Origin of the sequence: Nostoc sp. (genome assembly GCF_036916975.1) — a bacterium.
Lineage (GTDB): Bacteria > Cyanobacteriota > Cyanobacteriia > Cyanobacteriales > Nostocaceae > Nostoc.
In genome coordinates, this window is record NZ_JBALFF010000115.1 from 1 (window position 1) to 57,671 (window position 57,671).

A 57,671-nucleotide genomic window follows, 5' to 3' on the forward strand; every position below is an offset into this window, starting at 1 on the left:
CCCCCTGCCCCCTGCCCCCTGCCCCCTGCCCCCTGCCCCCTGCCCCCTGCCCCCTGCCCCCTGCCCCCTGCCCCCAATCCCCTCTTCACGGCATCTTTAACTTTGGATCTAAATAGGTGGACTTTTAAGAATATTATGAAAGTCTATTTGTCGCTGCTAGTATTCAACAGCTAGGAGCGTACAATAAATGTAAATAAGTACATGTAGGGATCATCTAGGGATCATGGATAATTACCACCCGTAATTACCCATAATCACTGATTTCTCGGCAAAACTTCTAAAGCCATTGTCTAGTCAGTTATATGAAAAATGCGATTTAAAACTTAAAGCTGTTACTTTGGTGCTATTTCAGGGAACTATGTAAATGTCCCGTTGAAGATTTTCAGTGAATTAGCCCAGATGATGAATATAACTACTTTACAAAACTTTAGACAAAACCACTTCAGAATATATCAAACCTATGAATATGCAAGAGAGAACTACCGAAGCGGAAAACACACGAACCGATAAGGTAGAAATTGCTGTCCGCCTGGACTCGGAACTACTAAAGCAAATTCAGCATCTCACCAATGACCCAAGTAAAGTAATTGAGGTGGCGATTCGCCAGTGGTTGCGGGGTGAAATCCTTAGAGATGACGAACTGACGCGTACCCCTGTGCGTAAACCCGTTCCTCCTCGGGGTGAATGGAATGATTGACGCTATTAATCAGCTGTCAATGCAAGTTAAAAAATGAAATTTGCCAATTTGGATTTCAAATCACCAAGAAATACTCAATAAAAAACGAAAAAGCTGTAAGAATTTATGCAAAAATTTGAGCAGCTTTAGTAAAATTACGGTCGGATACCCTTTGTCTATCCAACTCAATTAATGACTATTACTGCCAATTCCCAATTGTCAAATGTATTTTCCCAAAATCTGGAATCTATTACCAGTAAGACTGATGGCTCGTTAGCAACTCTAGGAGCCGAGTTGGTGTATACGCAAGATGGGGCAGGGCGCTATCTGACCTTTTGTTGGCAGCACAGCGAACTCTTGGGGTTAAATACCGAAAAAATAGTTGACGAGCTGAACCAGACCCAAACCTTTGCCCCTGTGGATAAGGTTACTTATTTGGAACGATTGCACCGAATTTTGACAAGTTTGGTGCCAGAAAGGTTTCAGTGTTGGTTTAGTTACCACGAGGAATTATTTGAGTTGGACTTGGTGATTAGTCCAATTATGCCGAGTTTGGGAACTACTGCCACTACAGTTTTAGTGATGGGACGCTTAGTGCAAGCGACACTCAACAAAAAACAAGTGCCTGTGGCATCAAAAACGCCCACACAAATCGAGGTGGCAATAAGATCGCAGCAACACCAAAAAGTGGTAAATCGCATTACCAAAAATATCCGCCGGACATTAGATTTAGATATTATTTGGCAGCAAACAGTTGATAGTTTGGGGAAAGCACTGCGGCTAGAGCGCTGTATTATTTGTCCTTATCAGCCCTCTAGCTCAAAAGTGCAGGTGAAGGCTGAGTATCACCAAGCAGAACTCAAATCAATGCTTGGCTTAGAAATAGATATACCTTCAGAGCCTTCCTTTGCTCAAGCTTTGGCAACCCTAGAACCGGTTGTAATGGAAGTGCCTGGATATGCACAGTCTGGGCAGCAGAAAACTTTGGTGATTGCAACTTGCTATCAAGACCAGGCTAATGGATTGGTTGCCTTGAGTTGGCAGGATGAATGCTACACATTAACAGAATCAGAATTAGAACTGGCAAAAGAAGCAGCAGATCAATTGGGAACTGCGATCGCTCATGCTACTTTATATGAAGAATTAGAAGTAGCGCGTCAAAAAGCTGAAGAAGCTTCCCGCCTCAAAAGCGAGTTTCTGGCTAATGTATCCCATGAAATTCGTACCCCCCTCAACGGCATGATTGGCTTCTTGAAGCTGATTTTGGAAGGGATGGCAGATAATCCAGAAGAACAAAACCAATTTTTGTCAGAAGCTCATAACTTATCGATACATCTGCTGAATATTATCAACGATATTTTGGACATTGCTAAAATCGAAGCTGGCAAAATGGAGTTAGCTTACGCTCCAGTCAAGCTAGATGAGCTATTCAATGATGTAGAAGGTTTCATGCGTCCCCAAGCAGAAATGAGAAATCTCAGCTTTCAGATGCAAATGCCTCCTACCTCCGATGAAATCATTGTCCAAAGCAATTACCAACGGTTGCTACAAGTTATGCTCAATTTGGTAGGTAATGCCATCAAATTTACCCATGAGGGTGGTGTCACCGTCAGCGCCGATTTAGTCCTCAAAAAGGCGAACTTTCAAGATCAGCAGTTTCCAGGCATGGTGAAAGTCCGTGTAGCAGATACTGGTATTGGTGTTTCTTTAGATAAACAAGATAAACTGTTTCAATTATTCTCTCAGGTGGATGGTTCCCGCACTCGCCACTACGGCGGTACAGGTTTAGGATTGGCAATATCCCAAAAGCTAGTGGAGGCTATGGGCGGTGAGGTACATTTTTATAGTCTGGGCGAAGGACTTGGCTCAACAGTCACATTCACCGTGCCACTATATCAACAACCCGTCATGGTTTCATCTAATGATAGCGACTCAGATTGTATCGGTTAGAGCCTTAAGACTGGCTCTTTGATAAACACGTTTCGTGAATCCTTTTACAGATATTGAACCTCACCTGACTAGAAGTCCCGTGATGGAAATATAGATTTTATTTTAGGTTCTAGCGATCGCCAATAAACCAGTAAAACCTAAAACATAGCTCCAACCAAGCTATGAGGTCAACCATTGAGGAAAATTGGACTAAACTGAATAATAGTGAAGTCAAAGTGATTACGATCGCAGATCAAACAATAACAAGCTTTGGATGAGGATCAAGATGGCGATCGCAGCACTACTGAGTTCAGCTACTCTCATATCAAACTTGTAGAGAAGTGTGTAGTAAAAGCGCTACGCGTGTGAAAACAAATGGCAAATGTCAACTAAGCAACTGACAAACTAGCTGCAATTGGGTCTAGGATCGTTTTAACAAAGCTAGAAAATAAAATTTTGGATAATGGTTAATCAGTAACGGTGCATTTGGCGGATCATTATTATTCAATGCCCCATGCCCCAAGACGGCAGTTGCTCCACTTCGGTAAACCCCCAAGACCGCACTGCCTCCCCCATGCCCCATGCCCAATCCCTATCATTAACTTAGCAGGTCTAAACTATGGAACTCACAATCGACAACGTTGAAACAGTCTTAGATGAAATGCGCCCTTATCTGATGTCTGATGGCGGCAATGTGGAACTCGTAGAACTCGATGGCCCTGTTGTCAAACTGCGCCTGCAAGGTGCGTGTGGTTCTTGTCCCAGTTCTGCAATGACTCTAAGAATGGGTATTGAACGCCGCTTAAAGGAAATGATTCCCGAAATTGCAGAAATTGAGCAAGTGGTGTAAAAGTTAGGAGTTAGAAGTTAGGAGTTATGAGTTTGAATCAACTCCTAACTCCTAACTCTTAACTCCTAACTATTCCTATGTCCCATCCTCTATACATCGCTTTTATCTGGCATCAACATCAGCCGCTGTACAAATCTCCTGGCAGCGGCGTTTCGCTATCTTCTAGTCAGCAGTACCGGCTTCCTTGGGTACGTTTGCATGGGACTAAAGATTATTTGGATTTGGTATTGCTCTTAGAGCGGTATCCTAAGTTACACCAAACGGTGAATTTAGTGCCATCGCTGATATTGCAACTCGAAGATTATATTGCTGGTACTGCTTTTGACCCTTACCTGACAGCCAGCTTGACACCAGATGAACAACTCACGCAGCAACAGCGTGAATTTATTATCCAACACTTTTTCGATGCCAATCACCATACTCTGATTGACCCTCATCCCCGTTATGCCGAGTTGTACCAGCAAAGGCAGGATAAGGGGCAAGCTTGGTGTTTAGCAAATTGGGAATTGCCAGATTATGGTGATTTGCTAGCTTGGCACAATTTGGCTTGGATCGATCCGCTGTTTTGGGATGACCCGGAAATTGCAACTTGGTTAAAACAAGGTCGAAATTTTACTTTAAGCGATCGCCAGCGCATTTATTCCAAACAACGAGAAATTCTCAGCCGGATTATCCCCCAACATCGCAAAATGCAGGAGGCGGGGCAGCTAGAAGTTACCACCACGCCTTACACCCACCCAATTTTACCCTTGCTAGCTGATACTAACGCTGGTCGGGTAGCTGTGCCAAATATGACACTACCTAAGCAGCGTTTTCAGTGGGCAGAAGATATTCCCCGCCACTTGCGGAAAGCTTGGAACTTTTATGAAGAACGCTTTGGACAGATACCTCGTGGTTTGTGGCCTTCGGAACAATCAGTAAGTCCGGCAATCCTTCCAGATATTATTAACCAAGGATTTAAGTGGATATGCTCAGATGAAGCCGTCTTGGGGTGGACGCTGAAACAGGTTTTTCATCGGGATGGGGCGGGGAATGTAGAGCAACCAGAATTGTTGTATCAACCCTATCGCCTACAAACCGCCGAGGGTGACTTGTCAATTGTGTTTCGTGACCACAGATTATCAGATTTGATTGGCTTTACTTATAGCGCGATGCCAGCAAAACAGGCAGCAGCAGATTTAGTGGGACATTTACAAGCGATCGCTAAAATGCAAAGAGAAAGTCAAAGTGATCAACCTTGGCTAGTTACCATCGCTTTAGACGGCGAAAATTGCTGGGAATTTTATCCCGAAGATGGGAAACCCTTCTTAGAAGCTTTATATCAAAGTTTGAGCGATGAACCCCACCTTAAACTCGTCACCGTCTCCGAATTTCTGGAAGAATTTCCAGCCACAGCCACCATTCCCGGAGGACAACTACATAGTGGTTCTTGGGTGGATGGCAGTTTCACCACTTGGATTGGCGATCCCGCCAAAAATCGCGCTTGGGATTACTTGACAGAAGCAAGAGTTATGCTGGCAAGTCATCCTGAAGCAACGGAAGAAAACAACCCAGAAGCATGGGAAGCATTGTATGCCGCAGAAGGTTCAGACTGGTTTTGGTGGTTTGGTGCAGGACACTCCTCAAATCAAGATGCCATTTTTGACGGGTTGTTTCGAGAACACTTGTTTGGCATTTACAAGGCATTAAATGAACCTGTACCGCCCTATCTCAAGCAACCAGTCGAAATCCACGAAGCACAGACAAACCACACCCCACAAGGGTTTATTCATCCCGTCATCGATGGTAAAGGTGATGAACAAGATTGGGACAAAGCTGGACGTATAGAAATCGGCGGGGCGCGGGGGACGATGCACAATAGCAGTGTCATCCAGCGACTTTGGTATGGACTGGATCACCTGAATTTCTATTTGCGGCTGGACTTTATAAGTGGTGCTGCACCAGGGCAAGATTTGCCAGCAGAGTTGAATTTGCTGTGGTTCTATCCAGAAAAAACAATGGTTAACAGCCCAGTTCCCTTGGCAGATTTACCAGATGCAGCCCCACTTAATTACCTTTACCACCATCTTTTAGAAATTAACTTGCTGACGCAATCGATTCAGTTTCGAGAAGCTGGAGATAATTATCAATGGCATCCCCGTTTCAGTCGCGCTCAAGTAGCAATAAATAGTTGTTTAGAATTAGCAGTACCGTGGGCAGATTTGCAAGTTCCGCCAGATTATCCTTTGCGCCTGATTTTGGTGCTTGCAGATGAAGGGCGTTTTTCCAACTATTTACCAGAAAATGCTTTGATTCACATTGAGGTGCCTTAGAACTCAATAGACATCTGATGAAAAAGAATGTATAGATGCGTTAGCCATTGGTATCAACTTAAGAAAAAATCTGCTTTGAGACGACGTTTTGCCCTCATCCCCTAACCCCGAATCCCAAGTTGGGATTCGGGGAACTAGAGAATTTGCTCCCCTCTCCCAAAATTGGGAGAGGGGTTGGGGGTGAGGGCCAAACCTGGAAAGTTCGCCAAATCTAGCTTATACCTTAAGTTCACACAAATGGCAAATGTACCCCCTACAGCCGATTCATGTGTGGTAAATAATTTTAATACACATTTAATATTTTTTGTCAATCTGTAATTTCTACAAAAATTTCTTTTTATTTTTTGAAAAACTTTGATGATTTGGCAAAGTTACAGTAATTTTACTGTATTCAAGGAATATTTGTCGTAAGATTAGAGACATTTCAAAGCAGATATTCTATGCTAATGGATCGCTTTTCTCAGAAAATAACGAATTCTCAACAGAGCATTTTACAGCAAACTCAACTTGCTCAGATGTGTGGTTCCAAGCAGCTATTTGGCGATCGCTATCAAATATTGCAAATTTTGGGTAGAGGTGGATTTGGGATCACGTTTTTAGCCAAAAATGCTCTATTACCTGGGAATCCTTTGTGTGTTATTAAACAGCTTTGTCCGAAAGTGACTAATCCTCAAAGTTGGGAAAGAGCATGTACGCGCTTTGAAAAAGAAGCAAGAACTTTGGGCCAACTCGGTAATCATTCGCAAATTCCCATGCTATTAGACTACTTTCAGGCGAATGGAGAGTTTTTTTTAATTCAAGAATACGTACCGGGTTTGACTTTGGCACGAGAAGTGCGGCAAACTGGGGTCAAAAGTGAAGCCTCGGTTAAACAGTTTTTGCAAGAATTATTACCTGTATTACAGTATCTTCATAAACATCGTGTGATTCATCGGGATATTAAGCCCCAAAATTTATTGCGGTGTGAGTATGACGGGCGAGTAGTGCTGATTGATTTTGGCGCGGTGAAAGAGCAATTAGCTGATGCTTGTGAAAACTCTCCCAATCAAGTTGCAAACACCAACTTTATCGGAACTAGGGGATTTGCACCACCAGAACAGTTTTCTCTACGTCCAGTTTATGCCACTGATATTTATGCACTGGGGATAACTTGTCTTTTTATGTTGACTGCTAAAAGTCCTTTAGAATTTGACTACGACGCAAATACTGGTGAAATATGCTGGCAAAAAGAAGTAAATATTAGCAACAGTTTCGCCCAGATTTTAGGGAAAATGGTAAAAATTTCGTTAAAGGAACGGTTTAAGACTGCCGATGACGTAATGAAAGCTTTAAGTAATGGAAGCTATTTGCCTACTTTGGCTGACTGTCTAACTACCCAAAAATTAAATAATAAAAGTATTGCACAATACGGAAATTCTCACGAAACTCCTGATGTATACATACCACCTGCGGCTAGAACGGCTAATACTATTCGGAAATGGAGAGCAAGGCTGAAGTAAACAAGGTCGCACAGCCTAAAGTATCAAATTAACAATTAATCATGATGATTTAAAATATCAAAAGCAAATTTGGTAAGCATTTTAACTACATTTAATAGTCATGATGGTTAATTAATCAGGGTTCATCTTTAATACTTAGTAAGTTATCGCTTGCTAATATACAAGCAAAATTACTAGGTTTAAAAGTTCAGAAAAAAATTTTATTCAAACTATTATATAATCGAGAGAATAATTAATCTTATGGCTCTCGTAGTTTTCCACAGATGAGGAAGACTGACTACTATTTACAAACGCTAACTATATTAAGTAATTCCCCAATCCCGATAACAGGGTTTTCTACCACGAGTAAGCGAGAGTCAATTTTCTTAAGGGAAAGCTCGGGGCAAACTTAGCCTAAGTTGTCATGCAGTCGCGCCTGTCAGATCATGATCTGCTGCTTAAATCCCGATTGCTCAAATCCCCTGAATCCCAATGGAAAGAAGTTTTGCCAAAGTTGTAGCACCCCATTGGTGTCACTTTTAAGAAATCGCTTTCGGGTCATCCGAGTCCTTTCAGATGAGGGGGGATTTGGCAGAACCTATCTATCAGAAGATGTCGATAAACTCAATGAACGTTGTGTTATCAAGCAACTAGCTCCAAAATTTCAAGGAACTTGGTCGCAAAAAAAGGCGATGGAGTTGTTTGCTGAAGAAGCGCAGCGACTACAAGACCTTGGGGAACATCCCCAAATTCCGACTTTGCTAGCTTACTTTGAGCAAGACGGCTGTCTATATTTAGTGCAGCAATTTATTAATGGAGAGAATTTATTAAAGGAGTTGCAACAGCACAAGGCTTATAAGGCTAGGGAAATTCAATCTATTTTGTTAGATTTACTGCCCATTCTCAAATTTATCCACGATCGCAAAGTCATTCATCGAGATATCAAGCCAGAAAATATTATCCGCAATAAAAGTGATGGGCGATTAAGTCTGATTGATTTTGGTTCCTCAAAGCAATTTACAGCCATTCAGCAAAAATCTGGCACATCCATTGGTTCACATGGTTATTCACCCCTAGAACAGATTAGAGATGGTAAAGCTTTTCCCGCCAGTGACTTGTTTGGTTTGGGGGCTACCTGCTTTCATCTGCTAACAGGAAATTCTCCCTTTGAGTTGTGGATGGAATCTGGGTACGCCTGGGTGAGTAATTGGCGGGAATATTTGCGGAGTCCGTTAAATCCTGAGTTGGATTTTGTCATAGACAAGCTTTTGAAAAAAGATATCCATCAACGTTACCAGTCAGCCGATGAAGTTCTTAAAGATTTGAGTCCAAAACAACTTCTGGCGCTACCACCAGCCGGGAAATCTTCTGGGAAAATACCACCAACGAAAGCACCAGATTTACCAAAAAGTTATCCCTTGCTGAGAATTTTAATTTTGGTAAGTGCTTTGATTCTGTTGTTTGGATTCCAAGAATCTTGGTATAAACATTTTCGCCGGATTCAGACTAGTTTAGTTTCTCGGCTGACTCAGCACAATAATTCTGGCAAAGATGAAGCGTTTTTAGCTCAACCACTAAAGATTACTTTGGGTAAGGTTTCCTTAGCTAATACCCTGCAAGGGCATGGAAACTCAGTTTTGTCTGTTGCGATCAGCCCCGATGGCAAAACCATTGTCAGCAGTGGCGGCGACCGCACAATCAAACTTTGGAATTTTGCAACCGGAAAACAAATCTCTTCACTCGACGGACATTCTCAGCAGGTGAATGTGGTAGCGATCAGTCCAGATGGCAAAACTCTGGTTAGTGGTAGTGATGACAACACCATCAAAGTCTGGAATCTGGCAACGCGAAAGCAAATTCGCACTCTTACAGGGCATTCTGACTCTGTTCATGCCTTAGCCATCAGTGCTGATAGCGAGACTCTGGTTAGTGGTAGTGATGACAACACCATCAAAATTTGGGATTTAGCAACAGGAGAGCAAATTCGGACACTCACAGGGCATACATTCTGGGTGCGATCGCTAGCTATTAGTCCTAATGGTGTGATTCTTGCCAGTGGCAGTTTTGACAAGACTATCAAAATCTGGAATTTAACAAAAGGGTACTCAATCCGCACACTGGAGGGAAATTATCAAACAGTAACAGCCGTGGCTATCAGCCCAGATGCTAAAATTTTAGCCAGTGCTAGCCGCGCTCGCACCATCAAACTTTGGAATCTAACTACCGGAAAAGAAATTCGCACACTAGCGGGACATGACAACACCGTGACATCCGTAGCCTTTAGCCCTGATGGTAAAATTGTTGCTAGTGGTAGCCGCGATCGCACCATCAAACTGTGGAATTGTGCCACAGGAGAAGAAATTTTAACATTGACGGGGCATACCAACACTGTCACATCCGTAACCTTCAGTCCTGATGGCAAGACTCTTGTCAGTGGTAGTGAAGATAATACTATTAAGATTTGGCAATTGTCTCAGTGAAGAGTAGAGAGTAGGGAATCAGCCTTTTCGAGTTGTACCGAGTTTTTTCAAGCAATCAAATAGGAGTCGTATATTACGCGGTGTAGGGCTACGGCAGTGACCATAAGTGTCAACTTTAGGACTTACGCAAAATTATGGAAAAACGAACCGCAAAGTCCGCAAAGGACACGAAGTAATAAGAGTTTGAGGAGTTTTTGCGTAAGTCCTAAACTTAAGAAAAAATCTGCTTTGAGAGGACATTTTGCCCTCATCCCCTAACCCCAAATCCCAACTTATGATTTGGAGAACTAGAGAATTTGCTCCCCTCTCCCAAAATTGGGAGAGGGGTTGGGGGTGAGGGACAAACCTGGAAAGTTTGCCAAATCTAGCTTATAGGTTAAGTTGACAGCAATGTGCGTTAGCGTACCCCTACGGGTGTACTTAACAATTAGGGTTTGATACCGTTAGCGATAGTTTGGAGCAGAAAAATACAGGTTCAATTATCGGCATCTGTCATACCTGAAGACATAATTTTCGATTTTTTGAATAAAAATTCTCCCTTCTCGAATCGAGCTTGTTTTAATGCGATCGCTGACTTCACCATTGCATAATTTGCCATACCCAGTAATATAATCTATACCAAAATGCTTATTTACTCGATCGCAAATGCACCTTTAAGCAGATTTATATTTGCAGCTAAAGATTGATGCTGGCGGTGTCAGAACTTAATATGATTTAAGTATTAAGTAGATCGGCGAGAAAAAACCAAACTATATAACGAAAAGTAAAATCTCTGTATTTGGCTCGTAGTTGCGCTTTAGCGCTAAAGCGCAACTACAAACCAGTGATGATTATTTGTGCCGACTCACTTACTTGCAGCAATTAAATTGAGGAATGTGATCGTGAAACGCTTTAATGTCTCCCAAATTATTGGAACTACTGCTCTAGCTCTAAGTTTGGCTACCTTGCCTACAGTTCTACCTGCTTCTGCTCAGACATCAAGTACTACTGATGGAACTGTTACAAATACTACTACAGACCGCTCTGCTACCGATGGAAATTATCGGGATGGCGATTGGGGTTTGCTGGGCTTGCTCGGTTTATTTGGTTTATTTGGTCGTAAGAGTCGCAAAGCCGATGATAATGTAGCTTATCGCGATCCTAATGCAGTAGGCTCCTCTGGCTCCCGTTCTAACTATTAATAATGAGTTACGTTTTAATTTTACGTAACTCCTAAAAATAATTATGGGTAAAGCCTGCATCGACAGGCTTTATTCATGCGTATACATTAAGTCAAATCTTGCAAAGTCAGGGCGTGCCAAATTTGCCCAGCTAAATTGTTAATAATTAATATTTTTTTAGGACTTAAACCGCCCATCAAATTCCTCTCTTATAGCTCAAGTCCCTTAAAATGAACTACAACCTTTTCTCAGTCGTCTTTAGACGACTTTCGCTATTAGACTCAGAATTCATTCTGAGGCGGGCTGTAACAGCTAATATCTCAGCTATCTAGTCAAAATAATAAATTAATCTTAATTCATTTCTTACCTTTTGTATATATTTAATTGATAAAAATGGAAGATTCAGTATTTATTATATTCCTTGGATTTGGGTGTATTTGGATTTTGATGGGAGTTGTAGGTTGGATTGCGTTTCTAAAATCTGAGGGTGAGGAGATTAACTTTGGTAAGTGGGGACTTATAGTTGCTATTCCAATTTTAATACCAATAATTGTTTCTCTTATTATTGGTATATTTTATAAGCAATAAAATGAATAATTATTTGTAATCTTTCAATATTACTTATTAATCGCACCCCTAACCAAAATCACTGTACTTTCTACCCCAGAGGCGATCGCTTCTGGAATATTACCTTGAATCGCCTGCTGCAACAATCCCTCTTGCGATGCTCCCAAAACTACAACATCGTAACCTTCGGTTTGCACTAGGTTAATCACACCTTCCGCGACTGAATTAGCTTGCACTGGGAGAGCAACTACACTACTGGACAACTTTCGCCGCCGCATTAAATGGCGGATGGCTTGTTCTGAAACTGACATATCTGGCTTGAGTTCAGATGGCTTAAACACCTGTGTCAGATGAATTTGCGGATTATTTCCCAATGTAATTAAAGCCGGTAGCAATTTAATCGCCAGTGGGGAATTGGGGCCGCCAGCCATCGGGACTAGCCATCGGTTGAAGGAGTTCTGAGTAGTGCCTAATTTTACTAAGACTACTTCGCAGGTGGCTTGGCGAATTACCGTATCTACAACGTTACCAAAAATCCGCCCAGGGGTAGATGTGTTACCTTTCCATCCCATTACAATTAGGTGGATATGTTGTTCGTTGATTGTCTCTAAAATTGCCTGCGCTACATCGTGGGTAACTCGGATTTGCGTGTGTAAGGGAATTTTCCACTTTTTAGCTAAGACTTCCGCCTGTCGTAGCAAGCGGCGACTTTTTGCCGTCCTTACCTGTGTTTCTGATGGGGAACTGTGGCGGGGTATGAGGATTATTTGCACACAATCTATTTCATAATGGCGATCGCGGGCAATAGCTGCTGCCATTTGTAATAAAATAGCTGCTGTTTCGGGATTAGCTACTGGCACTAATAATCTACCACTGCCAGTGCTGGGCGATCGCGTTTGGTAAACTATATATGAAGGTTCTGGTCGCAGTTTAAGAGTCGGGTTATCACAATTGAGATGATCTGCTTCCACGCGAATAATATCTGCACGAGTAATAATCCCGATCAGTTTTCGTCCATCCACCACAGGTAAGCGACTGATTTTATAGCGATCGAGTAAATACAGCACATTGCTTAAAGTGTGGATTGGTGTTACTGTCATCGGCACAGGCGTCATAATTTCTTTTAAGAAAATATCATTGGCTAAATTGCGTTCGCGGAGCGTGTGCTTTGCACTCTCGCGTATTTTTAGCAAATCTGATTGCGTCACAATCCCTACTAACTTGTTATCTTCTACCACAGGGAAACCGCGATGATGAGAACGAGCAAAGGACTGCATTGCTTCTTCCAAGCTCATCTGTGCATCTAGAGTTTCTACCCGTTCTTGCATGACATCTTTTGCAGTTAACTTGGTTAATGCTCCTTCCATCGGAGCTTGTTTGGTGAGAGTGATGCCTTTTAATTCCAAAAGTTTCTCATAAAGCGAACCAGGCACTACTTTATCCGCAACTAAGTAAGCTGCTACAGAAACAATCATCAAAGGTAGCACCAGATTGAAATCTGTAGTCATCTCAAATACAATCACAATTGCTGTGATTGGCACTTTAGAAACGGCGCTAAAAAATCCACCCATACCTGCTAGCGCGTAAGTAGCAGGAGAACCAACTCCGGTGATGTAGAACTCAAATACACCGATAATGTGTCCTAAACAAGAACCTAAAATTAGACTAGGAGCGAATAATCCCCCCGGCGCTCCTGAACCAAATGCGATGAGTGTGAGAATGAACTGGGCCGCAAAGGCGATCGCGGCTACGCTAGGATGAAAACCTCCAGTAATTAAAGACTCTCGTAAACCCGTATTATTCCGAAAGGATGCCGGGAGCATCGCCACGACAACACCAGAGATAAATCCAGCTAAAGCTACCCGCAGTGGTAAGCTGATATGTAATTTTCTATAAAATTTAATACTAAATATTAAGCCGCGATCAAACAATGCACCCAATAACCCTGCCAAAATACCCAATAGCACGAAAAAGGGAATTTCTGGGATAGAGAATTGGCTGGAAGATGGCGTTAATTGCAGATTAAGTGCAAGAGAGCCGCCACCTAAAAGTCGGGATATTACCCCACCAATAAAGGAGGCGATAATTGCAGTACCCAGAGTCAGCCCTGATAAATCCTGGAGTAACTCTTCAACGATAAATAATACACCTGCGATCGGGGCATTAAAAGCAGCTGCTAAACCCGCACCCGCACCTGCTGCAATCATTTGCCGTCGATGATCTGGAGAAGTAGGAACCCAGCGACTCATCCCTGCTGCCAAACCTGCCCCTACATGAACCGTGGGGCCTTGTCGTCCCAGAGTCATACCCGAACCAATGGCGATGATGGCACTGAGTAATTTTATACCTGCCACGCGCCAAGATAATGTTATAGGTACATTAGCAAGACTGGCTTTTACTTGCGGAATACCGCTACCATAAGCTTCTGGTGCCAATCTATCCACCAACCATCCAGCCACAAACCCCAGCACAAGACCAATTGCTGGTAGTGCCAGCCATGCCGGTAAAAGGTGGGTACTATGGACTCGCCATGTCCCCAGCCATCCCGATCCTACTTTCAGAAACACCGCAGATAGAGCAGCAACCAGACCGATAACACAAGCTTCGGCGATCGCTAAACCTCTTCTAGGCTGCCACCAGGTGCGAAAGCGCTGATTCATACCAATTTTGGATTTTGGATTTTGGATTTTAAATTTTGGATTTTGGATTACAACTCTCTCCTAAAAAGCTGCCACCGGAACCTCAGAGGATATTTGAAAATTTCTTGCCAAGTATCATTAGCTACTAAACAATCCCAGTCCTAAATTCCGAATTACGTAAAGCCTGCCGCAACGCTTGGCTTAACGCAAAGCGTGCCGGAGGCTCTATTACGAATTACGAATTACGAATTACGAATTAAGTAAGTGGGCGCAAATAATCATCACTGGTTTGTTGTTGCGCTTTAGCGCATCTTTATCCGGATGCGCTAAAGCGCAACTACGAGCCAAATACAGAGATTTTACTTTTCGTTACATAGTTTGGTTTTATCTTGCCTACCTACTTATTTAATTGCTTCTCCCCGTCGTGGATAGTCCTTCTATTATTAAAGATGGAGTATAACAAGAACCATTCCAATCAGCATCATTACCTAGTTTAACCAACTGCTTAAGAGCAGTGTAGACATTACCTGCAACCATCGTATCCTTAACCCGCCCAATTACCTGACCATTTTGGACGCGGTAGCCTAAATCAACGTTGATTGAAAAATCTCCAGAAATACTGCCGCCATCGCCTAGCATTTGATCCACAATTATGCCATTATCCAGTTCTTGAATTAAATCTGGTAGTGATGCTGAACCTGGCTGGATCAGAAAATTAAATAAACCAGGGGTGGGATAGCTACCTAAACCAGGGCGAAAACCATTTGCAGTCGTGTCAGTACCCAGTTGGCGTCCGGTGGTGCGATCGCCATAAAAATGCTGTAAAATTCCGTTTTGGATAAATACTAAAAATTGAGTAGGAGTGCCTTCATCATCAAAAGGGCAACTATAAGGGCCAGCTTCTGGATCTTGGTAGAGGGTGAGACTGGGTGCAACTACTGCTTTACCCAAACGTTCCCCCCAAGGGGAAGCTGTTTCTAAAACTCGCTTGCCATTCAAAGCTTCTTGCACAGTACCCCAAAGCATATCAGCAGCTTTAGAAGTGAACAAAATCGGCACGCGACCACTAGGAGATGAGACATTTTCTCTAGCCCAAATTAACCGTTGTAAAATTTGGTTAGCTAATATTTCCGGGTGGAGTTCGCCCCGCTTAGTTTGGCCATCGCCAACACTTAAAAAATCATCACCGCGTACCCATTCAGCTGATATATAGCAGTTGAGGGTAGTATCAGTGTAGTAACAATCTAAACCTTTAGTGTTGACTATTCTGGTAGTTTCAATATCACATTCCCAGTCACCATTGCAAACAACTTCGGGATAGGCATCGCGGATGAGTGCGATCGCTTCTTTGCCCCAGTCTACCAAAACCTCTATCGGCACACTTTCCCCTAAATCTGGGTAAGAAGGCCCAGAGTTAGAACCTAATTCTACTGTTTCTGGTAGATTGAGTTCACTTAGAGCCAGAGCTTTTTCCACCAATACTTCGGCTAGGACAGAACCGTAAGCTACCGTCAGTCCCGGACGACCGTTTCGCCAAAGCCGTAATGCTGTGCCTTCAGATTGGTTGGTTTCTAGCTGTTTGAGTCGGTTTGCCTCAAAAAACACTGGACGAGAAAGCGATCGCGACTGATACACCTCAGCAGCTTCTGCTCCAGATTTTATAGCTAGTTCCAGCAGCTGTTCTGCTAGTGTATCTTGTGACAAATTTTCAGAACCCATGACCCTTAGTGCAATTGTGGATTTTGAACCGCATATCAACGCCCTCTCAAGAAAAGTGCGATCGTCAAAAACCGACGTTGGCGCAGCCCGCCGCAGGCATCAAACTTTCTCCGTGATGAAAGCAGATAACCATCCAAAAATCATCAGCGTTTCCTTACAGTTACGATTTGGAACCACAGACCAACACTGATGGACGCAGTTAATTATCCCAAATCATTGCCATGTCTCAACTAGTCATTAGTCATTAGTCATTTGTCATTTGTCATTTGTGACTGCTTAAATCTTTTCCCTCACCCCCAGCCCCTGTCCCAAATTTGGGAGAGGGGAGACATAATTCTAGTTCCCGGAATCCCAAATGATGGGGAATAGGTTAGGGGATGAGGGCAAACACAAGGTTTTTGCACCTGACGGGATGCTCCCGTCTCCAGTCCCCAGTCTTCATTTTCAAAGATTCACCTCTTGCAACAGCCAAAAACCTGCAAAAGATTCTGCTTTGGGATCAGACTGTACACCGATAAAATGTACTCCGTTAGCTTTTTGCTTGGCTTCTTCAAAAGCTTTGGCTTCTGCTAAAAGTTGAGATTTTTTGATATTTGCGACAATCCAGCTTTCGGTTACACCAGTTTCTAAAAGTAATCTCGCATCTTCGCTGGTATCAAATCTTAAGAAAGCCAAATCCAAACCAGACATCCAGCCTGCCAAGGGCAACGCTCTTGGTGAGAAAATTAAAATCCCAGGAATACGGCTTTCGGGTGAGACTTTTGCCAACTCTAGGGGGAAAGCTTCACCAAAACCAATTTCCCAGTCTGGCATTTCTGCTAAATCCGCAGCATCTAAGCTAACAAATACCCACTGCTGTCCTTCCAAAGCATCTGGTAAACGTTGCGGCAAAGGTTTCTCCAAGCGGACTGAGGGATTAGCCCCCCCTTGATACCCTGCCTCTTGAGGATACACTTCTTCCATGCGCTGTTCTAACCAATGGTTGAGAACCAAAGTACGACGGCTAGGCTGGGCGGGAACGCCCAAGTCTTGGCAGGCTTTAGTAATCATATTGTTCATTTGGCGGCGGAAAAAGCGGATTTTAATTGGTGCTTTTCCAGCTTGGTTAATAGCTTCCTGCAATGCTGTCCGCAACCAGCCCGAATTTACCTGGGTACTGGGACAATATTGAGCATAGCGAAACAAAGAATCTACTTTTGTACCGATATCCAAGGGGCTTTCGCAGACTAAGACTTCCCAAATTTTTTTCTGATTATCGTCCAAAATCGGACGGGAGTAAAAATCGATTTCCCAAATACTGCCCATGTTTTGCGGTAAAAATCTGGCTGTTATGTTTTCTTGATATGTTGATCATACGAGTGTTGGGGCAGCATGGAGAAATGCTAAAGACAAGAGGGGGATGAGGGAGTGTAGATTAGGAAGGTTGAGCCTTTGAGGCTGACAGTTGAGCCTTTGAGGCTGACAGTTGAGCCTTTGAGGCTGAAGGTTGAGCCTTTGAGGCTGAAGGTTGAGCCTTTGAGGCTGAAGGTTGAGCCTTTGAGGCTGAAGGTTGAGCCTTTGAGGCTGAAGGTTGAGCTTTTGAGGCTGACAGTTGAGCCTTTGAGGCTGAAACTTCAAGTTCTGACATCTCTTTATTGTTGTTTAGCAAATAGGCGTGTCATAGGCTTGACTCCCTTAGCTGTATCGCTTGCCAGATTCAGATATTCGTAAATCCCAAAAGCATCCTCTGTAGTTCGCAACAGTGAGTAATGATTATAGAGTGTTTTATCTACTACACTCCGTGAACCGTGGTTAGTAATTACAATGGTCGCAATGTGACCACCGCCAAAGTTAGCATTACTTTTGGGGTCAAAACCGCAACAACCTTGAGTGCCTTTTTTGTTGCGTGGATTGTTGTCTTCATCCCAAGTAATGACGATCGCATTATTCCCTGACGCAGCCCAAAGCTTTGAGGTGGTGATTTGTTTGACAACTTCACCAATTTTTGTGTCACCAGTTTTAATCAGTTTTTGGAGATCGGGACACTCTTGTAAACCGTGCATTTCATGGCATTGGTTAAATATAATATGGCTATAATTGGGAACATTGCCGCTTTTCAGGTCAATAGTAAGCTGGTCAAAACTCACAATTTTGCTTGACAATTTAGGAGCGTCTTGTACTTTTTTGAAGTTGATAAAACCGTTATGCTTTGAGGCATACAGCGCACGGTTCACGCTAGGGGCAAAAACTGCTTTAGAACCTGGGCTAGGAATATCTTCAAAGTATCCCTTCCAAGTCAGACCTTTCTGTTCTAGTTGGTCGATTAAGCTTTTAGAGGCGATAGTGTGATTAACATAGTCAGATTTTTGATAATTTTGACAAAACTTGTCCAAGCTACCAACCTGACAATAAAAAGCGTCATCGTCATGGATACCAAAAGTACTACCACCTAAAATAGCGACGTAGTTAGCCTCGCTAGGATGAACTTCAGCGTAGAAGTTGCTAGCAAAGCCGTAAGTTTTTGCTAATTGATTAATTATTGGTGCATTGGAGTTGCCAATAATCTGATCGGAGGACTTGTTTTCTTCAATAATGAGAAAAATGCGATCGTATTTAGGAATTGCTTTATCTTCTTTTGTTGGGACTGAGGCTGCTACTGCGGTATTTTCATTTGTGATGGGTTGTGGGGTGGGTTCTGTCTTTGTCAGTACTTGAGACTTAGACGAGCAAGCGATCGCAGTCAGGCTCAGACTAAGTAAACAAAGTGCAAAAATAATCTTTTGAGGCCTTTGGCGTGCTGACATAACTACTATGAATTGTTAGTATTATCAGCTGTTGAGTATATGCTGTGTTTTCTGTGATATCAATTGTTTTGAGATAATATCAAAATGGCGTAGGCTAGCAATAACCACAAGCACCACGTTCATTTGAAGCGCGATAAAATAGCGATCGCCAAACTATCCCCTCATTTTCCACGGTTGATCCAAACGCCTCTGAGTCCAGCTGCTTTAGCTCCGTGGTAGTCTTCTAGAATGCTATCGCCAATATGCCATGCTGCCTCTGCTGAACATTTATGTTTATCTAAGGCAATGGCAAAAATTTGAGGATCGGGTTTAGCTGCACGTACCTGCGTAGAAATGGTGACGGAGGTAAAAAACTCTCTTAATCCCAAACTTTGCAATACTGAGTAAATCCGAGAATCAAAATTCGACAGCACCCCCAAAGTAACTCCCAATCGCCGCCAGTTGATTAAAGCTGGTAAAACATCGGGATAGACAAACCACGGTTCGCCGGTGCCAAAGTGGATATAAAGTTCGCTAAAAAAAGCCGAAAAGTCAGAAAATTCCTTGAGAACACCTGCACTTTCAAAAGTGTTTAGGGCAATTATCCGCCACCAATCAAACTCGCGCTGGGGAATATCTTGTAGTTCTGCATCTGGAAATATTGGTGGCGGCGCTGCTTTAAAACTTTTGATGAAAGCTGTATTCAATGTTTCGGCTGAAACTGTAACACCAAATTCGTGGGCTATCTGACTATAAACTTCGCCCACACTACCTTTGACATCGAAGAGTGTACCCACAGCATCTAAAAAAATAACTTTCGGTTGTTCCATCAAAGTTTGATTGAATTGAGGATTGGGGATTAGGGAGAGTCACTAATGCCTAATGACTAATGACCAACCATTAAGTTAACGAGAAAGTGTTTCTATGATTGGACGGACTAGCCAATTAAAACCAACTTTGAGTTGATGGTCTAAAGTTGGCAATCTATATAAATAGGCAATCCGACGGGCGACGGATGCCAAAGAGCCATCTAGTTTAATTCCCAAACCAGTGAGAGTGGCGTTGTCTATGCCTAGTGCCATCATTTCTCCTAACTGTTGGTAGCGGAAGGGAAGAAGCGGGCGATTAGTCAGACTTGCCCAAATATTCCAAGCAGTATAATCAGCTTGTTGAAAAGCTGCTTGTGCGGTGGCGGGGACTTGCTGTCCTTCAATATCATGACAGTCTGCTAAATCTCCCAAGGCAAAGATTTCTGGATGATCGAGGACTTGCAAATTGGATGTAGTAATGATTTGACCACGCTGGTTTTGCTTGAGGGAAAGAGATTTCACTACGGGCGCAACCCTGGTTCCTACAGTCCAAATTACTAAATCGACGGGAATCGTGTCTAACTGGTTTTTGTATTCTAAGGAGATGGAATTTTGCTCTATTGATTCTACCTTGGTTTCTAAATCAATAAACACGCCACGGGCTTCTATTGCTTTCTTTGCTGCTTCCCGGTTAAACTCTGGGGAAGTTCGCAAAATTTGGTCAGCAATTTCAACGATCCGAAAGCGTCCTCTTTGGCCTAGTCTGTCGGCTAACTTACAGGCTAACTCTACACCACTGTAGCCAGCCCCAATAATTGCCACCCGAATTTTATCAGCATCCGATTCTTCTAAATATCGCAGGCGTTCTTCCAAACGATAAACATCAGAGATTGTGCGGAATGGATAGGCGTAGGATGTTGCACCAGGTACTAAATCTAGCGGTGTCTCACCTCCTAGCGCCAACACTAGGCGATCGTAAGGGATTTCTGGGCCTTCATGTATATTTACCAGTTTTTGGTCAATGTCAATTCCAGACACAACCCCTTGATAAAAACGTACCCCTGTGCCTTGTAAAACTTCTTCAAAGGGTGGGGCAATTTCCCAGGTTTGCAGTTCGCCAGTGAGTAATTCGTAAAGTAAAGGAGAGAATAGGAAGCGATCGCTTTGATCTACCAGAACAATTTCGGGTTTTTGCGTAGATTCCCAAGGTAACTGGCTTAAGCGTAAGGCTGTGTAAAGACCACCAAAGCCTCCGCCAAGGATACAAATTCTAGAAGTTTGTTGAGTCATCGATTCTATCTATGAGATGGTCAATGCTAGCGGGAGTAACTAACTTCAGTCTAGTAAGTTAAAGCGGACTTTTCAAAATTTCATAAAGTTTGTCATTAGTCATTTGTCATTAGTTACAGTTACATAACTGGAGATTCGCTATAGTTAACGCTTAACAGGCAACGGCTAAAAGGAATTAAAGAGATGGAAATTAAGCCAACTGACCCATCGCTAGCACTCATAGAAATTCCCCCTGGCTATCTCAACATTATGGGTTACGTTGATCAGTCAGAAGTTAATGGCCCTGGTTGTCGTGCAGTCATCTGGGTACAAGGTTGTCTTCGTGAGTGTCCTGGCTGCTTTAATACTAACTCCTGGTCTTTTGAAGCTAACCAATTAATTGCTGTTGATACTCTTGCCGATAATATTCTCAGTAATTCCCACAACACGGGTGTAACCTTCTCTGGTGGAGAACCCTTTTGGCAAGCAACTGCACTTGCGTCTTTAGCTCGGAAGGTAAAAGCTGCTGGATTAAATGTAATGTCTTTTACTGGGTTTACTCTCAAGCAACTACAGTCTCAATCCGCACCGCCAGGTTCCCAAGCTTTGTTAGAACAACTTGATATCCTGATTGACGGGCCTTTTGTACAATCTCTGGCAATTAATTCTCCCAACTCTCCAGTTTCTTCTAGTAATCAACGAGTTCGGGTGTTAAACCCGGCTTTCCAAGACCAGATTACTTGGGCTAGCGACCAGATTGAAATCCACATTTTCAAGGATGGTGGACGCATTGTTACCGGCTACCAAGGTGGGTTGGAATTGACGTAGTGGGGCGCAGGCGCAGAGCCAGAGGAGGGAGTTAAAACTTGTTCTGAGGCTCAACGTTCACCTTCTGAAGCTCAATGTTCACCTTCTGAAGCTCAATGTCCACCTTCTGAAGCTCAATGTCCACCTTCTGAGGCTCAACGTTCACCTTCTGAGGCTCAACGTTCACCTTCTGAAGCTCAATGTTCACCTTCTGAAGCTCAATGTTCACCTTCTGAGGCTCAACGTTCACCTTCTGAGGCTCAATGTTCACCTTCTGAGGCTCAACGTTCACCTTCTGAGGCTCAACGTTCACCTTCTGAAGCTCAACTTCCAAGTTTTAACTTTCCCTTTCTCCCAATACAGTTTGGTTAGGAAAGTGCATTAAATAAAATGCAAAACTTCATCAATTATCTAGCTTCCCTCTCCAATATATCGGAGAGGGATTGAGGGTGAGGTAAGCCAGGGATATAAACCTTATCTAAGTTGAGAACCGTAGTCTTCACCCTCTCCCTAAATCCCTCTCCCAAATTTGGGAGAGGGAGTTTGAAATTCTGGCTCCCCGAATCCCAGATTTGGGATTCGGGGTTGGGGGATAAGGGCAAATCCTTTTCATCATGGAAGAACTATAGGTTTCAAGATAAGTAAGTGGGCGCAAATAATCATAATTGGTTCGTAGTTGCGCTTTAGCGCATCCGGATAAAGATGCGCTAAAGCGCAACTACGAGCAAAATACAGAGATTTTATTTTTCGTTACATAGTTTGGTTTTATCTTGCCTACCTACTTATTCCTTGGAGTTATTTTTTAGGCAAAACCTACCCAGTATTGCAATGCATCTGTATTTGAGACGGATTATATTTAAAAAAAATACATATCTAAAATTTGACTAAACCATTTCAGACAATTTTTACTGAACACCGGGTACTTTGGGCTGTTTTACTCCTGAGTGCAGCACTGGTGGTAACGTTAGTGCTGTCGCTTTCTCAAGGAGCAGTACCTTTAAGTATGTCGGAATTTTGGCAAGCCATACTCCGGGAAGGCGATCCGGTTAAACAGACAATTCTCTGGGATTTGCGTCTCCCACGCATTACAGCTGCTCTGATTGTCGGCGCAGCTTTAGGAATGTCAGGAGCATTACTACAAGGAATGTTACGCAATAGTCTTGCTGATCCATTTATTTTGGGCATTTCAGCAGGTGCAGGATTAATTGTGATTGTGATGATTGTGTGGCAAATATTCCCGATCGCAATTCCTTTAGCTGCGTGGATGGGAGCTATTTTAACTTCTGCGATCGTTATTTTGCTCGGTCGTGCGGGGTCGGGAATTTCAGTTGAGCGGTTGATTTTAGGCGGAGTGGCGATAAGTTCTTTATTAGGTGCTGTACAAAGTACATTGCTGCTTTTAGCTGAAGATGGTCAAATTCAAATTGCGCTCAGTTGGCTGGTTGGTAGCCTTAACGGACGGGGTTGGCAAGAAATTGCGACATCTGGCCCTTACATCATCGTTGCATTGTTTGGGGGATGCTTGCTGGCGCGATCGGTAAATGTACTGGCTTTAGGGGATGATTTAGCTGTGGGTTTGGGGGTTTCGTTGACGCGATCGCGCCTGTTAATTGGTGGTGTCGCCACTCTATTAGCCGCAGGTGCAGTCAGCATCAGTGGTTTAATTGGATTTGTTGGTCTTGTTGTCCCTCACGGTGTCCGCCTCATCGTTGGCACAGATCATCGCTTTGTTTTGCCACTTTCCGCCCTTGCCGGTGCATGGTTACTTACTTTTGCAGATTTACTCTCTAGACTAGGAGCAGTAGAACTACCAGTAGGTTCGGTCACTGCGTTGCTGGGTTCACCGCTATTTATCTGGTTACTTTATCGTCGTTCTGCTGGGTTTAATAAGTTTTGAGATGATGCCTATGGCGGTTCCCATTCAGATGCGGTACAAAATTATATGACCCTCACCCCCAACCCCTCTCCCAAAATTGGGAGAGGGGAGCAAATTCTCTAGTTCCTTGAATCCCAACTTGGGATTCGGGGTTAGGGGATGAGGGCAAAACCTCGAAACAAGACAGATTTTTGCTTAAGTTGTCACCTATGGGCAGTACCTGGCCGCTACCGATGTACCTCAGATAAACGAGAACCGCTATAGGAGACTTCCAACAAATATAATAGGACTTACGCATCAGGTATGAAATGTAGGGGCAATTCATGAATTGCCCCTACGGTAAATCAGGGCTTTCACTGCCTTGAAAGCGTAAGTCCTGGCTATATTACGCTAAATCGAAAAGCAAGATTTCGCTGCCGATGTTGGTGCTAATTTCTAGCTGTTCTTCGCCGTTGATTTGCACTCCATCGCCGGCTCTGAGTTCTTCACCATTTAAGTTGACTATGCCTTGCGCTATTTGTAACCAGGCATAGCGATCGCGTTTGACTTGATAATTAACAACATCACCTGACTCTAAAACAGATGTGTATAAATCAACATCTTGGTGAATTATCACAGCACCATCACGCCCATCTTTAGCCGCAATTAAGCGGAGTTTACCGCGCTTTTCTTCTAAGGGAAAAGCTTTTTGTTCGTATCTTGGTGTCAACCCTTCTTCATCGGGCAGAATCCAGATTTGTAGCAAGTGCAACAGTTCAGTTGGTGAAGGATTAAATTCACTGTGGCTGATTCCAGTACCAGCGCTCATAATCTGGGCATCACCCGGACGAATCACCGATCCTGTACCCAAGCTGTCTTTATGCTCTACAGCACCTTCTAAGACATAAGTGAGGATTTCCATGTCACGATGGCTGTGGGTAGGGAATCCAGCACCGGGGGCGATGCGATCGTCGTTAATCACTCGCAGAGAACGAAATCCCATGCGGTTGGGATCGTAAAAACTACCGAAGGAAAATGTGTGATAACTATCGAGCCAGCCCATTTTAGCGTGACCACGGGCGTTTCTATCATGAATTAGATGGCTAATTGTATTTTGAGACATATATTTACCTCTTTGTTAATGAGTATTTACTTAGGAGTTGGGAGTATTTAGTTAGGAGTTAGGAGTTAGGAGTTAGGAGTTAGGAGTTAGGAGTTAGGAGTTAGGAGTTAGGAGTTAGGAGTTGGGAGTTGGGAGTTGGGAGTTAGGAGTTGGGAGTTAGGAGTTAGGAGTTAGGAGTTGGAAGTTAGGAGTTAGGAGTTGGAAGTTAGGAGTTAGGAGTTGGAAGTTAGGAGTTAGGGGTTTGGAGTTGGGAGTTGGGAGTTGGGAAACAGAATGGGATTAGCATACTTTTTCACTAACCTACTAAGTAAGTGGGTCAAATAAAATATCAAACCTCACCCTCTATCCGGCTTCCCTCTCCTTAATAAGGAGAGGGATTGAGGGTGAGGTTTTATCTTATACTTAGCTTATTGAAGTTGAAGTATTAATCTTGAGATTTCACTTGTCGAAAATATTTTTTAATTTTTCGACCTAGTTTTGAACTATTTCAATAGTAAAGTATATACATATAAATGAAAAGTACGCACTTAAAAGTGACGTACTTACCAAAAAGATACTATTAGATTTACGAAAGACTACTTTTCTCAGAAGTGCTTATTTTACACCAGCGGGGATCTTTTGAGTTTTAGTAGTAGCAGTAGTAGCCGCTTTGCCATTCTCTCCCTTAATTTCTGCTACTTGCAGATGAGCTTCTAAGAACCAGAGTCGTTTGTCAATGGTGCGGGAAATTTCGGTATAAAGATCAGCAGTGTCGAGATCGCCTAAGTCATCTGTTTTATCGATCGCTTCCCGGAGATGTTTAGCATAGAGTGCATAACGATCTGACAAAGCTGTTACGTGATCTTTGCCATCCAAAATATCTAAGGGATATTCTGGCAAAATTGAATTACTAGCTGCGGCGCGGGCTGTTCCAAAAGCGTATCCGCCTAAAGCTGTGACGCGTTCAGCTACCATATCAATGTACTCTTCCAATTCCCCTGCAAGTTCATCAAATAATAAGTGCAATTGGTAAAAGTCAGTACCTTTAACATTCCAATGCGCTTGCTTTGCTTGGGTTTTCAAATCAGAAGTAGCTGCCAAAGTTTGGTTGAGAAGTACCACGATTTGCACTCTTGCTTCGGCGGGAATGTCAATGCGAGTAGGAAACAAACGTGATGTAATGCTGTTGTCGCTCATGATTCTACGTTGTTAATGCCTTTTATATCTAACTCTACAGAATTGATTGACTTGGCGAAACTCTCTGACGATGGATTGATTTTATGCCTGGATATGTTAAAGATTATTACTATTAGTTAATCCGATGATTTTCTATGGTATTAAATGTACCACCGAAAAGGCGATCGCGAATAACATCATTGTGCAAAAAGTCATGAGGAAAACCCAGTTCAATTTGACTCACTTCATTTAAACGTTGCAAATGTTCTGGCGAGAGGGTGATATCTAAAGAAGCTAAGTTATCTTGAAACTGCGTTAATTTACGCGCCCCAATTATCGGAATAATCACACCATTTTGAGCGTGTAACCAAGCTAATGCTACTTGTGAAGGTGTGTGTCCAATTTGGGTTGCAACTTCACTGACAACTTGAGCGATCGCTAAATTCCGTTCTGAAATAGTTCCAAACATTGGATTTACTAATCTTCCTTGTTCATCGTCTGCTTGAGGAGGTTGATTATACTTCCCTGTCAGCACACCACCACCTAAAGGCGACCACGGTGTTACTGCTAAATCCAAGGCTTTGTCCATCGGTAGCAAGTCACGTTCTGGTGTTCGTTGAATTAAACTATACTCAATTTGCAGGGCGATAAATTGCGTCCATCCTTGGTATTGGGCGATGGTATTTGCTTGGGAAACGATCCAAGCGGGTGTGTCAGAAATACCGATGTAAAGTACTTTACCTTGACGGACTACATCATCAAGCGATGCCTACGGCGGGCTACGCCTACGCAAGACTTCTTCAATAGGTGTTGTGAAATCCCAAGCGTGTAACCAGAATAAATCAATGTAATCAGTATTAAGTCGTTTCAGGCTACCTTCTAAAGACTGAATTAAATTCTTGCGATGGTTTCCACTGGCGTTAGGATCGCCCTTTTTGTTATTCATCTGCAAGGGAAAGGAATATTTTGTCGCAACTACAAAGCGTTCTCGTTCTTTAGCAATCAACTCACCAACAATTTTTTCACTGCTACCATCGGTATAACCGTTGGCGGTGTCAATGAAATTTCCCCCTGCTTCTACATAGCTATCAAAGATTTTACGACTTTCGTCAACAGATGCACCCCAACCCCAATCTTCACCAAAAGTCATGGTTCCTAAGGAGAGTTCAGAGACTCTTAACCCGCTTTTACCCAAGAGTTTGTATCTCATGAATATTTTCTCACTAATGAAAAAACTATAGCGTTTACCATTCTAAAAGCATGATAACTGGAAACCGGAGGTAATGTTTGAGGACAAGCTTTTTAGTATTTGTATTGTTGTGCTATTTAAATGCGATCGCTTCCAAATTTACAACTTAAGTTAGATGACATTATGCAAATTTGACAAATAAAAAACATTTTGTTTTGGCTAAAGTGAAGCGCATTATTTAGGACTGATTTACTGAGGTAAGAGCGATCGCCACGGTTTTCTAAGCTAAAATACTAAAGTTGCATTTAAACACAACTGACAAGTCAATTATTTTTATGAATTACTACGTAATCTACGATGGAAATTGTAATCTCTGCGTTACTTTAGTGCAATTGCTAGAAACCCTAGACCAAGGAAAGCTGTTTCGCTACACTCCTATGCAAGATGAGCAAGCACTTTTACAGTGGGGAATTACAGCCCAAGACTGTGAACAAGGGATGATTTTAATTGATGGTAATGAACCTCAGAGACGTTGGCAAGGTAGTAACGCCGCAGAAGAAATTGGGCGGTTATTGCCACTAGGAAGTATATTTGTAGACGCTTATCGAGCCTTACCGGGGATGAAATGGGCAGGCGATCGCTTTTACGAACAAATCCGCGATAATCGCTATGCAATTTTTGGTAAGCGTTCTAATACATATAGGACTTCTATTTGATTATTGTGGCCAATGCCTTGATCAATTAAACTGGCTTTGAAACTTGCTCATCCAGACGGCGAAACAAAAATACCCAAAAAGGCAGGGAACTATTAATTGCAATTAGTCGCACTAAATGACCAGTTGTGACAATTTCAACATTATGATTCAATGTCAGGGAAACTAAAATCATTTCTGCCGATCCTCCTGGTGCTGTGACTAAAAGACAGGTTAACCAGTCCCAAGAGGTTAATTGCATCGCAATTATAGCAGCGATCGCTCCCGCTATTAGGGTCATCCCCACAGACATCAAGGCATAGCCGACAGTCCGCTTTCTAAAGTTGGGTTTGTCTCCCCAATACTCACCAATAGTAATTCCTAGTAGCATTTGACCCAATAAGTTTATTATTGGCGGTGGACTAAAGCTAATATCACCTGCAAAAGGTAGCCAATGTAGCAAAGGATTAAATCCGATCCCAATCAACAATGCACCAAAGAAATCGCCAGCCGGAATTTTAAATAATATAGCTGGATAAACTACTAATCCAGTAATTACTAGTACTAACAAAAGTAATTCTATTTGAGATGGATCGAAATTGAGCCAAGCAGCGTTGATTGGGAGTGTTTGCGGATAGTAATTACCAGTTGATGTCTTAGCGATGAAGGGAATTAGAATAACTACTGAGGTGACACGAATCGCCTGAACTAAGGCAACCAAACTAACATTTTTATTGTAATCGGCAGCGATCGCTGCCATAATTCCCACACCACCAGGAACTGTAGCCAGCATTGCTGTTAACAGGTTGGTTTTGCTAAGGCGCGAGTAAATATAACCAATACAGGTTCCACTCAGTAGCAAAAACAAGGTAAGAAAAATAAATATAGGAATATTAGAAGCAACACTAGCTAGATTACCGTGGGCATTAGAAGCGCCGACAGTTAAGCCTACAAGTGCCATTCCCACTTTTCTAGCAGTGCGGTTAGGTTGGGGGGAATATTCATAAAAAATTCGACATCCTTGAAGAACCACTGTACCAGCAGCAATCCCGCCAAATATCCAAGCAATCCTACCAATTTGGAACTTTGCCAAGAGTAAACCCAAAGGTAATGCTAGAAGCATTTCCAAAATAAGGACAATTAATTGCTTGGTAAATAGCTGTTGTTTGCTAACAACGGGATTTTCATCAGTGTCTTCTTCTAGGTTAGGAGCAACACTTAGGCTTTGATTCATCGATAATGAGCTTTTTTATTAATTTAACTTATGTACTTAAGCTAGAGCGATAGTCAAGTTTGCTGGGAACATCCCAATTTTGGCTTAAATCTTTTCCCTCACCCCCAGCCCCTCTCCCAAAAATGGGAGAGGGGGGACATAATTCTAGTTCCCCTTCTCCCATTTTTGGGAGAAGGGGTTAGGGGATGAGGGCAAACACAAAGTTTTTGCACCTGACGGGATGCCCCCAGTTTGCTTAGTTCGTAGTAAGGACACTTTGTGCTTACTACAAACTTAATGAGACAGACCACTAAATGTAAATTTACCGCGTATTGTATTCAAACAAAAATGCCTGTAGAGAGAGGATAGGGACACAAAGATCATTGTGTCCCTACAAATAATTTATATTCCTTTCAATCGTGGTTCAGCCGTTTAATCTTCATCAAGGGCTGGGAAAGCTTCTTCAAGCTGCCACAACCTATCTTTATTTTCAACGAACCAAATACGAGTTTCTGGAGTTAATTTACTCCAAATGTCTTCAACAGGGATGTGAGGAGATGCGTATTGGTACTGCTGACCGAGTGATTTGAGATTGTCCGCCACATGATGGGGAATTCCGAATTGCTCCCAGTCAACTGTGATACTTCTTCCCGAAACTCCTGCTGTGGGGTCAAAAACCAATTGTGCCGATCTGACTAAATCAGCAAAGTGTTTCGGTTTTAGTTTGGTAATCTCCTGAATTTGGAGTGATTCGTTATGCTCTTGAGACATTATCGCCGCAGTGGTAAAGATTAGGGGTGTATTGAACTTACTGCCAGAGATTTTGATCCCAATATTTTTTAGTTTAGCGCAGAGCTACTAATGCAGAGCCACTAATATCGTGTCTGGTTAAAGACTTATCATTAAGACTACAAGGGGGTAGGAGGAAAGAGGGTTTGTAATAAGCACTTTAGTACTTAGAAAATAAGGACTAAAGTCCTGACTACAAACTGTGCTTAGTCTCTATTTTAGTGACGAGTGTAAGAACGCTCAAAGTGAGTTTTCAGTGTTTGAGCGATCGCGGACATTACAACTGCTGCTATAGAAAGCGATATTGCTGCAATTTTAATTCTAGAATCATCTGCAACTATTGCTACAGCAGCTAGAGCGATCGCTACCCCTATACAACTTTGCTTAACCCTATTTGTCACTTTATAAGCACGATTGCAAGAACTACAAATAAGTGTATGCCGCGAGAATCTATCTAACAAAATCAGCTTTGGATTCAACTCACCATTCTCAACATTTTTCCATGTGGAATAGCCTTGATAGAAAGGCAAAGATGACCCAAACTTATCTAGCCACTTGCGGTACTCAACTACTAATGTGTCAGATGTTTTCAGAGGCAAATATAGTTCTTTGAGACTTGTTTTTAAACGCTCAATTTCTGACTGTTGTCCCGCAATGAGAGGTAAATCCTGCTCTAATATTTTGTTGGTATTTAAGTGATCTAGCCAGCGTGGTCTTAGCTTGACTCCCCAAGTCATGAAATTACGATAACCTCTAGCTAAAAGACGGCATCGCCCTTTACCTAAAGGAATCGCATATAAAGCTAATCCAAACCTCCAACCTCGGTCTTCAATATAAGCATTGTTCAAAACAAGAGTTGGGGCAACAAAATTAATATACTTCCAAGCTTCATTTGATTTATTAATTCCCCGCCACTTAGCTCGAATTCCCTGAATTGAACTCTCTAGCACTTCCATTTCTAGCGGTTGGGCATTTTTGCGATTACCACCCCCTCTAGTGCCATCATGGCTAATAGCAACATGAGCCGGATCGGTGACATTTTCTATTAGATATGTTTGGTCATAAGGCAGATCCAATATAAAGTCTGCACAAACAAATCCCGGCTTATCTAAATCTGGTAGAATTGGGATATTTTCATCAACAGCAGTTTCTTTTTCACCAGCCCACACCCAAATCATGCCTTGACGTTCCACAACCTTAAAAGATGGTACGCAAGCATTGACTGGAATTTTTGCATCTGCTGGTAATTGGGGAATATGCAGACATTGACCATCACTGCCAAACTGCCAACCGTGATATAAACACTCAATTTTGCCGTCAATAATTTGTCCTTCAGAAAGTTTAGCTGTACGGTGAGGACAACGATCTGTTAAACAGATAAACTCTCCATCTTTGCTTTTGAACAAAACCAAAGGTTCATCGTACAACGAAAAGCTATGAGGGCGGTTGTCCGGCAAGTCTTGCACAAAGGTGACGGGATACCAGCATTCCCTCCAGTTAAATTCTTGCTTCTCCTCAAGTGTCTCAAAGGTAGAAGTTGGTGGTGTTGCCTGTAGTGTCTCTGTTTCTAATGACATAGTTTTCTCCAGGTTTCTATAATTTTAATACTTTTGGATTAGTAAATCCTTAGTCCCAGAGATAGAACATTTCTAGGGTGATTCCAAAATTAACGTTTGCTTGCGGAAAATATCAAAATGAGTCAGTAAAACCTCATTTTGTTTGCGGAAAACACCCAAATGACTAAGTAAACTGGGGTTTGAGTAAGTCAAAGGTCATTTTGCTTACGGAAAATACCCAAATGAATAAGTAAACTGGGGTTTGAGTAAGTCAAAGGTCATTTTGCTTGCGGAAAATACCCAAATGAATAAGTAAACTGGGGTTTGAGTAAGTCAAAGGTCATTTTGCTTGCGGAAAACACCCAAATGAATAAGTCATAAGGCATTTTGAGTAAGTCAAATGCCATTTTGATAAAGCATTTCAGTATTTTGAGAAAGTAAGTGTAAAAACCTTGATAGCCCTCATCCCCTAACCCCTTCTCCCAAAAATGGGAGAAGGGGAACTAGAATTATGTCTCTCCTCTCCCATGTTTGAGAGAAGGGGAACTAGAATTATGTCTTTCCTCTCCCATGTTTGAGAGAGGGGGAACTAGAATTATAGCGGTTCTCGTTTATGTGAGGTACATCGGTAGGGGCTTGTCTAAGACTTGCCCGTACACTTGGCGATATAATCTTGTACCGCATCTGAATGGGAAGCGCTATATGTCTCCCCTCTCCCATATATGGGAGAGGGGCTGGGGGTGAGGGCAAAAACTCCGGTTCTCAACTTAAGTTCCGGTTTAAATTCTTATTTTTCTGAAAAAGATTCGTAAAAACTGCCGTAAAAATAGAATGAAATAGCCCTGCCTACTTATCTTCGATTAAAACTGTAACAGATGCGATCGCAATCAACATTTCATCATTTTTATCATTGAGTTCAGGAATCGCCCGCCCTTGAACTATCATCCCCCCAGTTTGGACGGTAAGGGTTTTCCGCCCAAATGGTAGTACAGCGAGTACCTCTTCTTCTCTAACTTGTTCGGGGTATGGAACTGCTACCTGAACCTCTATAATCATTTCATTGGGGTGACTCAAACCAGCAACTTCCCAAACACCAGGTAAAGCATTGTGAGCGATCGCATTTCGTACTGCCCTAGATGCTGCTACTGTCGGTTCTTGTCCATGCTGATCTATTCCCATCCCCATCTCAATAATCAATCGTTTATGCGCCATTAGCTACCTCCATTAAATCTTTCATGTTTCACCAAAAAAGGCAGAAGCTAAACATGACTCCACTTTGAGAGCCACACAGGTTATTGCACCCTTCTGCCTTTTGTCTTCTGAGGTACTTTAGACGATATGCTGCAAGCGACTCAGCCGCTCTGAGTAACTTCTCATCACCTGTAGGGCAAACATCGGGGTTTCCTGAACAGCAAAGAGAAATTTTTGTTCATCAAGGAAACCCAGTTTGGTGTCCACCTTGGCAATAGCTGTGTAAGTTCTATTTTTTACTCCTACAAGTACCCCAACACCAAAAACTTCGCCCGTGTCAATGGTTTCTACAACCTTGCCATTGACTAATATATCTATCTGTCCTTCCATAATGCCGTACATATTATCACCAGGCTGTCCTTCTTCAAAGATGACTTGACCTGCTGAAAATACTTGAGGGTCGGGTTGTTTTTGAAATATACTGACTGTCACCACAGGACTTAACATTAGAGCAACCCCACAATTATTGGTTTTTAGACGAAACTTTTAGATAGCTTTAGGCGAACCCAGAAAAGTATACTACTTTCTGCTGATTAACTCTAAATCTCCGCAAAATTCCTGATTAGTCTCCTGGTTGCCTAGAAACCTCTAAGAAGGTTTTACTAGATAAAACCGTCCCTGTGCGAGTCGGAAAGGGAGATTAAGTGAAAATTCAGCTTTTTGCTCCCCTCTCCGTTTCGGAGAGGGGCTGGGGGAGAGGTCAAATAATAGTTATCAAACTCAGGTTAAAATAGCAAATTTTGGTTTTCCTGTCATCTTCTATAATTAATAAAACCTGCACATTTAATTCTAGGCATGAGACTGTGACCGAATCAGGAAGTTACAAAGATACTGTAAACCTACCCAAGACTAATTTTGATATGCGGGCAAACGCCATCAAGCGCGAGCCGGAAATCCAAAAGTTTTGGGAAGAAAATAAAATTTACGATCGCCTCTTTGAAAATAACCCCGGCGAATTATTTATACTGCACGATGGGCCTCCCTACGCTAATGGCTCACTCCATATTGGTCATGCCTTAAATAAAATTCTCAAAGATATTATTAACCGCTACCAAATGCTACAAGGGCGTAAAGTTCGCTATGTCCCTGGTTGGGATTGTCACGGTTTACCAATTGAGTTAAAAGTTTTGCAGAACATGAAGTCAGCAGAACGACAAAATTTAACGCCTTTACAACTGCGACAAAAAGCGAAAGAATTTGCCCTAGTTGCGGTAAACGACCAACGCAATAATTTTAAACGCTACGGTATTTGGGGTGATTGGGAAAACCCTTATCTAACTCTGAAGCCGGAATATGAAGCGGCTCAAATTGCCGTGTTTGGTCAGATGTTCTTAAAAGGCTACATCTATCGCGGTTTGAAGCCGGTTCACTGGAGTCCTAGTTCTAAAACCGCTTTGGCTGAAGCTGAGTTGGAATATCCAGAAGGTCACGTTTCCCGCAGTATCTATGCAGCTTTTGCAGTTACAAGTTTAGCCCAAACTGTAAAACCACTGTTAGCCCAATATCTGTCAGATTTGGGTGTGGCTATCTGGACAACTACACCTTGGACAATTCCAGCGAATTTGGCTGTAGCGGTGAATGCAGATTTGAATTATGCAGTGGTGGAAGTGGAACCCCACCTCCCAACCCCCTCCCCGCAAGCTCTTAGAGGGAGTGAGGAAGATTCTTCCCCCTCTCCGTTAACGGAGAGGGGGACTGAGGGGGTGAGGTTCCGCTATCTCATCGTTGCTGCTGATTTAATAGAACGTTTATCTTCAACCTTGGGAGTTGAGTTAACCCTAAAAGCCACCTTTAAAGGGAATGATTTAGAACATACTACTTACCGTCATCCTCTATTTGACCGCGAAAGTCCGATTGTTGTGGGCGGTGATTACATCACTACTGAGTCGGGTACTGGGTTGGTACATACAGCCCCCGGTCACGGTCAAGAAGATTACATTGTTGGTCAGCGCTACGGTTTGCCTATCCTTGCACCAGTAGATGACAATGGCAATTTTACCGAAGAAGCGGGACAATTTGCGGGGTTAAATGTGCTGGGTGATGGGAATCAGGCGGTGATTGACGCACTGGCTGCGGCTGGTTCTTTGTTGAAAGAAGAAGCATATCCCCACAAATATCCTTATGATTGGCGGACGAAAAAGCCAACGATTTTCCGCGCTACTGAACAATGGTTTGCTTCCGTGGAAGGATTTAGAGAAGAAGCATTAAAGGCGATCGCCACGGTAAAATGGATTCCAGCCCAAGGTGAAAATCGCATCACCCCAATGGTAGCGGAACGTTCCGATTGGTGTATCTCTCGTCAGCGGAGTTGGGGTGTACCGATTCCCGTTTTCTACGATGAAGCCACCGGGGAAGTACTGCTAAATGAGGAAACTATCAACCACGCCCAAACAATTATCGCAGAAATTGGTTCCGACGCTTGGTGGGAATTATCAGTTGAAGAATTATTACCCGAATCTTATCGCCAAAATGGCAAGTCGTACCGCAGAGGTACAGACACAATGGATGTATGGTTTGATTCTGGCTCATCTTGGGCATCTGTCGTCCAACAGCGTCCATTACGCTACCCTGCTGATATGTACTTGGAAGGTTCCGACCAACATCGCGGTTGGTTCCAGTCAAGTTTGCTCACCAGTGTAGCAGTAAATGACATTGCACCTTACAAAACTGTGCTAACTCACGGCTTCGCTTTGGATGAACAAGGGCGAAAGATGAGTAAGTCTGAAGGAAATGTGGTTGACCCCAATACAATCATTGAAGGCGGGAAAAATCAAAAAGTAGAACCGGCTTATGGTGCAGATATATTGAGATTGTGGGTATCATCGGTAGACTACTCCGGCGATGTCCGCATTGGCAAAAACATCATCAAGCAGATGAACGATGTTAGAGGCAAAATCCGCAATACAGCGCGGTTTTTGTTGGGTAGCTTGGATGATTTTGACCCAGAAAAAGATACAGTCCCCTTTGAGGAATTGCCAGAACTTGACCGTTATATGCTGCACCGCATCACCGAAGTGTTTGAGGAAGTAACCGAAGCCTTTGAGAGTTTCCAATTCTTCCGCTTCTTCCAAACAGTGCAGAATTTCTGCGTGGTGGATTTATCCAACTTTTATTTAGATGTTGCCAAAGATAGATTGTACATCAGTGCAAAAGATGCTTTCCGCCGTCGCAGTTGTCAAACAGTGCTGAAGATAGCAATAGATAATTTAGCACGAGCGATCGCACCAGTATTATGCCACACCGCCGAAGATATCTGGCAATATCTCCCCTACAAAACACCTTACAAATCGGTGTTTGAAGCCGGTTGGCTACTAGTGGAAGAAAAATGGCGTAATCCAGAGTTAGCGGAATTTTGGTCAGCACTGCGACAACTCCGCACCGATGTTAACAAGGTGTTGGAACAAGCCAGGATTGAAAAAATGATTGGTTCTTCCTTGGAAGCCAAAGCTTTGATTCATATACCTCATAAACAGTTAGGTGATGCTATCAAAGCCTTTAACCCGGTTAAGGGTAACGGTATTGACGAACTGCGGTATTTATTGCTGACTTCCCAGGTGGAATTATTAGATTCTGCTCAAGGGTTGCAAGGATTAAAATATACAGCGCAGACGGAAGATTGGGGAATTGCTGTAGTGAAAGCAGACGGGGAAAAATGCGACCGATGTTGGAACTACTCTACCTACGTGGGAGAATCAGCAGAACATCCCTTAATTTGCGAACGATGCGTTGCAGCCTTAGCTGGAGAGTTCTAGTAAATACTTAGTAAGTGGGCGCAAATAATCATCACTGGCTCGTAGTTGCGCTTTAGCGCTAAAGCGCAACTACGAGCCAAATATAGAGATTTTACTTTTCGTTACATAGTTTGGTTTTATCTTGCCTACCTACTTACGTTAGTTCAACAAACCTCTCCCTACCTTCAACTAAAGTTTAAATTTTTCCCTCTCCCCCGTCAGAGAGGGAATTTTTTGCCTAGTAAAACCTCTTAGTGGTCTTTTCATTCAGGCTAATTAGATAGACACTACATCATCCGTAGAATTCACGTTAACTCAATTCCGTGGGTTTAAGTCCCCCGGTTCAAAAATCGCGTAAGTAATGCGATTGGGGTTAAATCGCACGTTGTAATGCGAGTCCCAAACCGTCCCCACAACAGCACTCTTCATTACAAAACAAAATTGACGTTCGCACAAAGCGTGCCGGAGGCTCTATTACGAATTATTTTAATCAGGTTGCAGTCACCCCCTGAAATAGATATGCGTAATCCTAAATTGCGTAAGTCCTAAGTGTAATATCCTTTGTAGCCGCAAATTGGGTATTATTACTGGACTGTACTCAGTATTTTCACCAAAACGTTTTCAATTAAATAGCCGAATAGATAGATTATTAAGAAAATATAAAGGTATGGATTAATACGTAGTATTTAAGATAAAACATCCATTAAGCCAATCACACATCAAGAGAGACAAAGGCATGTCAAATAAAGTTGCTAAAGACTTAGCAGATTTTTTGTTGCAAATAGAACAGCGATCGCAGTTTCATGCAGGTTATCCATATAATTTAAATTGTGATTATAGTGCGCTCTCAAAATTTTTCAATTATCTGTTAAATAATGCTGGAGATCCTTATGTAGAACCAGATTTTGGTCTACATTCTCGGAATTTCGAGCAAGAAGTATTATCTTTTTTTGCTAACCTCTATAAAATTCCAGAAGATCAGTTTTGGGGTTATGTTACTGCTGGCGGAACTGAAGGTAATTTATATGGAATGTTCTTAGCAAGGGAAATTTACCCGAATGGGATTCTTTACTCATCACAAGATTCTCATTACTCAATTCCTAAAGCAGCTAAATTATTTCGCATTCAACATAATGTTATTAATTCGCAAATTAATGGAGAAATGAATTATGAGAATTTTGAACAACTACTTAGCGAAAATTGTAGTTATCCAGCCATCATAAATTTAAATATTGGGACTACTGTCAAAGGTGCAATTGATAACTTAGACAAAGTTCTAGCAATTTTAGAGCGCAATTCGATTAAAGATTATTACATCCATTGTGATGCGGCACTTTCAGGATTAATATTACCATTTTTAGATGGCGCTCCGCAAGTTAACTTTCAAAAACCCATAGATAGTATAGCTATTTCTGCTAAATTCATTGGTTCTCCGTTACCTTGCGGTGTAGTTTTAACTAAGAAAAAATGGGTAGAAAAAGTTGAGACAGAAATTGAATATATTGGTTCAATAGATACAACTATTCTAGGCTCTAGAAACGGTCACACTCCCCTAATTCTCTGGTATGCAGTGCAAACAAGAGGTTATGATGGATTAGCGAGAGAAGCAAATACTTGTATTGATAATGCCCAATATCTTTTCCAACAACTTCAAATAAGAGAATATCCATGCATGTTAAATAAATTTTCCAATACAGTAGTGTTTCAAAAACCTTCTCAAAAGTTAATTAAAAAGTGGCAATTAGCAGTTTTGGAAAATTGGGCGCACATTATAGTCATGCAGAATATTAATCGCAACAAAATCGATATTTTTATGAATGAACTTTTGCAAGAAGAAGGGTTAGTCGATAACACCGAGGATTCCCAGCTACAGCGAGTATGACACTAATGTAGATTATCAAGCGCTCTTAATCGCCCAATCCAAGGTGTTACTCTAAAGAGAATTTGATTCCAAGATTTTATGAGAATAATTCTGACGACTGTTTTATTTCTTTAAAAAATTTTTCTGACACAAGTTAGCGGCAAGTAGTGTTTCTACTTCTTCACCTTCCATAGGTGGTAAGAAAAAATACCCTTGTCCATAATCACATTGTAGAGCCTTCAGTTGTGCTAATTGCTCTACAGTTTCTATCCCTTCTGCTGTTACAAACATGTCTAAATTATGAGCTAATGTCACAATAGCTCGAACAATTTCTAAATTTTCTCCTCGACTACCTATATTGCTGACGAAAGAACGGTCAATCTTAAGGGTTTTGATTGGTAGGCGGTGCAGGTAATTCAAAGATGAATAGCCAGTACCAAAATCATCCATGTGCAACTCGATATTCAGCGCTGTTAACTGGGAAAGTACGGTGGTAGCTAATTGAAAATTATCCATCAACAATGTTTCAGTAATCTCCAATTTCAAACTGCATGGGTTTAGTCCAGTTTCTTGCAAAATATCTTTAACTTCTTTAAAAACATCAGGTTGAGTAATTTGTTTTCCAGAAAAATTAACGCTCATTGTCAGAGGTAATGAGCTAGGAAATTGTTGATGCCATTTATGCATTTGATGACAGGCTTCATAAAGCACCCATTTTCCGATACTAACAATCATTCCAGTTTCTTCTGCCAGGGGAATAAAATCTTGAGGGGAGACAAGCCCTTGTTTTGGATGACGCCAACGTATTAGTGCCTCAAATCCAATAATTCTGCCAGTTGTCAGTGAAATAATTGGCTGGTAATTAAGGCGAAATTCTTCTTGTTTGAGCAGTGCATTTCGCAGAGCAGTTTCTAACTCCAAGAGCAAAGATGCACCCTCGTACATTTTTCGGTCAAAGACCTCATAGCGTGCCTTCCCAAGTGATTTGGCGCAGTACATTGCCACATCGGCATCGCGTAGAATCTGCGCTGCTTGCTCATAATCTGCTTTACTTAAAGCGATGCCAATACTAGCATTAGTAAACACCCTATGCTCATTTAATTGAAATGGTAAAGCTAGCACTTTTTTAATTCGCTCGGCTACCTGTATGGCGGTGCTGATATCCTCAATTTCTTCAATTAAGATTGTGAATTCATCTCCACCAAAACGGGCAATTATATCTCCAACTCGCAGAACTGATTTTAGCCGATGAGAAATTTCAATTAAAAGTTGATTTCCCAGTAGATGTCCAAGGCTGTCATTAACAACTTTAAAGCGGTCTAAGTCTAAGAAAAGTACGGCAAATAAATATTTATTTTGCTCTTGATTGCGTTCTATTGCTCGCTGCACTCGCTCCAAAAAGAATCGTTGATTAGGTAATCCGGTTAGCCCGTCATGAAGACTATTGTGCAGTAATTGCTCTTGTACTTGTTGACGCTTGATAATGTCTTGCTCAAGTTGTTGATTTAGTTTAATAAGTTCAACGGTGCGTTCTAGAACCATCTGCTCAAGCTGATGACGATACTGAACTAATTCTTTTTCTACTAACTTACGTTTAGTAATGTCACGGATAATAACAACATATTCTCGTAGCTGGGAATTAAATGGCTGTGAAATAGTCGATTCAACAATTCGTAGAGTTTGGTTTATTTTTAAGGTTTGCTCACTTCTAATAGGCCATTGCTCCGGTTTCCCGCGATAGCTGATTAAAAGTTGATTCAATTTTTTGCCAAGTAGCTGCTGAACAGTTGTTTGAAATAATTCTTCAGCGGCAGCATTTATCTCGCAAATTTTACCGTTTTCATCTAAGACTAAAATAGTATCTGGGACAGTATCGAGAGTAGTAATAAACAGGCTTTTTGCTTGTTTGCGTGCGTTATCAATAGCAGCGATTTGTGGTAGAGTTGTCCAGCAAGCGATGGCAACCCCTGTAAAAGAAAATGTCACTAACAGAATAGCTAGCAAAGAATTATGAATATTATGATAATTTTTGTCTAATAAATCGCGGATAAACCAAGTGCTTGTGGTAGTAATACAAATTAATGATACTAAAACAATCACCTGTAGTACCACAAAATCTTGGTTGTTTATACTAGACCTAACGTCGTAATGCTGTGTCCCCCATTTTAGGTGTAATGGTGCTAAATTTAAGCGACGTAGCCCTACATCTCCTATCATCAAAAGAACGGGTAATAATAAACCAACTGAAAAATATCTCCAATTCCAAGCTAAACCTCCTACTATTAGAACTACCGCTTCTATACAGAAAAAACCAAGTGACCACCAAGGCCATAACACCTGCGGTTTGTCCCGACACAGCCATAATCCCAGATGTAGACCCATAATCGACACAAGATAACAGGTGCCTGCTACCGTGAGAAGTTGAGCTACATTTCCCAAATTTAGACAAAGCAGACTGAGTAGAAAGGTAACTAAGATAGCTGGCCCAAGGACACCTTGGGGAGAAACTAATGTAAATAGAGGAGAAAGCTGATCGTCTAAAGCAAGTTGGTATAATATCCGAGGAGAGTTGGAAACTGCCGTAGCAGCACTTAAAAGGCAGGATACAGTAATCAGAAGTGTAACTATAAAAGAGGCAGATTCACCCCAAAAAGGCTTAGAAGCCGCCACCAGATTTAAGAACACATCGTCACCTATTCTTGGATTTGGAGGCGAACACATTAATACCCAAGAAGCACCTAAAAACACCGCAGGAATTAGCCAAGCAGCTACGGTTAAGAACTTCAAAGTTTTATATGGGTGGCGGCTATCAGCAACAAATGAAGAAGTGGTTTCACAAGCATAAATTGAATAGCTACCCAAAAAAAACCACTTTGCCCATTCTCCAAAGCTCAAACTATCTGTGCTAGTTAGGATAAGTTTAAAACTAGTGGTTGAGAAGGCTGACCATACTACGCCTTGAATACAAAACAAAAGTAGTAATAAAATGGCTGGTAATACAAAAAATAAATGCAAAAGTGCTAAAGCACGAGTACCACTGAAAGCCAAAATAAAAGGAATTGCTGTAAAAAGAACTTTTAAAAAAGTTTCTGGACAATAAATACCTAATGTTTCAAAATTGACTTTAATTAGGTCTGTGAGAATAATCGCATACAGTGCTGGTGCTGCTGCCCAGCTAAAAAAGTATCCTAAGGCTACGTAACGGCCTAAGCTTGGAAAGTTCTTTAGTAGCCTGGTGGTATAATTTGGTGTTCCGCCAGCGACATCTGGCCAATATCTACCTAGACTTTGTACTTGCAAGTTGAGTAAAAAGGAGACCATCGTGCCAAACAACCAAACTAACATAGCTCTAGGCCCTAACGCTGCATGAATAATCGGGGCAGTACCAATCCATCCCACATGACCTGTTAAGCCAAAGCCCCACGTTTCGAGATAACTCAGAGCCCGTGGTAAACGCATTACCAAGCGTTGATTTTTCTCTGCCTGTACAGAATTTTTAGTAAGCATTGTTTCTTAGCGAGATTTACTGGCCTTTTCACTCAATAGCCGAATATTGCTGTACATAGCTTCAGTATAAATGCTGGACTTATCGGAAAAATTACTTAATTATTACTAGTTTTTATCGAGTCAAGCAGGAGGCAGAGTGCAGGCTTTGATGAGGTTATTATAGGGTCATTTTCTTAAGCTTTCTGCCTGCTTCCCCCTGCCTCTTCGTTGAACTCAGCAGTTCTAGAGCTATAGCTATAGCTTTTGCAACAACTCCTGAGTTAACTGAAAGAACGCTTTTGAACCAGCTGATTGGGGAGCGATTAAAACAGCTGGCATAAAACTATCGACAGCCTTAGCAACATTGACATCAACTGGTATTTGTACTTTACAAATTTTTTCTACACCGAAATCTTCAACAACGCGGTGCATCACTTGTTTATAGTATCTGCCAGTGAGAAGGTTAGCACTGGACATGCTGAATACAATCCCCAGCATTTTTATATCTATTTTGGTTTCATGTCCGTGGCTGTCTTTTAATTTGGCAATGCGTCTTTCTAGGAGTTGAATACCCACTACAGATAAGGGTTCTGGTTTAGCAGGAAGTATGTAAAAATCACTGGCAGCTAAAGCGCTACGAGTTAATAAATTATATCCAGGCGCACAATCTAAGAGGATAAAATCATATTCTTGACGCACAGGTTTTAAAATATTATTTATCAAGACTCTTTCAAAGCGATTCCAAATTGTTTCAAAGTCCTGTTCACCCAAAGCAGTTGCTTGCTGATGCAGCATTTCTGAAACAGCAAATTCATCATATAAGTCGATATCTCCTGGTAACAAATCCAGACCGGGAAGATTACAAACCTGGGATTGAATGATATCTTGAATTGTCAATTTTGCTTCTGGTTCTGGATTGATAACTTGGTCTATCAGATACCTAAATGTCTTACTTTGTTTACGACGCTTGGCAAAATCTAAAGGCGACATCAAACTGAGTGTGGCGCTGATTTGGCTGTCTAAATCAAGGACAAGCACCCGTTTACCATGATTTTTAGCTAAACAGGTAGCTAAGTTGACAGTGAGGGTAGTTTTACCAACACCACCTTTCATATTTGCAGTAGCAATTACATATCCCATTGGTTGAGTCCTCTGTTGACGCATTTCCATGTAGCTAGCGTACACTTGTCTCGATCTATTAAATCTTTCATTAAATTTAATATTTTCGCAAACTCATTTCAGTGAGATTGCCCGCGACGAAGGGATATTTTTTTTTACTGGAAGTCTCTAATCTCAGGCGTGGTAATGTTTTTTGATGAAATGAGCTAGTTAAACCGCTATCACTTTGGTTGAAAGCTAGATAACATTAGATTCGGCGTGTTTACTGTTCGGGAGTGCCAAAATGTCTAAACAGCTGGGTCAAAAAATCGCACCTACACCTATATCAAATGATATCAATGTGGTGGATTTGATCGATCAATACTTTACCGCTTACAACTCAGCACGGTTGCGGGAAATCTGCCAACTACTGAGTCGTGATGTGCTAACGGAAGGTGTGACGGTGGGAGTTAGCCTTTCCGGTGCAATGACGCCAGCAGGATTCGGGGTTTCAGCGCTTGCACCCTTAATTCGCAACGGCTTTATTGACTGGATGATTAGCACTGGTGCAAATCTTTACCACGATATGCACTACGGTTTGGGTTTTGAACTTTTTGCTGGTAATCCGTTTTTGGATGATGTGAAACTGCGCCAAGAAGGTACTATTCGCATTTATGACATTATCTTTGGTTACGATGTGCTGCTAGAAACTGATGCGTTCATCCGCAAGATTCTGCAAGGGGAAGCATTTCAGAAGCGGATGGGAACTGCTGAGTTTCACTATTTACTGGGTAAGTATGTTCGAGAAGTAGAAAAGCAGTTGGGTGTACAGCATTCCTGTTTGCTGGCTACAGCTTACGAGTATGGCGTGCCTATATATACGTCTTCTCCAGGAGATAGCTCAATTGGGATGAACGTGGCAGCTTTGGCTTTGGAAGGTTCGCAGTTGGTGTTAGATCCATCAATTGACGTAAATGAGACGGCTGCGATCGCATATAATGCCCGTGAATCTGGAGGTAAAAGTGCGGCTGTAATTCTTGGTGGCGGTAGTCCCAAAAACTTTTTGCTCCAAACCCAACCGCAACTTCACGAAGTATTGGGGCTAGAAGAACGAGGACACGATTACTTTGTACAATTTACCGATGCGCGTCCAGATACAGGCGGTTTGTCTGGAGCAACCCCATCGGAAGCTGTCAGTTGGGGTAAGATTGACCCGGAAGAGTTACCTAACACTATTGTTTGTTATACCGATAGCACGATCGCTCTACCATTGGTAACAGCATACGTCTTGAACAAATGCCAGCCTCGTCCCCTGAAGCGTGTGTACGACAGGCGAGAAGCTATTTTGGATAAACTGCAAAAAGACTATCTAGCAGCCAAAACCCAATCATCGGATCAAATTCCAGCAGCAGTGGCTGAAACTGCCCAAAAGCAAACGGCGACTTATCCTTGTGGGCGGTTGATTCCGAATACGTAGGGAAGGCGTCAAAATTTATCGAATAGCTCAAAGAAACCTCACCCTGGTTTTGCATAGCAAAACCTGTCCCTCTCCTTATTAAGGAGAGGGATAGGGATGTCCGTCAGGACACAATTTTGCAAATATACCAGATGAGAAACAAGATTCTTGCTCCCTCTCCTTACTAAGGAGAGGGTTGGGGTGAGGTTTTACTTTTGCCCAATCAACAAATAAGTGGTCATTTTCCCTTTGTCTTGAACTTCGATTTCGCCCCGCTTTTCAAATAAAAATTCATTACATAAAGATTTATAAGTATCTTCTGTAACTTGTATTTTACCAACAATACCTTGCGATTCCATGCAGTGAGCGATGTTTACTGTGTCTCCCCAGAGATTATACGTAAGTTTTTTGAAGTCAATTACTCCGGCAATTACAATACCAGTATGGATGCCGATACGGATGCTGAAGTTTTGGTTATTCTGAGTATTAAATAGAGCGATCGCAGTTTGCATCTGGAGTGCCATTTGAGCGATCGCTTGAGGATGATCTCGGCGGCGTGGGGGCAAACCACCAACTACCATATAAGCATCGCCAATGGTTTTGATTCTGTGTAAACTATCTTGTTCGGTGAGGCGATCGAAAGTTGAAAAAATTGAATTGAGTAAGTTTACCAGTTGAATTGCACTCATAGAAGCAGCAATTTCGCTAAAGCCGATAATATCTGCAAATAGAATTGTGACATCACCAACCTCTTCGACAATGTTAGCTGATTCTTTCAAAGGTTTGGAGATTGCTGCTGGCAAAATATTCAGCAATAAATGTTCGGTTTCTTTCTGCTGATGGCGCACCGCTTCTTCTGTTGCTAGTCGCTGGGTGATATTGCGAAAAATGCCGCGAGTTGCAACTGGATGACCTTCGACAAATTTACAGTTAATATTACCTTCTATAAATATTGTTTGACCGGATTTAGTCACGAATGCGGCTTTTACTTGCCCGATCTTTTCTCCTGACAGCACCCGATAAAATCTTTGCAAACACTCTTGTTTGAACTCTGGATGTATAATATCAAAAACATTCATATTCGCAATTTCAGCTTCGCTATATCCCAAAGCTTCTTGCCATGCACGATTGACATACAAAAAATGACCAGATGCATTGACGCATTGAATCAAATCATTAGCATTTTCAAATAAATATCGATATCTTTCTTCACTTTCTACAAGTGCATCTTCTGCTTGTTTGCGTTTGATAAATTGGGCAATTTGACTACCAATAGAACCCACCATTTGCAATAAGTCTTTATCTTTTGGTTGTACATCCCGGCTAAAGAAAACCATCACTCCTAAGATTTCACTATCGTCTAAGATGGGGAAGCCAAAAGCTGCGTGCAATCTAGCCTCAGCAGCAGGTTGCGATCGCCGATTGTCTCCATCTTCTGTGATATCTTGAATCCACAGGGGCAAACGTCTAATCCAAATTCGACCAGGTAAGCCAACACCGGGTGTATAGGTAGTTTGCCAGGTGATTGCTTTAAACTCTCGCGCAGAAATTACTCTACTTGACCAAATTTCCACACACCTTAGTACTGCATTGAGGCTATGTCCCTCTACCGAAGTGCCAATATATTGACTTGGTGTCCAAAGTTCGCCTAAATCCCATCCCAAGTTTTGACAAATCGACTGCAAAATTTGCGGAATTACCTGTTTTACAGTTTGGGATTCTGATAATATACGAGTGATAGCATACTGGGTACTTGTACGCTGTTCTCGGTGCTGCCGAGCAGTAATATCCCGACCAATGTAGAGAATATCTTCTAATCCTTTGATTTTTTTCGGAATTACTGAACAAGAAAAAGCAATCAACCGCTTTTCTCTAGTCTTGGTTCGGCAAACTACCTCTAAATTCTCAAGATTTTTATGAAAAAAAGAATGCTGGTGAATGGCTGGTATTAAGACTTGTTCATCATCAATTATCAATGATATTGGTTGATTAATTAATTCTTTTTCACTAAAACCAAATAATTTTTGAGCAGCACGATTTACTTTTTTTATTTTTCCTAAATTATTGGTTATAAACAAAACATCTGCGATTGCAGTAATCACTTGATCCATGTAACTTTTATATTAAATTAAATAACAGTAAATTGAAAGGTATAGTAATATAGCAGTTTTATTTATCGTTGAGCTAGTGCGGTATTGCTGGTTTCTCCCATGAGTAACTGGCGTGGATTTAGGAGGATCTAAAAGTATTTGATACATCACTAAGAACTTTTCAAACATCCTCGAATACTCAGTTTTATTACTGAAATTTATATGAATTGATTAAGTGGGCTATTTTTTCATATCAATCTAGTGTGGTTGAGCAAAAACGACCATGAACAACCTTTTGATTGAGAGCATCACAATGAGTGCTTAAATCTTTTCCCTCACCCCCAGCCCCTCTCCCAAATATGGGAGAGGGGAGACATAATTCTAGTTCCCCGAATCCCATATGATGGGGGATAGGTTAGGGGATGAGGGCAAACACAAAGTTTTTGCACCTGACGGGATGCTCCCTTTTGATTTGGTTGCTCGTAATTAAGTGAGCGCCAATAACATTTTTCTGTCTTTTGGAGGATTGACAATTAAATTTTTACTACTAGGGTTGGGGAGTAAGCTGTATATAAGCGAAAAACGTTATATTGTTGTCCGCTTTATTAAAGTATAAGATACTACAAAACTTTGTTGGTTAAAAAGTAAACTTTTATTAAATGAAAAATTGCACTGCGATCGCCTAAAATTTAAAGTTGAGAAAACCATATATATAAAGTTAGTAAAAACCCAATGAATCACCAGCGTGCTAATACTCTCAAAGCTGCATTTCAAGTTTGTAATGTTGAACCGCTAGAGGGTGTAGATATGGAACGGTACTATGTTGATTTATCAGCAGTCCGCAAAACTTCAGCAATTGAACAAGTTAGTCAAATTTTAGACTTTCAAGAACCTACAGATTTCCGCACAATTTTGTTTACCGGACATCGCGGCTGTGGCAAAAGTACAGAGCTAAAACGCATTCAGAAGCAATGGGAAGAACAATATCACGTAATTTATTTAGGAGTTAACGAAGAAAGAGATATTAATGATGCTCGTTATACAGATTTATATTTAATTGTTATCAAACAAGTAGAATTTGAGTTGCGTAAATTAGGTTTAAAATTTGATACTAAACTTTTAGAAAACTTTGAATCTTGGTTTAAGGATATTACTAAAGAAACCGAAGAAACTGTAGAAAGGTCTGTCAGTATTGAGGGAGAAGCGACTCTGAAACCAGAAGCTCCATTTATTGCTAAATTGATGGTCAAATTACTAGCACAAATTAAAGGTTCTGATAAACAAAAAACTACTATTCGCCAAACTTTAGAAAAAGACCTATCACGTCTTAAAGCAGATATTAACCTTTTATTAGGAGATGCCTATGTTAAACTCCGAAAAAAATTTCCTCAATATAAAGGTTTATTGATTATATTTGACAACATGGATCGTGTACCACCAACGATCGCAGAACATTTATTTTTTGATTATGCGCCTCAGTTACAAGAACTAGATTGCACGATAATTTATACAGTGCCAATTTCTGTACTTTGTTCGCCTAAAAATCCACTCAATCAGTTTGATGGTAATCCTCATATTGTGCCAATGGTGGATATTTATCAATTGGAACGCGATCGCTGCGATTTAAACTACAATCAAACGGGACTAGAAGCAATCGCTAGCGTCATTGAAAAGCGGGTAGATATTGATGCTGTATTTGAATCTCGCCAGGAATTGCTAGATTTAGCCAAAGCCAGTGGTGGACATGTCCGCCAATTAATGCAGATGATACAGACTGCTTGTCTAACTGCTAGTACTCGCAAACATCCCAAAATTATTGCTGAAGATATTATCTATGCTGTGAAACAACAGCAATTTAGTTTTGAAAGGTTTATTCCTGAAGAACATTATGCGTTTTTAGCCCAAGTTTGTATCACCAAAAATGTCAGTAAAGATGATATTGGTCAATTAATGCTGTTTAACACTTCAGTTTTGGAATACAACGGCGATAAACGATGGAATTACCCGAATCCAGTGGTGAAACAAAATGAATTTTTCCAGAAAGCCATCAAATCCGCACTCGCAGCCCAACATTAGCTCAGAAATCGGGACGTTTATCGCGCTGAATCAAGATATATTTGCTCAATTACTCACTTTTATAGACTTTGCAGAAAAGTTTAAGATTGGTTTTGTAGAAATTAATTTTCCCCCAGATGTAGAAATATTAGTTGAGGCGTTAAAAACAAATCCTGAGTGTCGGGATATTCAGTTTTTTACCCTGAGTTTTTCTGATCCCAATTTGCGATTTCTCAAGGATGAAATTGTCAAGATATTACCAACTATTGAAATAGAATATAACAAAAAATTAGTCTTGATTGTACAAGGGTTAGAAAAGTCTATTGGGGTTTATGGAGACTATCCGCCAGTTTTACAAGACCTCAACTTTGTCCGAGATGCTTATAAAAGAACTGTTCCTCATCCCATTCTGTTTATTCTGCCAGATTATGCCCTGACTCGGTTAGCTAAATTTGCTCCTGATTTTTGGGCTTGGCAATCGGGGATGTTTCGGTTTCAAACGCCTCAAGTTACCAAAGATAATGCAATTCATGAAACTCAAAATACTGAGAGAATTATAAACAGATTAGAACCTCCAGAAAAGCAAGAGCGGATCGATTTATTACACAGCTTGCTAATGGAATATAAACCTACTGGACATCAAGCAACAGGCGAAAACCTCCGCAACTGTAGTAATATTTTGCATCAGCTAGGAATTGCGTATATAAGTAAGAATCAACCTATCAAAGCTAGAGAATATCTAGAAGAAGCCGAAAAAATAGCTAATGAGTTTCAAGATTCTACCTTCTATGCTGAAGTCCTCAACACATTAGGAAATTCTTATGGGCAGCAAAGGCAATTTGATACAGCGATCGCTTATTATCAAAAATCTTTAAGTATTTCACAGCAACTTCAGAATCCTCGCGGCGAAATTGCTGCTTTGTTTAACCTGGGGAATGCTTATCGAAACTTGAGACAATTTACACAGGCGACAACTTTCTATCAAGAGTGTCTAGAAATTGAACAACAAATAGGCGATCGCTATTCACAAGCACGTACCTACCACGGGTTGGGAAGAGTTGCCCAAGATTTGCGGGAATTTGAGGAGGCGCGGCGCAATTACCAACAAGCTTTGGCTATCAAAATCGAATTTGGCGATCGCTATTCTCAAGCTAGCACCTACCACGAGTTGGGAAGAGTTGCCCAAAATTTGCGGGAATTTGAGGAGGCGCGGCGCAATTACCAACAAGCTTTGGCTATCAAAATCGAATTTGGCGATCGCTATTCTCAAGCACGTACCTACCACAATTTGGGAGCAATTGCCCAAGATTTGCGGGAATTTGAGGAGGCGCGGCGTAATTACCAACAAGCTTTGGCAATCTACATCGAATTTGGCGATCGCTATTCCCAAGCTGCCACATACCACGAGTTGGGAAGAATTGCCCAAAATTTGCGGGAATTTGAGGAGGCACGACGCAATTACCAACAAGCTTTGGCTATCAAAATCGAATTTGGCGATCGCTATTCCCAAGCATTCACTTACCACGCTTTAGGAACGCTTGCAGAAGCAGAAGAAAACTATGCAGAGGCAAGGATTAATTTGCAGACAGCGCTAGAGATATATGTTGAGTATAAAGATGAATATTGGGGGGCGATCGCACGGGAGGTGTTAGAGAAATTACCAGAGTGATGGTAAGGCGATCATCGCTTGTTTGACATAGTTATATTTATATGTTCATAAGATAAGATTGCCGTATAAATCAAGTAATTGCCGTAACAAATTATGACTCAAGCCATACCCAAACTAGTAACCTTTGAAGATTTTACAGCATGGCGACCCGAAGGCGGAAGATACGAATTACATGATGGCGTGATTGTTGAAATGGCACAACCAGTAGGAGATCATGAGGATATTGTTGGATTTTTGGTTGAAAAAATTGCTGTTGAGTACGTTCGTAACGATCTACCTTATTCCATCCCAAAAACAGCATTAGTCCAATCTGCTAGTAGCCAATCTTGCTATTCTCCAGACTTGCTATTACTCAACCGTCCTGCTTTAAAATTAGAGCCACTTTGGCAGAAATATTCTACCGTTAAATTTGCTGATTCGATTCCTTTAGTCATTGAAGTTTTTAGTACTAACTGGCGGGATTATTATCATAAAAAGCTAGGACAATATGAAGAGATAGGAATAAAAGAATATTGGATTGTTGATTATTTAGCTATCGGTGGTAAAAAGTTTATCGGTAATCCTAAAGAACCCACTATCTCTATTTACAAATTAGTTGACGGTGAATACCAAGTTACTCAATTTAGAGGCAATGAGCGCATCGTCTCGCCTACTTTACCAGAGTTAGATTTAACCGCCAAACAGATTTTTAAAGCTGGTGGATACCTTGCATAGTTGCAACGTAGCACATCAGTTTTCGTCAAAATTTAAATAAACGCGATCGGACTTACCAACAATGCAGATTACCCAAAGTCTCCATACAGCAATTCTCGTGACTGACTTAGAACGCTCCGAACACTTTTATGGCAAAGTATTGGGATTATCCAAAATAGATCGTTCCCTAAAATACGCTGGTGCATGGTATCAAGTCGGCAACTATCAAATTCACCTGATAGTTGCACCTACTGTCCCCACCGAAAACTCAAACGAAAAATGGGGACGCAACCCCCACGTCGCTTTCTCAGTCGCTAACTTAGACGTTGCCAAACAAGACTTGCTGAATCATAATTATCCCATTCAACCCAGCGCTTCCGGTCGCCCTGCCCTCTTCACTCAAGATCCTGATGGAAATATTATCGAGCTAAGTCAGCAGTAGGGGCTTGTCTTTGCCATGCCCTTACCTTATCGTAGGGGCAATTCTTTGCCCATAGGTGTCAACTTAAGCAAAAATCTGTCTTGTTTCGAGGTTTTGCCCTCATCCCCTAACCTCGAATCCCAACTTGGGATTCGGGGAACTAGAGAATTTGCTCCCCTCTCCCAAAATTGGGAGAGGGGTTGGGGGTGAGGGTCAAACCTGGAAAGCTTGCCAGTCTTAGCTTCTACCTTAAGTTGACACCAATGGGCAGTGCCATGCCCTTACTCATCCTCAATGCTCCATAATGACAAATGACAAATGACTAATGAAAATAATTGCCTATTCTTACACCAATCCTCTACTAGAATCTTCTCCCGATCAAGCCGATTGGGGATGGGAGGTGGATCGGGTTTATGAAGATTTGGGTAAACCAGAGTCTTCTGCACAGACTACGCGAACGCAATTACAACAATTATTTACCGATTGCGAAACTGAACCAGCAGATTATCTGTTAATTCGTCGGTTAGAAGAATTAGGGGATACTGTAGAGGAAATTAGCGATCGCTTACATCAACTCGAAGTAATGGGAGTAGCGATAATTGCCACAGAACAACCCTACACTTCCGAAAATTACCCCCTGGGCGCTGACTTGCTAAATTTGCTACACGCAATCCAACGTCAGCAACGGAGTCGTCGCATCCGTCAAGGACACGCCCGGAATCGTCTTGAAGTTGCACCGCCACCCGGCAAAGTTCCCTACGGCTATCGCAGAGGTAAGGGAAAATATACCATTGATCGCAGTACTTCACCAGTAGTCAAAGATTTTTTTGAACACTTTTTACTCTATGGTTCCCTGCGAGGTTCGGTTCGTTACTTGGCGAAAAAATACGGCAAAAAAATCTCTGTCACCACAGGAAGACGCTGGCTAACTAATCCAGTTTATCGCGGCAATACAGCTTACCAAAATGGTGAAATTATCTCTAATACCCATATTCCGATAATTTCTAAAGAAGAAGCAGCCCAAGTTGATCGACTTTTACGCCGTAACAGCCGTTTACCATCCCGAACTGCTAGCGCACCCCGTTCTTTAGCTGGGTTGGTTGTCTGTGCTGAGTGTCAGTCACATCTAACAGTTACTCGTGTCACCCAACGCAACCAAGATAAGGAGTATCTTTATTTACGTTCTACTAGCTGTCCTCAACGCCCCAAGTGTCAGGCTATTCCCTACCAAGAGGTTTTAGAACATACAATTGAAACCGTTTGCCGTGATTTACCCTTAGCTGTAGCGGGGATGAATTTTCCCCAGTTGGATGCAGTCAAGAATAGTTTAGGACAAGCGATCGCTCGTCAGCAAGAAATCCTTGCTCAATTACCCGCTTTAATTGAAACTGGAATTTTAGATGTTGAAACAGCAAAGTTAAGGGCTTACAAACTCCGCACAGAAATTTCTGCACTCGAAGCAAAGTTGGCGACTCTCCCCCCAGTTAACTTGCGTTCTGTTGCTCAAGCTGTTTCTATACCACAATTTTGGTTAGATTTATCAGAAACAGAGCGACGATTTTACTTTCGAGAATTTATCAGGCAAATTGACATTACTGTTGAAAATAAAGAATTAAAACTCCAAGTTATTTTTATTTTTTAGTTGAAACGCTATTTCTGAGTTGGTTGATCCTTAGTATACGCAACAGGTTTTGGCCCTGCATTTCGCACATTCACAAGTTTATTTAGGATATCAAACCAAAAAGGCGCACCCATCGAAATAGCCAAACCACTCACAATCCAACCGCAAATTAATTTAAAACCCTGCCAAATTCTAATTAATACAACATTTTCACTATTCGAGTCTTTAACATCTAATAACTCAAACTGCTGATTGATGTTTTGCCATCCAATGGGAACAGAAGCATCTCCTAAAAGTTTCTCAATTTGTCTTCTGGCTTGTGGATCATTGATAAAATCGGCTCGTTGACTTGCACTTTGAGTAATAGCAGAGCGGATAGCCGAATCCTGCGACAATCTACTAACTAAGTGAAATGTATCAGTATTAGTGAATATGGCAACTGATATCCCAATTAAAATTGCAACTCCTTTTGCATTGCGCTTATAAACGCCACTGGCTCGATCCATAGAGCGATCAAACCATGTTTCGACTTCATTTTTAAACTGATTCATTTCTTCGGTGAGGTTGCCAACCTTGATCCTACTCCGTTGAGCAATCACCCCAAGACTCTTAATTAAATTATCAGGTACATCATCCGGCAAATCTTTATTAACAAAATCTATAAAATTTTGGTCAATATCTCCATAAATTGTTTGAATAGTTTTATATTCTTCACTATCTTGATTATTAACACCTATTTTAAGCTCTTTGTAAAATGCTAATATTATATGTAAATTAGTTTCACCATTTTCACTATAATTTTTAACATAATTAATTAACTGGGGGATTTTTAAGGTATCTAATAAAGTAATTGCAAAGGTTTCAGAAGGAAGATAGGAGGGACCACTTTGTTTTTCTCCAAGTCCTTTTGTATCAATATTTTTACTAATTCCCCGAAACTGCTTTTCTATTTTCCCCTTGGCTTGTTGATTCAAGGTATTAATCAAAGGATCGGTATAAAGTTTATTTACCAAGTTTTCTGCTTTAATAATTTCTGATTCTTCGGTTTCGCTACCACCTGCTAAAAGTAATTCGATTGAGCTTTTTAAATGTTTAGCTCTCCATTGTAAAGATGTAGAAATCAACTCTTGAATTTCAGAAGCTATCAGGCTCAAAATGAAGTAAATAACAACTAAACCAATAGTAATATCCACAATCACAGGTAAACTCATTGACAATACTCCCCTAATTTTCTAGTTGTTTATTCTTTAGGATTTATGCAAAAAGGCACTGAAAGCCTTGATTTATCGTCGGGGCAATTCATGAATTGCCCCGACATTTCGGACTTGATGCGTAAGTCCTATTCTTCTAAAAAAATGCTTTTACAGAATTTTATAGTATAAATGTTACAATTAAATAATTACTTAATCAAAATTAAAGTAATAAATGTTACTTTATCAAATTGCGTTTATTAATAATTAAAAATAATTATTGAACATTAAATCAATGTTTTAGGTAATAAAGAATTAACTTTTATTCTTAAAATTACTAATCAAAAAAATATAGATATTTTTTTAGTGATTTAGCACGCCATTTATATCCTGTATCAATTAGTTCCTAATAGGTTTGTTTGAGGAACAAAACCCAATATTTTCAAGACTTTGTTGGGCAGGGCTATTTCATTCTATTTTTACGGCAGTTTTTAGGAATCTTTTTCAGAAAAATAAGAATTTAAACGCGATTTAAGTTGAGAACCGTAGTTTTTGCCCTCACCCTAAATCCCTCTCCCACATCTTTGAGAGGGACTTTGAAAACGTCACATTTTAGAATGAAATAGCTCTGCTTTGTTGGGTAACACTTAAGTTCAACACAACCTACAAATCTTCAAAACCTACGCAGTATTGCAAGAGGTCTAATTTATGGTTTTTGACGCGGGAGCATCCCAATTTTGGCTTAAATCTTTTCCCTCACCCCCAGCCCCTCTCCCTTCAGGTGGGAGAGAGGAGACATAATTCTAGTTCCCCGAATCCCAACTTTGGGGGATAGGTTAGGGGATGAGGGCTTTAACTTAACTGGATTGGAATTTAATTAGATAAAAACTAAGTAAATAAAATTTAAACTAAGCGTCACATGAAAAAAAATACAAGTTCATTTACGGATTATCCAACAGGTAATAAATAATTTATGGAATGTATGATTTTTATCATTTATAGGCAAAAATGTTATTTAAATAACCAATATAAATTTTTCAAAAAATAGGGCTAATTAGATAAACTTGAGTTAATCTTGGAAACTAGCAATTGTTAATAACATACGTTGTTCCTGGGTGACAACATTGGAGATTCGCTAGATGTCTCTATGTAATCAAACCAGAAAGTAAAATGATTAACATAGAATATGCAAGAAGGAAGCTTTATTTGGAGTCATCTAGAAAAACAGCATCGCCCGGTTGGCAAATGGATTGATTGGGTATGGCTAATAATATTGCTATCGGCAGCAGTGTTACTCTTTAGCATCAATCTGGGAGGATTGCCGTTGCGAGATTGGGATGAAGGGACTGTGGCACAGGTTGCTCGGGAAATTTGGCACGCTCCAGCAGGTTCAATGCGTTGGCTTTACCCAACGTTAGGAGGTGAACCATATCATAACAAGCCGCCTTTGATACATTTGCTAATTGCTTGGGCTTATTCTTTAGGAGGCGAAAATGAGTTGACAACGCGCCTGCCTGGAGCAATTTTAACAGCGACATCTGTACCTTTACTGTATTGCATTGCTAGAGAGATATTTCGCCAACGTTGGGCGGCTATTTATAGCGCCTTGATTTATTTAACAATGCTACCGGTGGTGCGTCATGGGCGGTTGGCAATGTTGGATGGGGCGATGGTAAGTTTTTTGATGGTGATGATGTTGTGCGTGTTGCGATCGCGCCGAGATTTACGTTATTGCCTTGGTGTTGGGATTAGTTTTGGGCTGATTTGCCTGACTCAAGGATTATTAGGCGTATTACTAGGTGCGATCGCCATTGTATTTCTGTTTTGGGATACGCCACGACTGCTCACCTGTTACTATCTGTGGATAGCAATTTTAATTGGTATTTTGCCTGTAGCTACTTGGTATACTGCCCAACTAATTCACTATGGTTACATTTTCGCCCAAATTGGGCTTGTAAACCCATCGCTAGGGCGAATTGGCTCATTTGTAGAAGTAAATCCTGAACCACCTTGGTACTATGTTATTGAACTTCTCAAATACACATGGCCGTGGCTATTATTTTTACCGCAAACTATCCGCTTAACCTGGGAAAATCGCAACCTTAGTTGGGCAAAATTAGTAATGGCGTGGAGTGGTGTTTATCTGCTGGTAATTTCTTTCATGATTACCAAAGTTCCCTGGTATTTATTTCCGATTTACCCTAGTTTAGCTTTAGCTTTTGGTATCCAATTATCAGATACAGAAAATTCGCCTTTACTCTCATCTTATCCCCGTGCTTGGGTTGCTGGTTTAGCGATACTTGCTGTAGCCGCTTCTGCTGGTAGTATTTATTTCAGTTGGGGTACAACACCAAAAACAGACTTACAACTGATTTTTGCAGCAGTAGCTTTAACTATGACCTTAGCAGCTATTTTGGCAGAACGAGGTGATGGGCAATTTCTGAAGATTTTGTTTTGGGGAAGTTATATTTCGCTGCTACTGTTAATGAAATCTAACTACTGGGTTTGGGAATTATCTGAAGCTTATCCAGTTAAACCAGTCGCTGCGATGATCGTGCGGGCAAATCCAGCTACGAGGAAGATTTACACATCTTTTCCCTATCATCGTCCCTCATTGGATTTTTATAGCGATCGCACCATCATACCCGCTTCTGTTGGCGAACTTGAATATTATTGGCACTACAACGGGCAACCCTACTTTCTCCTTCATGCATCTGCTTTCAACAATCTCGAATTAGAGTCAATCAAGCTAGTTGACGAAGCTGAAGGCTGGAAGTTAGTTACAAAAGATACTAATCGTCTTTAAGTTTAGGGAATTAAAAAGAGGCAGAGGGGCGGGGTGCAGGGGGCAGAAAAAAAAGGGGAAACTTCTCCCCAGCAAAGCCCACCCTGCCTCCCTTCATCTGGCGAGCCTTTTTCCAAAAAGTCTAAAAAACCTGGGATTTAGTTTGAATAATAAATGACAATTTACGTATTATTCCTGTTTCAATAGTAGTATTATTTACTTACAATGGGAATCTTACGAAATATTTCATTTATTAAATTTAGTAATTAGGTGCTTAGAATGCCACATAATCTTTCATTGTTAACAGAACCAGTAAGAAGGCTTGAGACAGTAGCAAATCAACCATTTTCAGAAGCGTGGGCGAAGAAGTATTTGCGAAATCTAGCTGAACAGGACGATCGCATCGAAGTTCTTAAGGGCAGTGAAATCGCAAGTGAGGTTGCAACAACGTTAATCCAGGCACTCCGAACCACGAGTCTGCAAGCGTGGGGAAGAACGGAAGCGCTTTTGTCTCAAGAGGTGATTCGGCATCAAATTGACCCTGAATTAATTGATCCGTGGGAAGTCGCCAAGGATACCCACAAAATTTATCAAACTGCCCTCTCAGCTTATGCCGAACAGATTCCCCCAGCGAAGTTTTCTACCAAGGTTACCAGGGAATTGGGAAAAATTCGGCAGAAGTACACAGCAAATGATCCTAGAGTGATCGGCTTCATTAGTATACAGTTTCACTACGGCGGACAAATACTACTCAACTTGACACCGCCAGCGCAGCAAGCATCGCTGAGTGCTTACTTTAAGGTGATTGATGACCATCTCTATATGCCGCTCCAGCGTGCTTACCAGGCAGCAGCAGAATATGCTTATGATGCACCACAATTACAAGCTGTCCAAAAACTTTTGCCATTCTCCAGCGAGATTGCGACCAAGATTGCGGAACGGGTGATGCAGATGTATCCTAACTATCAAAGCCATACAGGTCGTTTAAGTGACACTAGCGTTCAGATTTCGAGTGTCCGTGATATAGAGATGTTCCAGGTGTATCTGTGGGTCTGTGTTTTGGAAAACAACATTAGCGCCATACAACAAGAGCTATTTCCATTGTGTGTCATGCTGTATCCCCGATTAAAGGTACGCTGGGAATTGGTGCGGCAATTGATTCACTTACTCGGCACTGAGATCCGCTCTCGTCTGGAACCCCAACAGGCTGCTTATTTTGTCCCCTACTATGACTC

General features: G+C 41.5%; 42 protein-coding genes and 1 pseudogene (1 of these 43 running past the window's edge). 22 read left to right on the plus strand and 21 right to left on the minus strand.

Annotated features, from left to right (window positions below):
- The first annotated feature begins 460 nt into the window (after nt 1-460).
- The 6 genes from V7K73_RS26505 to V7K73_RS26530 all read left to right on the plus strand — a co-directional run bounded on the left by V7K73_RS26505 (nt 461) and on the right by V7K73_RS26530 (nt 9,725).
- Nucleotides 461-697: a hypothetical protein gene (locus V7K73_RS26505; RefSeq protein ID WP_334884565.1), complete on the plus strand. Its 237-nt coding sequence runs from the start codon at nt 461-463 to the stop codon at nt 695-697.
- 171 nt (nt 698-868) lie between these two features.
- A complete protein-coding gene (locus V7K73_RS26510; protein ID WP_334884567.1) occupies nt 869-2,626 on the plus strand; it encodes an ATP-binding protein in 1,758 nt (585 codons plus the stop codon).
- Between the two features lie 598 nt (nt 2,627-3,224).
- Complete coding sequence (locus V7K73_RS26515; protein ID WP_012408256.1) at nt 3,225-3,455, plus strand: NifU family protein; 231 nt, start codon at nt 3,225-3,227, stop codon at nt 3,453-3,455.
- 77 nt (nt 3,456-3,532) lie between these two features.
- A complete protein-coding gene (locus tag V7K73_RS26520) occupies nt 3,533-5,767 on the plus strand; it encodes a glycoside hydrolase (RefSeq protein WP_334884568.1) in 2,235 nt (744 codons plus the stop codon).
- A gap of 446 nt (nt 5,768-6,213) precedes the next feature.
- Complete coding sequence (locus V7K73_RS26525) at nt 6,214-7,266, plus strand: serine/threonine-protein kinase (protein ID WP_334884635.1); 1,053 nt, start codon at nt 6,214-6,216, stop codon at nt 7,264-7,266.
- A 425-nt stretch (nt 7,267-7,691) separates the two neighbouring features.
- On the plus strand, nt 7,692-9,725 hold the full coding sequence (locus tag V7K73_RS26530; RefSeq protein WP_334884569.1) for a serine/threonine-protein kinase: 2,034 nt from the start codon (nt 7,692-7,694) through the stop codon (nt 9,723-9,725).
- Between the two features lie 475 nt (nt 9,726-10,200).
- Here V7K73_RS26530 and V7K73_RS26535 read toward each other — a convergent pair whose 3' ends face one another.
- Entirely contained in the window at nt 10,201-10,323 is a 123-nt protein-coding gene (locus V7K73_RS26535) for a hypothetical protein (RefSeq protein WP_334884571.1), read from the minus strand.
- A 283-nt stretch (nt 10,324-10,606) separates the two neighbouring features.
- On the opposite strand from V7K73_RS26535, the gene V7K73_RS26540 reads away from it, so the two are divergent.
- Together V7K73_RS26540 and V7K73_RS26545 are read left to right on the plus strand one after the other, a co-directional pair.
- Entirely contained in the window at nt 10,607-10,906 is a 300-nt protein-coding gene (locus V7K73_RS26540; RefSeq protein ID WP_334884573.1) for a WGxxGxxG family protein, read from the plus strand.
- 372 nt (nt 10,907-11,278) lie between these two features.
- On the plus strand, nt 11,279-11,473 hold the full coding sequence (locus V7K73_RS26545; RefSeq protein WP_334884575.1) for a hypothetical protein: 195 nt from the start codon (nt 11,279-11,281) through the stop codon (nt 11,471-11,473).
- Between the two features lie 29 nt (nt 11,474-11,502).
- Here the strand turns inward: V7K73_RS26545 and V7K73_RS26550 are convergent, their stop codons facing one another.
- Nucleotides 11,503-14,112: a chloride channel protein gene (locus V7K73_RS26550; protein ID WP_334884577.1), complete on the minus strand. Its 2,610-nt coding sequence runs from the start codon at nt 14,110-14,112 to the stop codon at nt 11,503-11,505.
- 384 nt (nt 14,113-14,496) lie between these two features.
- The gene (locus V7K73_RS26555) at nt 14,497-15,810 is read right to left on the minus strand and encodes a TldD/PmbA family protein (protein ID WP_334884578.1); all 1,314 of its coding nucleotides are present in this window, start codon (nt 15,808-15,810) and stop codon (nt 14,497-14,499) included.
- Here V7K73_RS26555 and V7K73_RS26560 point away from each other — a divergent pair.
- A complete protein-coding gene (locus V7K73_RS26560) occupies nt 15,809-16,000 on the plus strand; it encodes a hypothetical protein (RefSeq protein WP_334884580.1) in 192 nt (63 codons plus the stop codon). The two genes, V7K73_RS26555 and V7K73_RS26560, sit on opposite strands and share 2 nt — an antisense overlap.
- 254 nt (nt 16,001-16,254) lie before the next feature.
- Here V7K73_RS26560 and V7K73_RS26565 read toward each other — a convergent pair whose 3' ends face one another.
- From V7K73_RS26565 to V7K73_RS26585, 5 genes are all read right to left on the minus strand, one after another.
- A complete protein-coding gene (locus V7K73_RS26565) occupies nt 16,255-17,115 on the minus strand; it encodes a Tab2/Atab2 family RNA-binding protein (RefSeq protein WP_334884582.1) in 861 nt (286 codons plus the stop codon).
- Between the two features lie 109 nt (nt 17,116-17,224).
- A complete protein-coding gene (locus V7K73_RS26570) occupies nt 17,225-17,437 on the minus strand; it encodes a hypothetical protein (RefSeq protein ID WP_334884584.1) in 213 nt (70 codons plus the stop codon).
- Between the two features lie 4 nt (nt 17,438-17,441).
- The gene (locus V7K73_RS26575) at nt 17,442-18,593 is read right to left on the minus strand and encodes an alkaline phosphatase family protein (protein ID WP_334884586.1); all 1,152 of its coding nucleotides are present in this window, start codon (nt 18,591-18,593) and stop codon (nt 17,442-17,444) included.
- Between the two features lie 161 nt (nt 18,594-18,754).
- On the minus strand, nt 18,755-19,402 hold the full coding sequence (locus tag V7K73_RS26580; RefSeq protein ID WP_334884588.1) for an HAD-IA family hydrolase: 648 nt from the start codon (nt 19,400-19,402) through the stop codon (nt 18,755-18,757).
- A gap of 75 nt (nt 19,403-19,477) precedes the next feature.
- Entirely contained in the window at nt 19,478-20,671 is a 1,194-nt protein-coding gene (locus V7K73_RS26585; RefSeq protein WP_334884590.1) for an NAD(P)/FAD-dependent oxidoreductase, read from the minus strand.
- 183 nt (nt 20,672-20,854) lie between these two features.
- Between V7K73_RS26585 and V7K73_RS26590 the strand changes: the two genes are divergently transcribed.
- Nucleotides 20,855-21,478 carry a 4Fe-4S single cluster domain-containing protein gene (locus tag V7K73_RS26590; RefSeq protein ID WP_334884592.1) on the plus strand — a complete coding sequence of 208 codons (624 nt, stop codon included), beginning with the start codon at nt 20,855-20,857 and terminating at the stop codon, nt 21,476-21,478.
- A gap of 31 nt (nt 21,479-21,509) precedes the next feature.
- Here the strand turns inward: V7K73_RS26590 and V7K73_RS26595 are convergent, their stop codons facing one another.
- Nucleotides 21,510-21,791 carry a hypothetical protein gene (locus tag V7K73_RS26595; RefSeq protein WP_334884594.1) on the minus strand — a complete coding sequence of 94 codons (282 nt, stop codon included), beginning with the start codon at nt 21,789-21,791 and terminating at the stop codon, nt 21,510-21,512.
- Nucleotides 21,792-22,337: 546 nt separating this feature from the next.
- On the opposite strand from V7K73_RS26595, the gene V7K73_RS26600 reads away from it, so the two are divergent.
- On the plus strand, nt 22,338-23,354 hold the full coding sequence (locus V7K73_RS26600) for a FecCD family ABC transporter permease (RefSeq protein ID WP_334884596.1): 1,017 nt from the start codon (nt 22,338-22,340) through the stop codon (nt 23,352-23,354).
- A gap of 364 nt (nt 23,355-23,718) precedes the next feature.
- Here the strand turns inward: V7K73_RS26600 and V7K73_RS26605 are convergent, their stop codons facing one another.
- The 3 genes and pseudogenes from V7K73_RS26605 to V7K73_RS26615 form a co-directional block, all read right to left on the minus strand.
- On the minus strand, nt 23,719-24,435 hold the full coding sequence (locus tag V7K73_RS26605; protein WP_334884598.1) for a pirin family protein: 717 nt from the start codon (nt 24,433-24,435) through the stop codon (nt 23,719-23,721).
- Nucleotides 24,436-25,029: 594 nt separating this feature from the next.
- On the minus strand, nt 25,030-25,611 hold the full coding sequence (gene dps, locus V7K73_RS26610) for a DNA starvation/stationary phase protection protein Dps (protein ID WP_334884599.1): 582 nt from the start codon (nt 25,609-25,611) through the stop codon (nt 25,030-25,032).
- A gap of 112 nt (nt 25,612-25,723) precedes the next feature.
- Nucleotides 25,724-26,800: pseudogene (locus V7K73_RS26615) on the minus strand (aldo/keto reductase).
- 314 nt (nt 26,801-27,114) lie between these two features.
- Between V7K73_RS26615 and V7K73_RS26620 the strand changes: the two are divergent.
- Complete coding sequence (locus tag V7K73_RS26620; RefSeq protein WP_334884601.1) at nt 27,115-27,495, plus strand: thiol-disulfide oxidoreductase DCC family protein; 381 nt, start codon at nt 27,115-27,117, stop codon at nt 27,493-27,495.
- Nucleotides 27,496-27,520: 25 nt separating this feature from the next.
- On the opposite strand, the gene V7K73_RS26625 is transcribed toward V7K73_RS26620, so the two are convergent.
- From V7K73_RS26625 to V7K73_RS26645, 5 genes are all read right to left on the minus strand, one after another.
- Nucleotides 27,521-28,705 (minus strand): AbrB family transcriptional regulator, encoded by a 1,185-nt coding sequence (locus V7K73_RS26625; protein WP_334884603.1) that lies wholly within the window; start codon nt 28,703-28,705, stop codon nt 27,521-27,523.
- 411 nt (nt 28,706-29,116) lie between these two features.
- Complete coding sequence (locus tag V7K73_RS26630) at nt 29,117-29,455, minus strand: hypothetical protein (RefSeq protein ID WP_334884605.1); 339 nt, start codon at nt 29,453-29,455, stop codon at nt 29,117-29,119.
- A gap of 236 nt (nt 29,456-29,691) precedes the next feature.
- The gene (locus V7K73_RS26635) at nt 29,692-31,050 is read right to left on the minus strand and encodes an aromatic ring-hydroxylating dioxygenase subunit alpha (protein WP_334884607.1); all 1,359 of its coding nucleotides are present in this window, start codon (nt 31,048-31,050) and stop codon (nt 29,692-29,694) included.
- Between the two features lie 825 nt (nt 31,051-31,875).
- Complete coding sequence (locus V7K73_RS26640; RefSeq protein ID WP_334884608.1) at nt 31,876-32,241, minus strand: Lin0512 family protein; 366 nt, start codon at nt 32,239-32,241, stop codon at nt 31,876-31,878.
- Nucleotides 32,242-32,358: 117 nt separating this feature from the next.
- Complete coding sequence (locus tag V7K73_RS26645) at nt 32,359-32,727, minus strand: Crp/Fnr family transcriptional regulator (RefSeq protein ID WP_334884609.1); 369 nt, start codon at nt 32,725-32,727, stop codon at nt 32,359-32,361.
- A 356-nt stretch (nt 32,728-33,083) separates the two neighbouring features.
- Here V7K73_RS26645 and ileS point away from each other — a divergent pair, with 356 nt between their 5' ends.
- Entirely contained in the window at nt 33,084-36,032 is a 2,949-nt protein-coding gene (gene ileS / locus V7K73_RS26650) for an isoleucine--tRNA ligase (protein WP_334884611.1), read from the plus strand.
- 715 nt (nt 36,033-36,747) lie between these two features.
- Entirely contained in the window at nt 36,748-37,893 is a 1,146-nt protein-coding gene (locus tag V7K73_RS26655) for a histidine decarboxylase (protein ID WP_334884613.1), read from the plus strand.
- Between the two features lie 102 nt (nt 37,894-37,995).
- Here the strand turns inward: V7K73_RS26655 and V7K73_RS26660 are convergent, their stop codons facing one another.
- Together V7K73_RS26660 and V7K73_RS26665 are read right to left on the minus strand one after the other, a co-directional pair.
- Nucleotides 37,996-41,379: an amino acid permease gene (locus V7K73_RS26660; protein ID WP_334884615.1), complete on the minus strand. Its 3,384-nt coding sequence runs from the start codon at nt 41,377-41,379 to the stop codon at nt 37,996-37,998.
- Nucleotides 41,380-41,613: 234 nt separating this feature from the next.
- Nucleotides 41,614-42,498 carry a ParA family protein gene (locus V7K73_RS26665; protein ID WP_334884637.1) on the minus strand — a complete coding sequence of 295 codons (885 nt, stop codon included), beginning with the start codon at nt 42,496-42,498 and terminating at the stop codon, nt 41,614-41,616.
- 262 nt (nt 42,499-42,760) lie between these two features.
- On the opposite strand from V7K73_RS26665, the gene V7K73_RS26670 reads away from it, so the two are divergent.
- Nucleotides 42,761-43,933: a homospermidine biosynthesis protein gene (locus tag V7K73_RS26670; RefSeq protein WP_334884617.1), complete on the plus strand. Its 1,173-nt coding sequence runs from the start codon at nt 42,761-42,763 to the stop codon at nt 43,931-43,933.
- A 188-nt stretch (nt 43,934-44,121) separates the two neighbouring features.
- Here the strand turns inward: V7K73_RS26670 and V7K73_RS26675 are convergent, their stop codons facing one another.
- Nucleotides 44,122-46,023 (minus strand): adenylate/guanylate cyclase domain-containing protein, encoded by a 1,902-nt coding sequence (locus tag V7K73_RS26675; protein WP_334884619.1) that lies wholly within the window; start codon nt 46,021-46,023, stop codon nt 44,122-44,124.
- A gap of 711 nt (nt 46,024-46,734) precedes the next feature.
- Here V7K73_RS26675 and V7K73_RS26680 point away from each other — a divergent pair.
- The 5 genes from V7K73_RS26680 (at nt 46,735) to V7K73_RS26700 (ending at nt 52,482) form a co-directional block, all read left to right on the plus strand.
- Entirely contained in the window at nt 46,735-48,078 is a 1,344-nt protein-coding gene (locus tag V7K73_RS26680; RefSeq protein ID WP_334884621.1) for a P-loop NTPase fold protein, read from the plus strand.
- Nucleotides 48,029-49,726 carry a tetratricopeptide repeat protein gene (locus tag V7K73_RS26685; protein WP_334884622.1) on the plus strand — a complete coding sequence of 566 codons (1,698 nt, stop codon included), beginning with the start codon at nt 48,029-48,031 and terminating at the stop codon, nt 49,724-49,726. Before V7K73_RS26680 ends, V7K73_RS26685 begins: the two co-directional genes overlap by 50 nt.
- Nucleotides 49,727-49,819: 93 nt before the next feature.
- A complete protein-coding gene (locus tag V7K73_RS26690) occupies nt 49,820-50,440 on the plus strand; it encodes a Uma2 family endonuclease (protein ID WP_334884623.1) in 621 nt (206 codons plus the stop codon).
- A 61-nt stretch (nt 50,441-50,501) separates the two neighbouring features.
- Entirely contained in the window at nt 50,502-50,861 is a 360-nt protein-coding gene (locus V7K73_RS26695) for a VOC family protein (protein ID WP_334884625.1), read from the plus strand.
- A 304-nt stretch (nt 50,862-51,165) separates the two neighbouring features.
- Complete coding sequence (locus V7K73_RS26700; RefSeq protein ID WP_334884627.1) at nt 51,166-52,482, plus strand: recombinase family protein; 1,317 nt, start codon at nt 51,166-51,168, stop codon at nt 52,480-52,482.
- Nucleotides 52,483-52,490: 8 nt separating this feature from the next.
- Here V7K73_RS26700 and V7K73_RS26705 read toward each other — a convergent pair whose 3' ends face one another.
- Nucleotides 52,491-53,672 carry a hypothetical protein gene (locus V7K73_RS26705; protein WP_334884629.1) on the minus strand — a complete coding sequence of 394 codons (1,182 nt, stop codon included), beginning with the start codon at nt 53,670-53,672 and terminating at the stop codon, nt 52,491-52,493.
- Nucleotides 53,673-54,837: 1,165 nt separating this feature from the next.
- Here V7K73_RS26705 and V7K73_RS26710 point away from each other — a divergent pair.
- Nucleotides 54,838-56,457, plus strand: coding sequence for an ArnT family glycosyltransferase (locus tag V7K73_RS26710; protein ID WP_334884631.1), 1,620 nt, complete (start codon nt 54,838-54,840; stop codon nt 56,455-56,457).
- Nucleotides 56,458-56,715: 258 nt separating this feature from the next.
- Nucleotides 56,716-57,671, plus strand: partial view of a hypothetical protein gene (locus V7K73_RS26715; protein ID WP_334884633.1) — the 5' portion only. The gene runs 49 nt beyond the window's last position; 956 of the gene's 1,005 nt are visible here — the first part of the coding sequence; its start codon is at nt 56,716-56,718; its stop codon lies off the right edge, out of view.

Excerpts from the sequence above, each read along its gene's own strand:
- V7K73_RS26710 (WP_334884631.1), top strand. The coding sequence starts at position 54,838 with ATGCAAGAAGGAAGCTTTATTTGGAGTCATCTAGAAAAACAGCATCGC.
- V7K73_RS26630 (WP_334884605.1), bottom strand. The coding sequence starts at position 29,455 with ATGTCTCAAGAGCATAACGAATCACTCCAAATTCAGGAGATTACCAAA.
- V7K73_RS26670 (WP_334884617.1), top strand. The coding sequence starts at position 42,761 with ATGTCTAAACAGCTGGGTCAAAAAATCGCACCTACACCTATATCAAAT.
- V7K73_RS26660 (WP_334884615.1), bottom strand. The coding sequence starts at position 41,379 with ATGCTTACTAAAAATTCTGTACAGGCAGAGAAAAATCAACGCTTGGTA.
- V7K73_RS26570 (WP_334884584.1), bottom strand. The coding sequence starts at position 17,437 with ATGTCAGAACTTGAAGTTTCAGCCTCAAAGGCTCAACTGTCAGCCTCA.
- V7K73_RS26700 (WP_334884627.1), top strand. The coding sequence starts at position 51,166 with ATGAAAATAATTGCCTATTCTTACACCAATCCTCTACTAGAATCTTCT.
- V7K73_RS26695 (WP_334884625.1), top strand. The coding sequence starts at position 50,502 with ATGCAGATTACCCAAAGTCTCCATACAGCAATTCTCGTGACTGACTTA.
- V7K73_RS26645 (WP_334884609.1), bottom strand. The coding sequence starts at position 32,727 with ATGTTAAGTCCTGTGGTGACAGTCAGTATATTTCAAAAACAACCCGAC.
- V7K73_RS26550 (WP_334884577.1), bottom strand. The coding sequence starts at position 14,112 with ATGAATCAGCGCTTTCGCACCTGGTGGCAGCCTAGAAGAGGTTTAGCG.
- V7K73_RS26680 (WP_334884621.1), top strand. The coding sequence starts at position 46,735 with ATGAATCACCAGCGTGCTAATACTCTCAAAGCTGCATTTCAAGTTTGT.
- V7K73_RS26545 (WP_334884575.1), top strand. The coding sequence starts at position 11,279 with ATGGAAGATTCAGTATTTATTATATTCCTTGGATTTGGGTGTATTTGG.
- V7K73_RS26675 (WP_334884619.1), bottom strand. The coding sequence starts at position 46,023 with ATGGATCAAGTGATTACTGCAATCGCAGATGTTTTGTTTATAACCAAT.
- V7K73_RS26525 (WP_334884635.1), top strand. The coding sequence starts at position 6,214 with ATGGATCGCTTTTCTCAGAAAATAACGAATTCTCAACAGAGCATTTTA.
- V7K73_RS26605 (WP_334884598.1), bottom strand. The coding sequence starts at position 24,435 with ATGTCTCAAAATACAATTAGCCATCTAATTCATGATAGAAACGCCCGT.
- V7K73_RS26580 (WP_334884588.1), bottom strand. The coding sequence starts at position 19,402 with ATGGAACAACCGAAAGTTATTTTTTTAGATGCTGTGGGTACACTCTTC.
- V7K73_RS26590 (WP_334884592.1), top strand. The coding sequence starts at position 20,855 with ATGGAAATTAAGCCAACTGACCCATCGCTAGCACTCATAGAAATTCCC.
- V7K73_RS26520 (WP_334884568.1), top strand. The coding sequence starts at position 3,533 with ATGTCCCATCCTCTATACATCGCTTTTATCTGGCATCAACATCAGCCG.
- V7K73_RS26655 (WP_334884613.1), top strand. The coding sequence starts at position 36,748 with ATGTCAAATAAAGTTGCTAAAGACTTAGCAGATTTTTTGTTGCAAATA.
- V7K73_RS26635 (WP_334884607.1), bottom strand. The coding sequence starts at position 31,050 with ATGTCATTAGAAACAGAGACACTACAGGCAACACCACCAACTTCTACC.
- V7K73_RS26690 (WP_334884623.1), top strand. The coding sequence starts at position 49,820 with ATGACTCAAGCCATACCCAAACTAGTAACCTTTGAAGATTTTACAGCA.
- V7K73_RS26640 (WP_334884608.1), bottom strand. The coding sequence starts at position 32,241 with ATGGCGCATAAACGATTGATTATTGAGATGGGGATGGGAATAGATCAG.
- V7K73_RS26575 (WP_334884586.1), bottom strand. The coding sequence starts at position 18,593 with ATGTCAGCACGCCAAAGGCCTCAAAAGATTATTTTTGCACTTTGTTTA.
- V7K73_RS26685 (WP_334884622.1), top strand. The coding sequence starts at position 48,029 with ATGAATTTTTCCAGAAAGCCATCAAATCCGCACTCGCAGCCCAACATT.
- V7K73_RS26515 (WP_012408256.1), top strand. The coding sequence starts at position 3,225 with ATGGAACTCACAATCGACAACGTTGAAACAGTCTTAGATGAAATGCGC.
- V7K73_RS26585 (WP_334884590.1), bottom strand. The coding sequence starts at position 20,671 with ATGACTCAACAAACTTCTAGAATTTGTATCCTTGGCGGAGGCTTTGGT.
- V7K73_RS26555 (WP_334884578.1), bottom strand. The coding sequence starts at position 15,810 with ATGGGTTCTGAAAATTTGTCACAAGATACACTAGCAGAACAGCTGCTG.
- V7K73_RS26665 (WP_334884637.1), bottom strand. The coding sequence starts at position 42,498 with ATGGGATATGTAATTGCTACTGCAAATATGAAAGGTGGTGTTGGTAAA.
- V7K73_RS26565 (WP_334884582.1), bottom strand. The coding sequence starts at position 17,115 with ATGGGCAGTATTTGGGAAATCGATTTTTACTCCCGTCCGATTTTGGAC.
- V7K73_RS26505 (WP_334884565.1), top strand. The coding sequence starts at position 461 with ATGAATATGCAAGAGAGAACTACCGAAGCGGAAAACACACGAACCGAT.
- V7K73_RS26530 (WP_334884569.1), top strand. The coding sequence starts at position 7,692 with ATGATCTGCTGCTTAAATCCCGATTGCTCAAATCCCCTGAATCCCAAT.
- V7K73_RS26510 (WP_334884567.1), top strand. The coding sequence starts at position 869 with ATGACTATTACTGCCAATTCCCAATTGTCAAATGTATTTTCCCAAAAT.
- V7K73_RS26705 (WP_334884629.1), bottom strand. The coding sequence starts at position 53,672 with ATGAGTTTACCTGTGATTGTGGATATTACTATTGGTTTAGTTGTTATT.
- V7K73_RS26625 (WP_334884603.1), bottom strand. The coding sequence starts at position 28,705 with ATGAATCAAAGCCTAAGTGTTGCTCCTAACCTAGAAGAAGACACTGAT.
- dps (WP_334884599.1), bottom strand. The coding sequence starts at position 25,611 with ATGAGCGACAACAGCATTACATCACGTTTGTTTCCTACTCGCATTGAC.
- V7K73_RS26620 (WP_334884601.1), top strand. The coding sequence starts at position 27,115 with ATGAATTACTACGTAATCTACGATGGAAATTGTAATCTCTGCGTTACT.
- V7K73_RS26535 (WP_334884571.1), bottom strand. The coding sequence starts at position 10,323 with ATGGCAAATTATGCAATGGTGAAGTCAGCGATCGCATTAAAACAAGCT.
- V7K73_RS26560 (WP_334884580.1), top strand. The coding sequence starts at position 15,809 with ATGACCCTTAGTGCAATTGTGGATTTTGAACCGCATATCAACGCCCTC.